Raw genomic sequence first — 45,881 nt, 5'->3', positions numbered from 1 at the left:
CAATATCAGGTCGGAGCAACGATATTTCTTATTTCAATTGAAGTGTGATGCTGTCCTGTATCACATCTCCAGCTTTTAAAGGCCGGTCCATTTTTTCTGCATGCCCTCTAAAAAACCTTTCAGCGCCCATGTTGCTGTAACCTGCTACCAGTGCTTTAATGCCTTGAGTATCTTTCCAGGCCCTAAAATGCTGCTGACCATTGGCGCTTACCTTGAATGAATTGGTACCGTTTGTAAGTTGTGCATGGTTGATGTACATTTTTGTCGATCGGAAATCATTTGTACCCAAATCATTCCGATCTAAGCTCCAGGGGGTACCAGGTTGTGCAGATGGACCCGCCGGGCCAGAAACCTGATTTGCTGAAGTGAGCAAGGCTTTTCCAATTGGCCTGCCAATATGATCGGCCGGATAATAATCCCACTGGGCATTTCTGTTCCAACCGAGTTCCTGAAAACTATTTGGTAATCCAAATACCAGTCCCCATTGGCGTGGGTTAATTTCTTTTTTAATGGTGTATTTGTAATCAATTTTTACCTGGCCATCTGCCAAAAAAGTATAACTGGTGGTTCCGCTAGCTTCGCTGTAGGTATCCGTTACATGAAGAGTGAAGCCATTTTTAGCTTTATCCAGTTTAATATCTTTCACGATACGGTTTTTACAAACATCGGTAAAAGGATCAAACTGTTGGCTTTCGCCCGTCATCTGTGTTCCTCTGCCCTCGCCTGTTAGGGGTAAAACCATCAGTCTCGCACCAGCATTCCAAATGCTTTTGCCATTATTGTTTACCTGTTCTACATCACCACTAGTAAGATTAAACAAAACATTTACGTTGCCATTTTTAGCCGTTAAGTTATTGCCTGTTTGGGTATAACTCCATGGCTGTACAGCTTTTTTTGGCAGCGAAGTTAAATCGGTAATAGTTGGTACAACGCCAAATTGGTAAATATCAATGAGTACGCCACGCGGGTCGTACACTTTAATCGTCATTTTATCAGAGGGCAATGGTTTTTTATTCACCATTACATTGGCTGTTGTTTTACCATTTCTTTTTAAATCGGCTGTAATCAGACCATTTTCGTTGGCCAGGGTCCATTCGATTTTACACTCGTTCAGGTTACTAAAGAGCAATCTGTTTTCGAGTTCAACGGCTATTTTACCATTGCTCCAGTTACCCGCCAGTTTAATTTTTACAGGCGAATAGATTTTTTTCATGTGCCAGTATTCTGGTTTTGGCCTTCTCCAGCCATCAAGCGGCCCCCAGGTACCATAACCAACTGTTTTTCCGTTCGGCAAAAAGAAAGTATCATCAATACCGGCCCAAATGGCTCCGCCCAAAACGGCATCGGTACGGTACATATTTTCCCACATGGCTTCAAAACCAATTCCCCATGCATCACGAACACCAGGATCGGTAACCAATTCTAAACGGTTGTAGGCATTGAGGTGAACATATTCGTCGAAAACAATCGGACGTTTATAGTTTCTATACGTTTGTGGGCCTGTTGGACCCGGATAATGGTGATTGGTAATTTCGAGATCACCTTCATCGGCATCAGGACCGTATTGGCTAAAGTTACGTAGGCGTGTAGGGTCAAATTGTTTTACTAATTTAGCTGTTTCTTTAAAATATTCCTTGTATTTACCGCTCTCATTACCGATAGACCAGGTGATAATTGCCGGATTAGACCTGAAATAGTTCACCATATCTAAAGTTTGATCGACCATTAAAGTTTGATAAATTTCGGTACCTGCAGGTACATCCGTATTTTCGGCCCAACAAAAAGGTGCTTCTACTTCCAGGAACATGCCTAAGCGGTTACAGGCATCAATCAGCTCCTCTGCCGGTGGGTAGTGTGAGGTACGGAAATAATTTACATTGCCCTCTCTAAAAAGTTCTACATCTTTTTCCCACATGTTTTCGCCCACTGAACGGCCGCGCAAGGGCATGGTTTCGTGGTGACAGATACCCCGAAGTTTAATCGGCATATTGTTTACAAAAACCCTGTTTCCCCGCACTTCTATCTGACGGAAACCGATGCTTTTGGTGATCACATCCTCCGTTTTGCCATCTTGCAAAATGCTCAGTTTGACCACGTACAAATTGGGATGTTCGGTATCCCATTTAGCGGGTTTTAGCACTTCAAAACTGATATTTTGTTGTAAATATTCAGCCTTCGCGAGGCTTTTATCGATAATAATAGTTTTCTCACCTACTTTGGTGCTTCCATCTGCTTTAAAAAGTTCGGCCTTTACAGTAAGGTTATTCGCCTTTCCGTCTTGTTCGTTGGCAATAATGAAATCGGCACTGAGGGTGGCGTTTTCGTAGTTTTTATCTAAAATGGTTTTGATATCCGCATAAGCAAAGTTTACAGGTGCCAAAGCCATTACATATACCTTTCTGGAGATGCCGCCCAATGGATGCACTGCATAAGTTGATGCACTGGCCAATGAATCGGCTTTACTTTCTGATTTTACCTTTACCAATACCTCGTTGCCTGCACCCCATTTCACCACATTGTTGATATCAATCTCGAAAGGTGTAAAACCACCTAAATGTGAAGCTGTTTTTTTGCCGTTTACCCAAATTTCGGCTTCGCTGTACACGGCATCAAAACGGAGTTTAATGCGTTTGTTTTTCCAGTTTTCGGGAATTTCAAAGTTCTTTTTATAACCTGCATAAACAGCGTTTTTAACTTCGAAACCCTGCATTACCCATTCGCCGGGCACCTGGATATTTTTATCCGTTGGCAATGTATTGATGTCGGTCGAAAACTGCCATGTTCCGTCTAAAGAGATTTTATCAGGCTGTTTTGAGGCAGCCGGAGAGATACGGTTCAGTTTTAATGGCTGCTGTTCTGCCGTTGTATAGGTAATTTTCTGTATTTGCGCATGTGTTGCACCCGCTAAAAAGAGTAAACCTGTAAAAATGCTATAAAATAGTTTCATTTGTGTGTTTGATTTATTTTTCTGGAACTTATTATTACATGATCCCGTATTTATCGAAAGCTTCTTTGGCACTCATACCTTCGAGAATCTTTTTCTGCACCATTTTTTCTCCCCTGGCCTTTTCAAGCGCCCGGGTAATCACCTCTACTTCATGTTGTTTTGGTACAATGCAAACCCCATCTATATCACCTACCACAATATCGCCAGGATTAACCGAAACGCCTTTGATGCTTATAGGCACCCTAAAATCGATTACCTTACCACGTGGGGCCTGATCTTGTGCATAATTGCCATAAGAAAAAGAGGGAAAGTTTAAATGCAATATGCCTTTGGTATCTCTCGAGTAACCATCAACTACAGCACCAGCCGCACCTAAAATTTGTGCCCTTGTACTCATCAGTTCACCCCATAATGCGTAATCAGGAGATGCCCCTGTACAAATATATACCTCGTTTTTCTTTAGATCATCAAGTGCTTCAAGCATTAAGCCAAATGGCTTTTTCAGAATTGGGTTACTGCTTTCATATTTCCCACACTCCAATACATCGGCTTCTAAAACCGTCATCGCCCTGCCTGCAACAAACATATCAGTATGTAAAGGCTGTATTTGTGGAGGCAAAAACTGATGGAGCAGTCCCATTTTATCCATAATATCACCTATAACTGCCGTATAAAGTTCGGTTTTTATTTTATCAAAAAGTTCGTCGTCGTTTTGCCACTCAGTAGTATTCACTGTCATTTTTATAAAGTATTGTGATGTATGTGTGTTATTGTATGATTAGTCAAAAATGAATAATAACTGAAGAAAACATTTAAGCGTATTTATCTACTTATTAAAGTTTTTTAACATAATTTCAATATTAATAACATATTGAAAGACAAAATACTTCAATTCATTACACATTAGACTTTCATTAGGTGTTGGTAAAATTCAAAATATAGAAAAAAAAATAGCAGCCAGAAAAGAACTGGCCGCTATTGGATTTATTGATTCATTGGGTGTTGTTTAATAACCTTTGGCAGATTGTGCTGCCTTTAAATTTGAATTACGGTCTAAAGCTGCCTGAGGATATGGCATAAGCATAAATTTAGCATTCCAATTGCGCTCCTGAACAATTACATTCGCAATATCTTTAGGGGTTTTCATTACATCGGCAGCAATATTCCAACGTCTGATATCGAAATAACGCTGTCCCTCTCCTGCTAATTCAATTCTACGTTCATTACGGATCACCTCACGAAGTTTTTCTTTAGTATTGTTCACCGTTTGATTTATAGCTGGCATGCCTGCACGGTCGCGAACATCATCTAAAGCGGCAAAAATAGTTGCATCTGGCCCACTTACTTCGTTTTTAGCCTCAGCATAGGCCAACAGCATTTCAGCATATCTAATAATGCTATAATCTTGTGGCGCATCAAACTCTAAACCACTTATTAATGAAGGTGGATCTAAGTATTTTTTAAAATTATAACCAGTGGAGCTTTCACTGTTTGCCACACCGGCCCAGGTAAATACATAACCATCTTTATATTCGTTCCAGGTTGCTCCCGGAAATAATATACTTGCATAAAGACGGGTATCCCTGTTTTTAAATTCATTAATATAGTTAGCTGAGGGTGTTTTTTTAATATTAAAATCAGTTGCCCTTTGCGCTGGTGTTGGTGGTGTAAATATTGTACCATCGCTCTTCCAATAGGCATCAACTAAACCCTGGAGCGGAGTAATAGAACTCCAGCCACCCATATTTGCTGTAGCCAATAAAGTCCTTAATCCATTACCATATGGAGCATAACTTTGGTTTTCCTGAATATTCTGCGATACAAGGATTGCTTCTTTATTCCCTTCATTTGCCTGCCAAAATTGTTGCTGATAACTGGCCAGGCCTTTATAAAATTTTTGTTTAGCGGCATCATCGGCAAAAGTTACCAATGTACTGTAATCATCTTTGGTATCGTTAGCGGTTAAAGCTGTTTTCCTAAAGAGCTGATAACCTGATGCCATTACTTTTTGAGCACTTGCTACTGCATCAGTATATTTTCCATATTCTAATTGAATCCGGGTGAGTATAGCCCAGGCAGCACCGTTGGTAATACGACCGGTTTGATTGGGAGCACCACCGGCATAGCTAGCAGGTAAATCTGCCTCAACGGCTTTAATCTCGTCAATAGCAAATTGGATTACGGCAGCAGCAGGTGATGGTGCAATCGCAGTTTCGGCAGGATCTGTGTAAGAAGTTTTTAACAAAGGTACTGAACCAAAATAATGTGCCAATTCGTAATAGGTAAAAGCTCTTAAAACTCTGGCTTCGGCTATAAAACGTTTCCTTAATGTTTCATCCATTGTAGCTTTATCAATATTATCTAAAAAATAGTTATAGCGTCGGATGTAAACATAACGGCTATTGTATCCTGCATCTAAGGTGGCATCGATGCTGCCAGCAGATACCCGGGAGGCATTATTCTCCCAGGGATATTGGCAATAGGCATTATCGGCGGCACCATCATCATATGCATAGTTAAATGCATTGGCTAAATATCCGTAACAACCGTTTAGCGCCAACTGTACATCATTTTGTGATTTCCAAAACGTACCAGCAGAAAGTTGATCCTGTGGAACAAAATCTATCGACTTTTTACAGCCTCCCAAAATGATAAGAGTGAAAAGTGATATATATATAAATTTTTTCATGGTGTTATAATGTTAAATTTAGGCCAACAGAAAATGTTTTTAGAGATGGGTAAGCTGATCTTTGTGAAGGAGCTTCCGGATCAAAATCCTTTAACCTTTTATCACCGCGGATGGTAAAAGGATTATTGCTTGAAGCATAAACTCTTAAGCCTTTAATTTTTGCTTTGTCTAGTATATTTTGAGGAATGGTATAACCTAACGTAATCGCCTTTACCCTAAGGTATGAAGCATCGAACAGCCAAAAGCTGGATAAGCCAAAGTTTTGGGTATCGTTGGTGATTCGGGGATAGGCTGCATTAGGATTTGGATTATCAACAGTCCATCTACCCAAAGCATAATTTTTAATACCTGCGCCATTAAAAAAACCTTGTGAAGCTTCAGCCTCTAAATAAACCTTTACATCACTTACCCCTTGTGTGAGTACACTAAGATCGAAACCTTTATAATTGGCCGTTACATTTAAGCCATAAGTAAAATAAGGCACATTATTGCCGTTAATGATTCTGTCGTTACCATCTATTACACCATTACCATCCTGATCTTTATATCTGATATCGCCAGGTTTTGGGTTATTGGCCTGTTTTGCATGGCTATTGATATCGGCTTGATTAGCAAATAAACCTTCTGCCTGCCACATATAGAATGAACCTACTGGTTGGCCAATTCGGTTAATGTAATAAGTATCATATGGGGCCGTTTCGTTTGCGCCGCCCAAATCGGTTACTTTATTCCATATTTTACTCACGTTACCCCCTATTGAGTAACTAAAATCATTTATTTTTCCGTTGTAGTTTAACGAAAGCTCAAATCCGTTATTTTTAACTTCACCTAAATTTACAGATGGGGATTGCTTTGCGGATCCGGTATCGTCTAAACCTGCTTCAGCTGGGATATTTGGACTTGGTAATAGAATATCCTGGGTGATACGACTAAAAACATCCAGTTGCAGGGTAAATGATTTAAATAAGGTTGCATCTAAACCCGCATTGTAGGTGGTTAATTTTTCCCAACTTAATAATGGATTGGCCACTCTGCCAGGGGTTACGCCATCTTGCTTCGACTGGTCTAAAATTACTGTAGTACCAGCGTTCAAGCCATCGTAAAAATCGTAATCGCCTACGTTGTTAATGTTCCCTAATTTACCTGCCGATAACCGTAATTTTAATTCGTTAACTGCGCTTACGCTTTTCATAAAATCTTCTTGCGATATACGCCAGGCTACTGATGCAGATGGATACCATGCTGCACGGTGGCCAGGTGCAAATTTTGAAGAGGCGTCATTTCTGGCACTTGCTTCAAACAGATACTTATCAGCGTAAGCATAGTTTAAACGGGCAAAAACTGAAGCCAGTGCACTTTCGCCCACACCTGCTACGCCATCGTTTAAATCGCTAGTTACTGTTGTATTTGCGGGAAGGGTAGAACCAGCATTAATTGCATTTAAATCGTTATTTGGAAAGTTTTTACGCACAACCCTGACTGTTCTCTTTTGCGCTTTTTCATACGAAGCACCAGCTAAAACTTTAAAGTAATGTTTGTCTATATTTTTTTCGTAACCAGCTGTTACCTGAGATAACAAATTAGAAGTACTTTGCCATGCTTCTGTTAACTGGTTGGTTAAAACAGCCGTACTGCCTAAAGGTGTTTTGGTAATAAATCCAGTTACTGGGTCTATGGTATTGATAAATGAACTATTGAAGTAATTATACGCATTGTAAGAAAACAAGCCAGAGATATCCAAACCTTTAACCGGGGTATAGGTTCCATTTAAATTACCAATGAAACGATTGGTATTGTAATTGGTTCTACCACCATCTTCTAATAAACGTAAAGGATTTTGGCCTGCTATGGTAGCATTTTCTTTTTCAGCGGTTATACTACCCCAGTCGCCATTACTTTGCCTGGCCACAGATAAAGGAATAGATCTTCCAATACCGGTAAAACCTATTTCTAAATTATCGTTGTTATAGCCATCTCTAATAAATGATAAATTACTACCGATTTTAAATTTGTCGCTAATTTGGGTTTCAGTATTGGCCCTTAACGAATAGCGTTTTAAATCTTTACCTGGAATTAAAGAGTTTTGGCCAAAATACGAGCCGCTTAAATAATACTTTGTTTTATCACCACCAGATATACTGATCTGATGTTCCATCATCGGTGCGCTTTTTTGTAAAATCAATGCGTACCAATCTGTATTTGGATAAAGGTCTGGATTAGACTGGTTTTTTATCGTTTCTAAAGCTGTCGCATCATAAAGCGGTGTTCTGCCCAAATTGGTTTCGGCCTCATTGCGTAAAACGGCGTAATTATAAGCATCAGTATAATCGGGAAGATAAGTGGCCGTTTGCCGGCCATAATAAGCATTATAACTAATTGTTGGTGTACCATTTCCTTTTTTGGTTGTAACCAAAATTACACCATTTGCTGCCCTGGCACCATATATTGATGATGCAGAAGCATCTTTTAATACCGAAATAGCCGCCACATCATTGGGGTTGATTCGGGCAAAATCATTTTGGGTAACCACCACACCATCAACCACAAACAGAGGAGAAGATGTACCTAAATTGGCGCGGCCCCTTACATTAATACTACCCAGGTCGTTACCTAAATCCCCAGGGGCCGATTTAATGGCTACACCGGGTACAGTTCCTTGTAAAGCATTGGTTAAAGAAGTTACTGGTCGGTTAATAATTGTTTTAGTGTTAACCGTATTAACCGCACCTGATAAGTTGACCTTTTTCTGTGTACCGTAGGCTACAACCACCACATCACTTAACTCGTTGCTTTTAGGCACCATTGTCACTTTTACGGTTGCTGATGCTTTTATTTCTTTGGTTTGGTAACCGAGGTAAGAAATTTCCAGAATGGCATCTTCGGCTACACCCGCTAGTTTAAAGTTTCCATTCTCATCACTCATTGTACCCTGCTCTTTGCCTTTTACTTTAATGCTGGCACCTGGTATGCCTTTACCAATTTCGTCTAAAATGGTACCGATCACATCAATTACTTTATTAATCGGGGTACTTTGTCCGGGTTGATAAACCGGGGCTATATTTACAGGCCTTTCTTTCACCACAATGGTATTGGCCTGGATAGAATAAGTTAAGGGCTGATTTTTAAAACATTGGTTTAACGCTTCGGCCAAGGGCATATCTTTTACATCAATGCTTACCGCATTTGCCTTTTTTAAATCGCTCTGGATAAAAAACACATTATAGCCACTCTGACTTTTTATTGCCTTAAGCACTTTCTGCAAAGACGCGTTTTTCTCGTTAAGCGTAATGTTTTTTTGCGCAAAACTGCTCGCATTAACGCTTAAAAAGGCTACAAAAAGCAATAATATAGTTAGCTTCATAGATAACAGAATTTTATTCTTTATACGGCTTGTACCGTATAAATTAAAATCGTAAATTTTCATACATTTGTTAGGTTTTAGGTTGAGTTAAATGCCTATAGCAGTTGCTATTACATTTACATTGTTTTAACTATTTGGTTATTGTTGGGACAATTTTAATCTAAAGCTTTAAGCGGGTTTCGATTGCCGTCGAAATCCGTTTTTCAGATTAAAAAATAAGGTGTTACTTTAAAATTTTAATCCTCCTTCCTTCTATTTTAAATTTAAACTTATCTGTAGATTCTAATATTTTTAAGGTTTCCTGCAGGCTGTTGTTTTTAGAAAAGGATCCTCCGAAATAAATACCATCAAAATCACCAACATACTCGATATCAACATCGTACCATCTGGCTAATTTTTGCATGGCTTCTTTAATTCCTTCATTGTTAAACATAAAGAACCCATTTTTCCAGGCAATGTATTCTTCTACATCTACATTGTTTATTGAGAAACCGGTATTGTGAAAAATAGCCTGTTGCCCTGGTTTTAGCACACCTGTAGCTAGCGGACTAAAGTTTTTAACAGCCACGCCACCTTCTACAAGCGTTGTTTTAATTTCTGCATCATCAGCATAAGCACTCACATTAAAATGGGTACCCAATACGCTAATTTCCTGTTTTGCGGTTTTAAGCTTGAAAGGTTTGTTTTTATTTTTGGCCACTTCAAAATAGCCTTCACCAGTGAGTTCTACGGTCCTAAATTGACCAGTAAACGAAGTTGGGTACTTTAATGACGATAGTGCGTTTAACCAAACTTTTGTTCCATCAGGAAGCGTAACCTGGTATTGGCCACCAGCAGGAGTGCTAATGGTATTATAAGCAGATTTAGATGGCGTTGATTTTTGATCTAAAATGGTATAAACCAATTGTCCATCAGCTGTTTTGGTAATTTGAATTCCCTCCTGTTTAGCTAAGGTACCGTTAAGGGCCTGATCTAAGTTAATTTTAGTGCCGTCAGCAAGCGTTAAGAAAGCTTTATTGCTTCCCGGTTTAATTATATCGGCAGATCTATTAAAGCGCTTAATATCAGAGCGTTTGCTTACAAGATACCAGCCAAAGCCTAATACAGCAATAAATGATGCAGCAACCGCCAGACGGTAAAGAAATCTCGTTGGTCTTCTTTTGTCTTGTCGATCAATTTGCTGATTGATATTGTTAAAAATCCTTTGGCCAATCTCCATCTGTCCGTTTTCTTCTTTCCATGCCTCATCGGTTGTTTTGGTCAGGGCCAACTGTTCGTCGTACCAGGATTCGAGTTTTAAACGTTCATCATCACCTGCAGTACCCGCTATGTATTTTTCTGTTAAACTTGTTAATTCTGCTTTTCTCAATTGCATGTGTTTTGGTGTATGTACCTAAAATGATGACCATCCCCCAAAGCAAAATTTAAACTTTATATAACACGCTATAAAACAGATGATTAAAATTAAACAAAGTTAAGTAATAGTAAACAATAAATTGGATTTGTTTTAAAATAACGATTGAGCAGGGGATTATTTACCCCAGATACCCGCCAATAATAATACTGCCCAGAACAAAAATTCGCCCATATCAGTACGTAGGCGGCGTAGGGCAATGGTAATCTGATTTTCTACCGTTTTTGGCGAAATATTTAAACGGGCAGCAATTTCTTTTACACTAAGCTGCTCTTTTCGGCTCAAGATAAAAATTTCCCTGCATTTTTCCGGCAATAACCGAATACTCTCATCCAAACGCTGTTCGATTTCTTTTTCAGTAAGTGTATTTTCGGCATTATGAGGGCTCACCAATAGGTCGGTATCATGAAGTAAATCGGTACGCAACTTACCATCTCTAATGGCTTTAAATACCTGAAAACGAACGGAAGTAAAAAGATAATTGCTCAGATTATCAACGGAAGTATGGCCACGTTTTATCCAAAGACTTACAAATATCTCTTGAATAATGTCCTCAGAGGCTTCTTTGTTGCGTAAAATGTGATAAGCTGACAAATATAACTTGCTCCAATACCTGTTGTAAATTTTTTCGAACGCAGACCGATTATTGCTTTGCATATCGCTAACAAGCAAACTATCAGGCCATAGTTGTAAATTATCAGGTTTCATTAATACAAGGAATATCTTTGCAATGCTAAGCAAAAAAATTAATGTTCAATTTACATATTTTTCACAAAGTAGCGCAAATGTTGCATTATTGAAGAGACAAGAAACTAAGTTAGGGGTTTTGAGCCAGTTCACCGATTGAATTAGTCCGAAGTCATTAGTCTACAGTCCAGAGTCGATTTATTGTTAGATTTGCCATGCGCTTAGAGATGGGCGCATAGCGTCAGCTAACCGATTAATCCGGTTGACAGTTTGCAATTTGCAGTTAACCGATTTAAACAATTAACCGATTAACCCCTCTAACCAATGAACCAATGACCAATGAACCAATGACCAATGAACCAATGACCAGTGAACCAATGACCAATGAACCAATGACCAATGACCAATGAACCAATGACCAATGACCAATGACCAATAACCAATGACCAATGAACCAATCAACTAATCCATCTCCCTGATCAACGCCTCCATCAATTCCTTTGCTGAAGTATATTTTAAATTCACGGCATTCTGGCCCGACCAGAAATTGTACATATCTGATTTGCCCTGTGCAATGGCAGCCGTTCTTAATGGTCCCATTAAGCGGGTTTGTAATGGAAAAGGCAGTACTTCGGTTTCATAACCAATGGCATTCGATATGCGGTTGCTGATCATTCTGCCCATTCTTCCGGTTAATGATTTGGAGAGCACGGTATTTTTTGCTTCTCCGGAAAAGAGTTTTGCCTTATGCATTGGCGTGGCATTAGATTCGTCGGTAACCATAAAGGCTGTACCAATTTGCACTGCATCCGCCCCCAAGGTTAAAGCGGCACGTATCCCTTTGGCATCGGCGATACCGCCCGCAGCAATGATTGGCATTTTTGTTTTCGCTTTTACTTGTTGGATCAATGCGAAAGTACCGTTTAAAGATTCGTTTGCTGGTTTAAGGAATGAAGGCCGATGACCGCCAGCCTCAAATCCTGTGGCCACAATAGCATCCACCTGTGCTTCTTCGAGTGCCAAAGCTTCATCCATTGTTGTGGCTGCACCAACCGTTTTAATGCCCAGTTTTCTTGCCTCATTTAATATTTCTTTTGAAGGAATACCGAAAATAAAACTAAATACTGCAGGTTTAATTTGGAAAAGCGTTTCTACCTGTTTCAAAAATTTTGAGGGGATGTTGGTGTCCAGATCGGGCATTGGGATACTCAATTCATCAAAAAAAGGCTTAAATAAGGTCTTGATCTCCGCTACCTTTGCTACCGGGAAATTTACCAGACGCTCGTCAACATCATTTACCCAAAGGTTAATATTATAGGGTTTATTGGTTTTTGTTTTGATGATTTTATCCGCTTCAGCAATTTCTTCAGGCGTTAAGGTATATGCGCCCAAACTTCCCAGTCCGCCGGCGTTCGATACCACCGCTAAAAGTTCGGGTGTTGAAAATCCTCCGCCCATCGGGCCTAATAAAATGGGGTATTCAATCTTCAACAGTTCGGTTATTTTGGTCCTGTTCCACATCTTAGTAAATTTTTACGTTGGTTAACAATTTATTCACGATCACCCAGCCCTGGTCAGTTTTACTTAAAGAAAGTAGATCGTAATAATTAAAATCAAAAATAGGCACATGAACTTTGGCAATTGCTATAGAATTGATAATTTCTATTGAAATTATTTCCATGTGCAAGGTTTCATTCAGTTCGTGTGGACTTTTACGGCTCCCCACCCCTGCTAAATATTCGTCAATCGTTTTAAAATAGGGAAGCCCATTCACATCACCAGCTACTACAGCTTTAGGGTGGAATATTTTTCTGAGCAGCGCCGTATCGCCATTAAAAATACCTTCGAAATATGATGATAATATGGTTGTTATTGCTTTTGCATTTTCGGTGTAATTTTTCATGATTTTTAGTTTTAAGGTATGCTCAGGTTATTTAATCTCTTAGCATACCTGGTTGTTGATTGATTAACAAGGTTTAAGCAAAATGATGTCCGGCAACATGACCGCCATCCAGGTTGATGATTTCGCCGGTTACAAAATTGCTTTCAGCCAGGTAAAGGGCCAGTTCGGCAACATCTTGTGTTTCGCCGATGCGGTTTAACAGATGTAAACCTGCAAATGCGTCGGCATCACTCACACCGTTTTTCTCCTGCAACGGACTTCTGATGATGCCAGGCGCAATGCCATTTACACGGATATTGTTTTTTCCGAACTCGGTTGCCAACTGTTTGGTTAAGGCATGAATGCCCCCCTTGCTCGAAATCGGCGCTGTTGCAGGGAAACCACCAATGGCATGGTCAACCAATACGGTTCCGATATTAATAATTGAACCTCCATCCTGTGTCAACATTTGTGCAATGGCAGCTTGCGTGGTAAAAAAGGTCCCTTTTAAATTGATGTTTAAAAATTTATCGAGATGCGCTTCATCTACTTCCAGAAAAGGTTTTGGTTCAAAAATACCGGCATTGTTTACCAATACATCAACAGCGCCAAAACGTGCTACCGCTGTTTCGACCAATAGTTTACCTGTACTGGTGTTGCTGATATCCCCAGCCACCATTGCCAATTGATTGTGAGAGCCCAATTCGTTGTAAGCTGTGATTAAATTGTTCCCGTTGGCTGAGTTGATCACTACATTATGGCCTTGTTTTAAGAATAAAGTTGCAATGGCACGGCCAATACCTGTTGATGCACCTGTTATGATTACGGTTAGTGTTTTCATGATTATTTGTTGTTTGCAGTAATTCCTTTTTCGCGTAATACCGATACCTGCTCGCCAGCATATCCCCAGTCGTCCAATTCAATTTCCTGAATCACTACATGGGTAAGTTTTGGATCTTTATTCAATACTTCGGTCATCAGTTTGGTTATTCCACTGATTAAGGTCTGTTTTTGTTCGCGTGTAACACCTTCGCGGGTTACTTCTATTTTTACGTATGGCATGGCAGTGAGATTTAAGCGGTTAATGATGCGGTTAGATTTACATCGAGTTCGAATTCATTATAGATCAGTGTATCGCCAAGATTGGTAAAAAAGTTACCTGACCTGAATTTCATGTTGTATTTGGTACGGTCGATAAAGATTTTGCCAGAAGCGGTTAACGTATTGCCGTTCACCTCAACCCCTGCTGCAAAAATTACGGGATGCGTAATGCCTTTGATGGTTAAATCGCCAGTAATTAAAGTATTGTCTTTACTGGTTTCGTCAACAGCGGTGATGGTAAATTTGGCTTCTGGGAATTGATCTATGGCGAAAAAGTCTTCAGAGAATAAATGTCCGGCAAATTGTGCATTGGTTGCAGGGTCGGTAATATCAAGAATTACAATACTGGTAGTATCGATAATAAACTCTCCGTTAATGAGTGTACCATCGTTTAAAGTTAAAGAACCTGATTTAATACCGATGGTACCATTGTGTGCTCCGGTTACTTTTTTACCGGTCCAGTTGATGCTGCTTTGAGCGCTTACAATTTCAAATTTTGTAGTTTCCATTTCTTTGTTTGCAAATCATTAGTGATTCGACAACACAAAGTAAAGGAGGATTTTGACGGGGCTTAGGTGATCTACATCACATTCTGCAAGCGCTATTTGTGGGCGTTATAAAGCCGGCTCAGGGTTTCTCTCGAAACACCCAGATAGGCTGCAATTAAATGTTTGGGCACCAGGTTATACAGTTGAGGGTACATGGCCAAAAGCTCTTCGTAACGGGCCTTGGTGTCGTTATTCATGAAAGACAAGAGCCTTTTCTGGGAAGCCAGATAACCTCTGTTGGTCCTCCACCTAAAAAAATGTTCTGCCTGATGGATTTCGCTACAGATCTTCTCCCGGTCTTCATTAGAAAGGCACAACACTTCTGCATCGCTAATGCAATCTACGCTTATGGTGGCACGGGTATGGTTGTAAAGGGCTCCATAATCAGAAGTCCACCAGGTAGGCATGGCAAATTGCAGGATGTACATTTTGATCTCATCATTAATAAAAAAAGCTTTTAAACAGCCCGAGATTACAAAATATTCATGGTCTACCTTGTCGCCCTCACTTATGATGGCTTGTCCCTTTTTGAAAGACTTTGGCTTGAAATGCGAAAATAAATAATCGAACTGCTCATCGGTTAAGGTTGCGGTTTTTGAAATGTGAGCTTTTAGTATTTCTTTGGGATCCATAGCGTGAAATAAAGATAAGGATTATTGGGAATAGTCGGAAGACTGGAGTCCGAAGTCCGAAGTCCAGTGCCCCCCTGAGCGGAGTCGAAGGGCAAACAATCTTTAGTCCCAAATCCATAGTCTGGAGTCCAAGTCACCCTGAGCAGAGTCGAAAGGCAAACAATCTTTAGTCCAGAGTCAGTTAAGCGATTAACCAGTTTTCAGTTGGCAGTTTACAGTTAGCCGATTTCTACAATTAACCGATTAACCCCTCAACAGTTTTCACTTGGCAGTTTACAGTTAACCGATTTCAACAATTAACCGATTAACCCTTTAGTAGTTTTCAGTTGGCAGTTTACAGTTAACCGATTTCAACAATTAACCGATTAACCCATTAGCAGTTTTCACTTGGCAGTTTACAGTTAACCGGTTTCAACAATTAACCGATTAACCCATTAGCAGTTTTCACTTGGCAGTTTACAGTTAACCGATTTCAACAATTAACCGATTAACCCTTTAGTAGTTTTCAGTTGGCAGTTTACAGTTAACCGATTTCAACAATTAACCGATTAACCCATTAGCAGTTTTCACTTGGCAGTTTACAGTTAACCGGTTTCAACAATTAACCGATTAACCCTTTAGCGGTTTTCAGTTTGCAATTTCCAGTTAACCGATTTAAACAATTAACCGATTAACCCCTCTAACCAATGACCAATGACCCAATGACCAATGACCAATGACCAACCTCACAAAGGATAAGCGGTTTCGCTTTTAGGCTCTGATAACACAAAGTAGCTTTGAACGGTAGTGATATTGGGTAGTGTAGCCAGTTTATTCCGCAGAAATTCGTGGTAGGCATCCATATCTTTCGTTGCGATGCGGAGAATAAAATCATGTGCGCCAGTCATCTGCAAACATTCCATTACCTCCCCAAATTTAGAAACTTCTGTTTCGAACTCGATTAAAGTTTTAGCAGTATGCTCTTTCAACAATACATGAGAAAAGGCAATCAGATTTCTGTTGATCTTCTTGCGGTCGAGTATGGCTACAATTCTTTTAATATAGCCTTGTTCTTTTAATCTCCTGATACGTTCGTGTATGGTGGCGATCGATTTATGCAGCTTCAAGGATACATCTTTATTGGTTAAAGAGGCATCATGTTGCAATAATTTTAAGATTTCTACATCAACCTGGTCTAAATCGCCGTGTATCATATTGTTAGTAAATTGAAAAATTATATAATGACAGTTTAAAAAACAAGCCTAAACTGAAATAAAGACTAAAAATTACTCAAAAAAGCAGAAAATTTACGTAAAAAACAAGATGTATTGACATAAAAAATTATAATACAGAATTTTACCGAAATTAAAGGTAACTGAAATATCAACCGTTATCTGATTTTATAAAACAGACCATGACAACATTAACAGCAAACAAACCGATTTCTGCTATGGAGGGAAAATTTGAACATTTATCGCTTCTGGTTGGTAATACACCAATGCTCGAACTTAGCTACACTTACCAAGGTAGCGTAGGCAAAATTTATGTTAAATGTGAACATTACAACTTAACAGGCAGCATTAAAGACAGGATGGCACTTTATACCTTAAAAAAAGCATATGCCGACGGTAAGATTAAAGCTGGCGACAGGATTGTTGAGGCTACGAGCGGCAACACCGGAATTGCATTTGCAGCCATTGGCAAAGCATTAGGGCATCCCGTTACCATCATTATGCCCAACTGGCTGAGTAAAGAGCGCATGGATATTATTAAAAGTTTAGGGGCCGAAATTATTCTGGTGAGCAAAGAAGAAGGTGGTTTTATAGGCAGCATTAAACTTGCAGAATTTATGGCGGCTAATAATCCGAATATCTTTTTACCCAAACAGTTCGAGAACATGGCCAACCCAGAGGCTCACGAGCACACCACAGGTAAAGAAATTTGGGAGCAGTTACGTTTGAAAAATATTTCGCCTGATGCTTTTGTTGCCGGAGTAGGCACGGGTGGAACCATTATGGGGGTGGGTAATTTCTTAAGAAAGCAAAATGCCAACATTAAAATACATCCATTAGAACCTGCAGAATCGCCAACACTAACTACTGGTTATAAAGTAGGCAGTCATCGCATCCAGGGGATTTCTGATGAGTTTATCCCCGAAATTGTGAAACTGAGCGAACTGGATGAAGTGATACAGGTGAATGATGGCGATGCCATACTGATGGCGCAAAAACTAGCCGAAAAACTGGGTTTGGCCGTAGGCATATCATCAGGTGCAAATGTGATCGGCGCCATCAAACAACAGCAAAAAATGGGGGTAGAAAACTGTGTAGTGACCATTTTTTCGGATAGCAACAAAAAATATTTAAGTACCGATTTAATGAAAGTAGAACCTATTAAAGCCGGATACCTCACACCTGAAGTCGATTTTATCGATTACCAGGCCTTTAGCAGATTAAAATAATCAACATAAACCAATTAAACCACAACATGAAAAAAATCACATTTTTATTCTGTGCATTATGCCTGATCAAGCTCAGTGCATACAGCCAAATTTTAAAACCGGTAACCTGGAGTTACGCAGCGAAAAGAACAAGTCCTACTACGGCTACTGTATTTATTAAGGCCGCTGTAGATCAGGGCTGGCATTTATACTCGCAATTTGTTAAAGATGGCGGACCGGTTAAAACAACCTTTACCTTCCCGTCGTCGGCCGCTTATACCTTAGTTGGTACCACTACCGAACCAAAAGCCATTACCAAGTATGAATCTACTTTTAAAATGGATGTAAGTTATTTCGAAAAATCGGTTGTGTTTCAGCAAAAAATTAAGCTGAAAGGCAAAACAGCAGCCGTAAAAGGTAGCGTAGAGTTTATGGTATGCGACGATAAACAATGTTTACCACCAGAACAGGTAGATTTTAGTATTCCTGTAAAATAACAAGCATATGATGTCCTTAAAGAAAATCTGTCTCGGCTTGCTGTGTCTCTGTGCCCTATCATATGGGGCATACGCACAGGACAGTACCAATACCGACGATTTAACTTTCACAGAAATTAAGCCTGAAACGGTTGATAGTACGGTTAAAATGGCCGACACGAACCTGAAAACAAGGGTTGCTACTGCTGCAACTGTTCAAAAAGTTATTGCTCAGCCAAAGGAAGAACACAAAACCTTATGGGGGATTTTTATTGCAGGTTTTGTTGGCGGTTTAGCGGCACTGCTAATGCCCTGCATCTTCCCTATGTTACCCTTAACGGTAAGTTTTTTTACCAAGGGCTCAGAAAAGGGGAAAGCTTTTCGGCGTGCAGCGCTTTATGGCTTTTTCATCATTTTAATCTATGTAGTACTTGGCCTTTTGGTAACGGTAATTTTTGGTGCCGATGCCCTGAACAGCCTATCTACCAACGGGATCTTTAATTTTTTCTTCTTTTTATTGCTGGTTGTTTTTGCGGCGTCCTTTTTAGGGGCTTTCGAAATTACCCTACCCTCTTCATGGGTAAATAAAATGGATGCCAATTCGGATAAAGGTGGTATAGCGGGCCTGTTTTTCATGGCTGGAACATTGGCTTTGGTATCCTTCTCTTGTACTGGCCCTATTATCGGCACTTTACTGGTACAGGCGGCAACCACTGGTGCACTTCTAGGACCGGCAATTGGAATGTTTGGTTTTTCTTTGGCACTCGCCATTCCTTTCGCTTTATTCGCATTATTTCCATCAGCGATGAATAAACTGCCAAAATCAGGTGGTTGGTTAAACAGTGTAAAAGTAGTACTGGGTTTTCTGGAGTTGGCTTTTGCCTTAAAATTCTTGAGCAATGTGGATCTGGCCTATCATTGGGAATGGTTCGATCGGGAAATATTCTTAAGCCTTTGGATCGTCATTTTCGGTATGATGGGAATTTACCTTTTGGGCAAACTGAAATTTGCTCATGATAGTCCACTGGCCTTTATTTCTGTACCCAGGCTTTTTCTGGCAACAATAGTATTGGCATTTACCATTTACCTCATTCCAGGCATGTGGGGGGCGCCTTTACGCAGTGTATCGGCCTTTCTTCCACCCCAGGAAACACAGGATTTCGATCTCTACACCACAGGATTATTGGCAGGAAAACAAACTGCTACAAATGATGGTCCGCATAAATATGCAGATAAATTCCACGCACCATTAAAACTCAATGCCTATTTCGATTATAACGAAGGTTTAGCCGCCGCAAAAAAGCTGAACAAACCTATACTGATCGATTTTACCGGCCACGCCTGTGTAAACTGCAGAAAAATGGAAGCCAATGTTTGGCCAGATCAGGATGTATATAAAATGATCAGCAATGATTATGTACTGATTCAATTATATGTGGATGACAAATCTGAACTAGCCCCTGAAGATGTTGTCATTACATCGGAAGGAAGAAAACTGAATACCATTGGCAAAAAATGGAGCGACCTGCAGGCCAGGAAATTCCAATCCAATTCGCAACCTTTTTATGTATTGCTCGATCCTAAAACAGAAACATTATTGGTACAACCACAAGGCGCAGATTACGAAGTAGCCAATTATAAAAAATTCTTAACAAGCGGTTTAAACGCTTTTAAATAACAAGGTATTGGTGGAGTAGAAGCCACCAGGTTTTGATTTAATTTTAGTTAATAATTCATGGGCGGTACCGGATGGTCTGCCCATGTTTTTTTAGCTATTTTTCTGCTACAGAAAATACTAAATCCAATACATCTAAATCCTTTCACATCATTATTTTTCAGATCAGCGCCTCTTAACCCATCGTGTGGACACACCTTTGTGTGCACTGGTTTTTAGGCGTCATGCTAAGTTACTTTAAAACACCACAGGTTTTACCGAAGAACGCAGTCAATCCCAAGGGCTGGGAGAATCAAAAAAACAGGTGCAGAATAGTATACAGCCTCGCTTCCAAACCTAAAACGCAGTGGTTTTGTGTTCATAACCGTTGATTTTAAACTTTTATGAATATTGAACACAAAACGAAGTGCCACTGTTTTTTTGTTGTGTGGAGGAATTGTGCAAAAAGCCCACTACTGGATCCGATAGCTATCGGATGACAAAGCGCTTTGGCTATTTTGGCGCTCCAAAGTAGCATGCCTCCGCGGCATAGAGCGGAGAAAAAATTAACATTTATCTCCAAACTAAAATTTTATAAGAATTTGGAGTCAGTTAATGGCAGAAAATACGCTGATCCCGAAGCTTCGGGACAGCATGACGCTCACCTTAGACAAAGGGACTAAAAACAAATTTGGATTAATAAAGATGTGCCCACAACAATAGCCCTTTCCAGGATCTATTAACATCAATCCTGCTTTTCTAGTATGACAATATTTTACAGGAAAGATTTTCAAGCTTTCCTTAAAAGAAACTTCAAACATCATTAAAACTTACTTTAGTAAACCCTATTGATACCTCAGGTCTAATTTTGGGTATTCACCCTATTTCTCTCCATGTTAAGATCGTAGAATGCATCAACAAAATCATCGGTGCAGAAAAAAATAAATGTTCTTATGACGTTTATTATTTTAAATATTTTACTTTTACGATAACAATCTTCCAAATATTAAACCGTATGAAATTAAATTACCCTGTAAAAAGTGTGTTTTCTGGATGTATAATGTACTTTTTCTTTGGAATCGGATTTGTATCCGAAGTGCAGGCGCAAACGGCAAAAGTGATCAAAATCAAAACAGACCATACTATTGCCAAAGTACAGCCCAATATGTGGGGTGGTTTTTTTGAGGATATTAACTTTGGTGCCGATGGGGGCATTTACGCCGAGCTGATTAAAAACCGATCCTTCGAATTTGCAAAACCATTAATGGGTTGGACCATTCAACGAAATAAACAACAGGAAGGTGAAGTATTGGTGGTAAACCGCAAAGAAGTAAATACATCCAATCCCAGATATTTACAGGTGAAAAAACAAACCGACGATTTTGAACTCATCAATGAAGGTTTTAAAGGGATTGGGGTAAAAAAAGGCTTGCGCTACGATTTTTCTGTTATGTACCGTCAGGCAAAACCGGGGATTAAGCTTGTGTTATTGCTAAAAGATGCCAATAATAAAATCATCGGAGAGGGAAGTTTAATACCTGATCAAACGGGCAGCGACTGGAAAAAGCAGTCGGCGAGTTTTACGGCTACCGAAACTGATCCCAAAGCAAAATTTTCTATTTTATTTCAAGGAAATGGAGCTATCGATCTCGATATGATTTCGCTGTTCCCTGGCGATACCTGGAAAAACCGCTCACAAGGATTGAGGGCCGATATGGTGCAGTTATTAGCCGATATGAAACCTGGTTTTATCCGTTTCCCTGGTGGATGTATTGTAGAAGGAACCGATCTGGCCAACCGTTACCAATGGAAGAAAACCATTGGCCCGATCGAAAACCGCCAACTGATCATGAACCGTTGGAATACCGAATTTGCACACCGCCCCGCTCCAGATTATTACCAGAGTTTCGGCCTGGGCTTTTTCGAATATTTTCAACTGGCAGAAGATATTGGCTCTGATGCCTTACCCATATTAAATTGCGGCATGGCCTGCCAGTTTAATACAGCAGAAGTAGCTTCGCTTGATGAACTCGATCCTTATGTACAGGATGCGCTCGATCTGATCGAATTTGCCAATGGCGATGTAACCAGCAAATGGGGGAAAATGAGGGCCGATTTGGGCCACCCAAAACCATTTAACTTAAAAATGATGGGTATTGGAAATGAGAACTGGGGTCCGCAATACCTGGAAAGGCTAGCCATTTTCACAAAGGCCATCAAAGCCAAATATCCGGACTTTAAACTCATCAATAGCTCAGGCACGGATCCTGAAGGCGACCGTTTTAACTTATTGAACACAACCTTGCGAAAAAACAATGCAGATTTTATCGATGAGCACTACTACCGCCCTGCCGATTGGTTTTTAAAAAATGCTGATCATTACGACAACTATCCGAGAAACGGCTCGAAAGTTTTTGTTGGCGAATATGCTGTACATGCTGATAAAAATTTCGTCGGCAGCAATAGGAACAATTGGGAAAGTGCTTTGGCAGCTGCTTCTTTAATGACAGGTTTAGAGCGCAATGCCGATGTAGTGCAAATGGCTTCTTATGCCCCACTTTTCGCACATGTTGATGCCTGGCAATGGGCACCTGATATGATTTGGGTAGACAACCTAAAATCGTACGGAACACCCGATTATTATGTACAAAAACTGTTCTCCACCAACAAAGGGACGGACGTAATTTCTGTTACACTCGAAGAAAAAAACATCACCGGCCAGGACGGGCTTTATGCCTCTGCCGTAACCGATCAGGCCAAAAAAGAACTGATTATTAAAATTGCCAATAACTCCGGTCAGCCACAAAATATAGATTTTGATCTGGATGGAAAGCTAAAATTAAAAAATAAAGCCACCAACGACGAACTGGCAAGCAATAATCTCAGTCAGGTCAACTCTTTCGAAAATCCTGAAGCAGTAAGTCCACATAAAACCACCCTGAACCTAAAAGGCAAAAAACTGAACATTGCTTTAAAGCCTTACTCTTTTAACGTAATCAAAATTCCATTTAACCAATAGATTCAAACGAGATCATGATGAAAAAACTTCTCTTATCTGCAGCAGTATTCTGCAGTGCCATTTTAGCACAAGCACAAAATGAAACGCAGTTAACGATTAAACCTGCGGGCGATCAAGTAGTGAGCAAACACATTTATGGTCATTTTTCCGAGCATTTGGGCCGTTGTATATACGATGGTTTTTGGGTGGGCGAAAATTCTACCATTCCGAACAAAGGAAGAATTCGTTTAGATATTGTAGATGCTTTAAAGAAAATAAAAGTTCCAAACCTCCGCTGGCCAGGTGGCTGTTTCGCCGACGAGTACCATTGGAGAGATGGCATCGGACCAAGAAACCAGCGCCCAAAAATGGTCAACACCAATTGGGGCGGCGTGACCGAAGACAATAGCTTTGGCACACATGAGTTTTTAGACCTCTGCCAGATGCTCGATTGTGAACCTTACATTGCCGGAAACGTAGGCAGTGGAACCGTTGAAGAAATGGCCAAATGGGTAGAATACCTCAATTTTGATGGCGTAAGCCCAATGACGGCCATCCGCAGCCAAAATGGAAGGGAAAAACCATGGAAAGTTTCTTTCTGGGGTGTGGGTAACGAGAGCTGGGGTTGTGGTGGCAACATGACACCGGCCTATTATTCTGATCTGTACCGCAGATATGCCACTTATGCGCGCAATTACCCTGGAGCTCCATTAAAAAGGATCGCCAGTGGTGCAAATTCAGGCGATTACAACTGGACAGAAACCTGCATGAAAAATATCGGCGACCAGATGTGGGGCTTAACTTTACACTACTACACCATCCCAACTGGAGACTGGGGTAAAAAAGGATCGGCAACTAAGTTTGATGAAGCGCAATATTTTTCCACCATGAAAAATTGCTTAAAAATGGAAGAACTGGTAACCAGGCACTCCGCAATCATGGATAAATATGACCCTAAAAAGAAGGTGGCTTTAGTGGTTGACGAATGGGGAATCTGGACGGATGTAGAACCAGGCACAAACCCAGGTTTCTTGTATCAACAGAACAGTTTACGCGATGCTTTAATTGCAGGCACTACGCTAAACATCTTTAATAACCACTCCGATCGCGTTAAAATGGCCAACCTGGCACAAACGGTGAATGTTTTACAGGCACTAATCCTAACCGAAAAAGACAAAATGATCCTTACCCCTACTTACCATGTTTTTGATCTGTATAAAGTGCATCAGGATGCTAAATATTTACCGATAGCTTTCACCAGTCCAGACTATACTGTGGGCGATCAAAAAATTCCAGCCTTAAATGTCTCTGCGTCGCAGGATGCAACCGGCGCAATCCATATTTCATTGGTGAATTTAGATCCGAATAAAAAAATCATGCTGAGTACTGTTCTAGATGGTTTGAAATGGAGTACGGTTACCGGACAGATTTTAACCTCTGCAAAATTGACCGATGTTAATACCTTCAGTGATTCGAACAAGGTGCACAATGCAAAATTTACGGGCGCAAAAAAATCAGGCAGCACATTAAAAGTAGAACTGCCTGCGCAATCGGTTGTGGTATTGGAACTAAAATAACCAGAGATGAGATATAAAATCACAAGTATAATACTCTTATTGCTTTCAGTGACTCAAATACTGAAAGCACAAAACAGATATGAAATCGTAAGCCCGGACAAAACACTGATCGTTTCTGTTTTTCTGAAAGACAAATCGCTCTTTTACACCATTAACAGCAATTCGGCTCCCGCATTATCCAATTCGGCATTGGGTTTAGTTCGTGAAGATGCCAATTTCGTTAAAAAGCTCTCCATATTATCGGTTTCTAAAAATGAACTGATCAAAGACAGTTATACCTTAAAAAATAGCAAAAGGCTAAACCATCAATATCTCGCCAATAAAAGAGTTTTTCACCTGCAAAACGCATCTTCCAAAAAGATGGATATTATTTTTCAGGTTTCGAATGATGGCGTGGCTTTCCGTTATTATTTCCCGGATCGCGATACGCAGCTCAAAAAAATCACTGAAGAAAAAACAGCTTTCCATTTTTTTGCATCAACCAAGGCATGGATGCAGCCCATGTCGGTGGCTAAAACCGGTTGGGAAAGCACCAACCCCTCTTATGAAGAGTATTATCAAAAAGAAATCAGCGTAGGCACACCTGCCCCAACTGAAGCTGGCTGGGTTTATCCCGCACTTTTCCATTACAAAGATACCTGGATATTGCTTACTGAAGTTGGTTTAGACGGCAGTTATTGTGCTACGCGCTTAAAACAAAATTCGCCAGACGGAAATTACCAGGTCGGCTTTCCGGATGCCCGTGAAGCTTTTACCAATCAGAATGTAAATCCTGAATCTACCTTGCCCTGGTACACACCCTGGAGGGTAATCGCCGTTGGCAGCCTTAAAAAAGTAACCGAATCTACTTTGGGCACAGATTTGGCTGCTCCTGCAAGCGCAAATATTAATCCCGGTTTATTCCAGCTGGGCAAAGCTTCCTGGAGCTGGATTATGTTAAAAGACAATTCGATCACTTACGACATTCAACAAAAATATATCGATTTCGCAGCTGATATGAAGTGGGAGTACTGTTTAATCGATGTAGATTGGGATACCAAAATAGGCTACGAAAAAATGCAACAATTGGCCAGTTATGCCAAAGCCAAAAACGTCGGTTTATTGCTTTGGTATAATTCGGCAGGTGACTGGAATACGGTAAAATACACACCAAAAAATAAATTAACTACCCACGAAAACCGCTTAAAAGAATTCGCTTTGCTCCAGAAAATGGGCATTAAAGGTATTAAAATTGACTTTTTTGGCGGCGATGGCCAGTCGATGATCCGTTATTACCTCGAACTTTTCGAAGATGCGGCAAAATTCGGTTTAAGTGTAAACTGTCATGGGGCAACTTTACCAAGGGGCTGGCAGCGGACTTACCCGAATTTAGTCACAATGGAATCGATCAAAGGAATGGAATTCATCACCTTTGATCAGAACAATGCAAACGAAGAGCCTTTGCACGCCACCACGATTCCATTTACGAGAAACATCTTCGATCCGATGGATTTCACACCAATGAACCTGTCTTCAATCCCGAATATTAAACGAAAAACCACTGCCGCATTCGAACTGGCTTTGCCGGTTATTTTCCAATCGGGAGTGCAGCATCTGGCCGAATCGCCCGATGGAATAGCCACCGTACCTGCTTATGTGAAATCGTTTCTGCAAAGTTTTCCATCAAGTTGGGATGATACAAAACTTATTGATGGTTATCCGGGCAAATTTGTGGTAATGGCACGCAAAGCAGGTTCAAAATGGTATATCGCAGGGATAAATGGAGAAAATACTGACAAAATCATCAAGATCGATTTTTCAAAATTCAATGCAAAATCGGCAAAGATCATTACGGATACAGATCAGGGAATCAATTTTAAAACCGGAACTATCGATCTTAAATCTCCATCACCTGTCAAAATGAAACCCTACGGTGGATTTATAATCGTTGTAGAATAAAATCCAATAGTAGAGCAACCCAACTAAAAACCTTAACAGAACAATAATATGTTGAAGAATTTTAAATTATATATCACAGTTTTAATGCTTTTGCTTGTTCAATTCGCCGCTCAAGCGCAAGAAAAAATAATTGTTTCAAAAGGTAATCCTATTATCACTGATAAATACACGGCAGATCCTGCAGCTTATGTTTACGGCGATTCGGTTTACCTTTATACCGGCCACGATGTTGCACCAACGCCTAAAAATACCTACGAAATGCATGAGTGGTTGTGTTATTCGTCGGCCGATATGGTAACTTGGAAAGAACATCGATCGCCTTTAAATGTAAAAAGTTTTACCTGGGCCAGCGATGATGCCTGGGCTTCGCAGGTGATTGAAAGAGAGGGCAAATTTTATTGGTATGTGGCCATTTCTCATGGTTCCATCCATGGAAAATCGATCGGTGTAGCAGTTGCGGATAATCCAAGAGGCCCATTTAAAGATGCCATCGGAAAAGCGTTAATTACCAATGATATGACCACTGATGTTAAAATCAGCTGGGATGACATCGACCCTACCGTGATAATCGACGATGATGGTCAGGCCTATTTATTTTGGGGCAATCAAAAATGTTATTATGCAAAGCTGAAGAAAAATATGATCGAACTGGACGGACCGATCCATAAGGTTGATGTACCCGAATTTACCGAAGCGCCCTGGATCCATAAACGCAAAGGATGGTATTATCTCTCTTATGCCTCGCAATTCCCGGAGAAGATTGTATATGCGATGAGTAAAAACATCAATGGCCCTTGGATTTATAAAGGTATTTTAAACGAAATTGCCGGAAACTCAAATACCAATCATCAGGCCATCATTGATTTTAAAGGTAAATCCTACTTTATTTACCACAATGGGGCCATTAACAATGATGGCGGAAGTTTTAGACGCTCGGTTTGCATCGATTATTTAAATTATAATAGCAACGGAACGATGAAACGTGTCGTAATGACTTCTGAGGGAGTTAAAAAAGCGAAATAATACAACCTGATTCGCCGTGGTCTGTGTCCCCACAGACCATTTAGATACCCCCTCACCCGTCATGCTGAACTTGTTTCAGCATCTATCATTCTAATAAAAATGCACACGAAAACCTTTACCATAGATCATTAAACAAGTTCAGGAGGACGATTTTTCTTAAAACATCCACCATAACTCCAGCCTTCACAATTCCTTAGGATTACGATTATCTCAACAACCTCACTTCATATATATTCGCAATAGCCGATCCCTGATCGGCAACAAACTTCACTTCTAAATCGGCTTTTAACAATTCTTTTGGGATCTGATATTCCTGAGTATAAAAATCATCGCCCTTACTTCCATCCAACCTAACTTTTTCAATTAAAACACCGTTAATCCATATCGAAAAGTTGCTGTCCTTTTCCTTTCCGTAATACATTAAATTAAGCTTATTCGCCGATAAATCTTTGTTTTTAAGCACATAACCAAACCATGCTTTTCCATTTCTAAAATGCCTTTCCTTAAAAGTTCCATTATCCGTTTGTTCACCTTTAAAACTATGATCAGATTCTGGTTGCTGCTCCCCTGTATTCACCAGATCAACCGTTTGCCGCTCCATCTTCATCTGTGTTTCTTCAGCCAATTTGATCACACTTGCGCGTGCCGGTAGATCCTCAGCACTACTGTAAGGGAAATAAAGCACATACCGCTTTTCGGCCAGGGTGTAAAACGGAACCAGTTTTAATGATTTGTATTTGGGTTGATAGATGGCATTTTGAGCGCTGAATGTTAAGCTGTTCTGACCGCTGAGTGTGATTTCATTGGCCAGTGCATTTTTAGCGCCTGTAACGAGTGGCGCATCGCTGATCGGCAATAATGCTCCCGATGCAATATGCCCCATTCTACTGCCATCTGCGGTTAAATTTGGCTGAGTTAAAGTGTCCATCGCGGCAGCAAGCACAATCGGTCCACGGAGAAAGGCAACCCAATCCGAACCATCGGGCATAAACTCAGTTGTGGTGTGCATCGGTAATGAAATATGAATTACATCGCCAGTTGCCCAAACACGATCGATACTGGCATAACCATTCGTTTCGCTTTTGGCGATTATTTTTTTGCCGTTCACGAGTACAGTCATTTTCTCCTGCGCTATCCAGGCTGGCCGACGGAAATGTAAGGCAAAACGTTGTTTGTTTTTTAACTGAAGTTTAAGCGTGGTATTTTCCGCATCAGGAAAAAGTGTTTGCTGTGTAAGCTTGATGCCTTTTTCTGTCCAGTTTAAGGTTGATGGGATAAAAAGATTTACATAAAGATCAATTGCACGGTGCGCATAAATCAACTCTCCATATTTGCCATGATTTTCCAATCCCGAACCTACACAGCACCAAAAACTCTCCTGTGGACTCGAATAGGTACGGTAGTGTCCTGGCCGCATGGGTGTAAAATACACGAAGCCACCCTCCGGCCTTTGCGAAGAGAGGATATGATTGTAAAGCGTACGTTCGTAATAATCGAGATAGGCATTAGCAGGTGCAGCCAAAAACAACTGTTTGGTCAGCTTTAACATGTTGTAAGAGTTACAGGTTTCAGGCCCTTCACGCGATTCAATCATAGAAGAAAAGTTGTTGGCCGGATGAAAATGTTCTCTAACACTGTTTCCACCAATCGCAACGGTTCTATGATTCACTACTGTTTCCCAGAAGAAAGCAGCAGCATTGGCCCAACCGGCATCTTTATTTTGCAAAGCAATTTCCTCAAAACCAATTACCTTAGGAATCTGCGTATTTGCATGCAAGCCATTTAATGCATCTGTTTTATTTAAAAGTGGGTTTAGGATAGATCGATCCGAAAACCGTTTCGCCAATTGAAGGTATTTTTGATCACCTGTTATCGCATAAACATGAGCGAAAGTCTCATTCAGTCCGCCATGTTCACTTTTTAATAATTCTTGAACCTGTTGATCGGATAAATTGGAAACTAAATCTGCACACCAATCTGTTAGCTTGATCAACATCTGTTTGGCTTTTACATTACCCGCAACCGCATAAGCATCGTACAAACCCGCGTAAATTTTATGGATATTGTACAAGGGCACCCATTTTCCATTCAACGAGAAACTAGATGATTTTATATTTCCTGATTTTATCTCTTTCCAGATTTCCTTTCCACCCGGGATACCTGCTAAATAACCATCACCATTACTTACCTGACACTTATCCAGTTCGGCAATCATATATTCCATTCGCTCCTTCACCGTTAAATCTCCTGTAGAAGCATACATTAAAGCCAGTGCAGACAAATAATGACCCGCAATATGACCATCTAAACCTGTATTTTCCCAATTGCCATAAGATGCTGCTTTAGGTGTTAGTCCGGCCTCCCTTAAGTAAGGTGCCAGAAGGCGATCCGCATTTAACGAAAGCATATATTTTTTATCGGTTTCCTGTGCTTGCTTGAAAGGCCCATCGAGCAGGCGGACTTCCATTAAATTAAATGGCTGCAAACTCGTCTGTCCAAAAACAGTACCATACAGGATGGCAAATAATAAAATGGTAATAATTTTTTTCATTTATAAACTCCAGCTAATCCCTACATTTTTTTTTGCAGGATCTCAATTCTCGAGAATTCCTGAATAAATAAACGTCTAAAAGACACTTATAAACGAATATATAAAAACAATTTCCAATACAGTGGAGAATGAACAGATCCTTTTAAGATTTAAGCATTTTTTTAGTACAAGCGTTTGATCCATGAGCACAAAAACAAACAAAAATTTAATTATTAATACTAATTAATACTACAAAGATAAACAATTCAAAACGAAGCAAAAATTTCTTCAATTTTAAACTAAAAACCCTTTACATACATAAATCCATCTTAACAAGATTAAAAATTCAATTTTTAAGGCAAAAACCTAAATATTTTTCTATTTTTCTAGCAAAAAACACAATAAAAAAATACTTCAATCCATATAAAATCAATCAATTACAAAAATAAATCTGTAAATTAACCCCTAATTAATATTAACCCAATATGGGGCGCCTTCTTTTGTATTTAAAATTTAAATAAGCCATATAAAGAAGCATGATTGAAATTATTAACAATAATTTGTTCATAAAATTCATTTTTTAAATGAAAAGTTTGGTCGCCCTATAAGCGTCTGTTCAGTTCGTTCATTTATGAGTTTTTAAAACAATTTGACTTAATCAATTCGTATATTAGTCTAATTAATCATACACACTAATCGCAGCGCTAAAAACCTGTGTTATTGCGTATTACGGCCGGCATAAAGAACCATTATGTCCCGGTTAATCATCCACCAAACAGAAGAAGTAGAATCAAAATCCAAAGCCATGAACAAACACGCCATTATTGCAGTAACTCCTTTCGAAATCCCTGACAGTAAATTGGTTTTTAATTTACAAAAAGCAGGTTGCTTTCCGGTTCTCAGTCTTGGGCATAATATAGCCGAAGCCGAAAAGGCACTCCATTCACTTGTAGTATCGGGTATTTCAGATTTTGGGATGAGCATCAATTCAGCTGCATTAGCCAACATTGATCTTCCTGCTCGGGTAAGTTTAATTATTGCGCCATTTGATCTTGTCCTAAAAAACAAAACAGCTATAAAAATCATCCGTCAGGTGTACGATCTTCAATCGGCACTGACAGCACAAGCCAATGGTGCGGACGGAATTATCGTAAAAGGAAATGAAGGTGCCGGCCGTGTGGCTTACGAATCGTCATTTGTACTTTTCCAACGGATTATTAAAGAAATTACAAATATTCCTGTTTGGGTTCAGGGTGGTATAGGTATTCATACAGCCGCTTCTCTAATGGCTCAGGGAGCAGCAGGAATTATATTGGATAGTCAACTCGCGCTATTTCCAGAAAGCTCGACCCCCGAGGATCTGAAAACAATATGTGGTAAACTCAGTGGAACGGAAACAAAGCTGATCGACAACTGCCGCGTATTGGTACGGCCAAATTCACCTACACTGGCTGAAGATATAGACTACACTGGCCTTCAACAATACTTCAAAGGTTACGACCTGGAAAGCAACTACCTCCCGATGGGGCAGGATATTAGCCTGTCTATTGATCTGGTAAGCAAATACAAAAAGCTTGACAAATTGGTTTTTGGGATAAAAGAAGCCATTTATGGTCATTTAAAACAGGCCAAAGCCATTAATGTAATTAAAGCGAATAATGCACTCGCTCAGGACTTAAACATCACCTACCCTATTGCACAGGGTCCAATGACCAGGGTAAGCGATGTAGCGCCATTTGCAGATGCAGTTTCTGAAGCTGGCGCCTTATCATTTATTGCGCTATCCCTACTCAAAGGAGCATCAGCAAAAAACCTGATCGAAGAAACCAAAAAACTGGCTGGCGAAAAAACCTGGGGTGTTGGTATTTTAGGTTTTGCACCGCAAGAATTAAGAGATGAGCAACAGGAATATATTTTAAATGCCAAACCTCCGGTTTTATTAATTGCTGGTGGAAGGCCATCACAGGCTAAACCCTTTGAAAAGGCGGGCATCAAAACCTTTTTGCATGTGCCATCTGCTTCTCTTCTAGATATGTTTTTAAAAGAGGGAGCTAAACGTTTTGTGTTCGAAGGCCGCGAATGTGGCGGTCACGTTGGCCCGCTATCGAGTATGGTATTGTGGGAAAAACAGATCGAACGTTTATTAAAAGAAGAAAATCCCGAAAGCATCAGCGTTTTCTTTGCGGGTGGTATTCATGATGCTTTTTCTACCGCGTTTATTTCGGTAATGGCCGCTCCGTTAGCAGCCAAAGGAATGAAAATTGGTGTGTTAATGGGCACTGCGTACCTATATACCAAAGAAGCTGTAAGCACTGGCGCCATTTTGGATAAATTCCAACAGGAAGCGATGCAGGCAAACGAAACTGTTCTGCTTGAAACTGCTCCAGGGCATGAAACCAGATGTTTAAACTCCTCATTTGCCACTTTTTTTAATCAGGAAAAACTGAAACTCCAGGCCGAGGGAATGGATAAAAAAGAAATCTGGGCCAAACTGGAAACACTGAATGTTGGTCGTTTGCGTATTGCTGCAAAAGGAATTGAAAGACGCGGCGATGAGCTTGTAAAAATTGAAGAAGCTGAGCAAACAGACCTGGGCATGTACATGATCGGTCAGATTGCACCCATGCATAAAGAAGTAATGTCGCTACTCGATCTTCATCAGGATGTAGCCGACCATAATTATACACATATTTTAGACGCCACACTTTCATCACCTCCTGAAAACAAAGCCAAAGCATTGGATATTGCCATTGTAGGTATGGCCTGTATTTTCCCTGGAGCTAAAAACCTCGAAGAATATTGGCGTAACATTATTTTAGGAAAAGATTCGGTAACCGAAGTGCCAGATGAAAGATGGAACAAAGAATTGTATTACAATCCCGAATCAACTGCCGGCGATATGTCGCACTCCAAATGGGGCGGTTTTATCCCGAGGATAGATTTTGATCCTCTGGAATTTGGCATTCCACCGCAGTCGCTTGCCGCTATAGAGCCCACCCAACTGCTTACCTTAATGGTGGCTAAACAGGCGATGCAACACGCAGGTTATGCTGATGGCGGTGTTGATAATGAAAATGTTTCGGTAATTATTGGCGCCGAGGGTGGAAACGATCTGGCCAACAGTTATAGTTTCAGAGGTTTTTACAAGCAGGTTTTCGGCGAAATGCCTGCCGAAGTAGATGCGGTATTGCCAAAAACAACAGAAGATTCGTTCCCGGGTATTTTGGCGAATGTAATCTCTGGAAGAATCACCAACAGGTTAAACCTGGGTGGCAGAAACTTTACCGTAGATGCAGCCTGTGCCTCATCTTTGGCTGCGATTGACCTGGCCTGTCAGGAATTATTTTTAGAGAAATCGGATATGGTTTTGGCCGGTGGAGCAGATTTGCACAACGGCATTAACGATTACCTGATGTTTTCGAGCACGCATGCACTTTCTAAAAAAGGAAGATGTGCCACTTTTGATGCTGAAGCGGATGGAATTGCCCTTGGCGAAGGCATTGCCATGATCGTTTTAAAAAGATACGACGATGCATTACGCGATGGCGATACCATTTACTCTATTATTAAAGGTGTGGGTGGCTCAAGCGATGGAAAAAGCCTTGGTTTAACGGCTCCACGTAAAAACGGACAGGTAAATGCACTGGAAAGGGCTTATAGTCAGGCCGGGATTACCCCTTCATTGGTTGGCCTGGTAGAAGCGCATGGTACAGGAACCGTAGTAGGCGATAAAACAGAGATCAGCGCGTTAACCGATATGTTAAATCAATCGGGCGCAACTGCCGGGCAAACGCATTTAGGCTCTGTAAAAACGCAGATCGGCCATACCAAATGTGCCGCCGGCATTGCAGGATTAATCAAAGCATCCTTATCAGTTTACCACGGCATTAAACCACCAACCATCAACTTAAAAACACCAAATAGCTTCTACAACGCTAAAACAAGTCCATTCGCTTTCCATACGGAAGCTGGTTTATGGATGGAAGAAAAACGATATGCCGGCGTAAGTGCCTTTGGCTTTGGAGGAACAAATTTCCATGCAGTATTGGAAAGTGCGCAGAATACCGAAAACACAAATTCAATCTTAAAATCGTGGCCATCAGAACTTTTTGTTTTCAGAGGCGATACGTATGAGGAAGCGAAAAACCGCGTAATTTCTGTAAAAAACCTTTTAGAATTGAACGATCAGATCGAACTGAAAGATATTGCATACACTTTAGCCACTGCTGATGCAAAACCTGTTCAATTGAGCATTGTTGCCAACCATGCAGAAGACCTGGTGATGAAAATCGATCTTGTTTTATCTGGCGTAGAAAGCAAAGACACCTACCTTACCCATAAACAAGAGGGCAAAGTTGCTTTTATGTTCCCGGGGCAAGGCAGCCAGCGCGTAAATATGGCCAGAGATCTTTTCGTGGTTTTCCCTGAAATGAGAAAACTATTGAAAGCTTATCCTGAATACGAAAAAATCCTTTTCCCAAATACCGTATTTAATGATGCCGATGCAAAAGCACAAAAGGAACGCATTAAAGATACCCGCATGGCACAACCGCTATTGGGTATTGTTGATCTGGCCATTGCCAATTTCTTAAAATCATTGGGCATCGTTCCTGATATGATTGCCGGCCATAGTTATGGCGAATTACCTGCACTTTGTTTTGCAGGTGCTTTTGAAGAAGATGATTTGGTTCATTTAAGTGCCGAAAGAGCGCAATCTATCTTAAATGCCGTAGAAAACGGCGATCCGGGTACCATGCTTGCTGTGAGTGCAAAACAGGAAGATCTTGCGCAATATCTGGGTGGTATCAAAGACGTTTATCCGGTTAACTTTAATGCACCAACGCAATGTGTAATTGCGGGCAGTACTGCAGCCATTGGTCAATTGGCAACAGTATTAAAAGAAGCTAAAGTATCTTTCCGTCCGCTTGAAGTGGCTTGCGCTTTCCATAGTCCTTTGGTAGCCAAATCGAAACAGCTTTACCAAACAGTATTATCTGGAGTAAACTTCAGTAATCTAAAAATTCCGGTATGGTCTAACACCACGGCAAAAGAATATCCTGTTGAAGCTGCCTTAGTTAAAGAACGTTTAACCGATCATTTGATAAAACCAGTTTTTTTGTTGATGAGCTAAGGAATATGTATCACGATGGAGCCCGGGTTTTCGTAGAAGTTGGTCCAGGCAAGGTATTAAGCGGTTTAACCAAATCATGTATCGGTAAAGATGAAGTGATTTTACACACCGAAGATCAGGGCCAGAACAAACTCAGCAATTTGTTGGGCACACTGGCTGGTTATATGGCTACAGGCCGCGAAATCAAGCTCGAAAAATTATTCGAAGGCCGTTCAGTTAAAACCATCAAACTGGATGAACCTGCTATCTATAAAAAAAGTCCGGCAATCTGGTACGTGAACGGTCAACATGCTGTTCCATCAACCGGTAAACTTCCGGCAAATGGTGCATCCCCTATTATAAAACCGATTATCCTTATGAATAACACCTCTACATCAACTGAAAATCAGCAGGTTAATGGCTCAGCCAAAGACTTGATGATGCAGGAATACCTGCACAGCATGAAAATGCTGATTCAGGCACAACGCGATGTGATGCTTTCCTTTTTAGGACATGCGCCCGCAATGCCTTCACCAATCATTAACCAGCCCTTAACATCATATCAGGCACCGCAACCAGCCCGGATTGAAAATCAGATTACGGTAAAACAGGAAGTGCCACAGGCACAAACTATCGAAGTAATCACACCTGCAGTTGCACAAAAAGACTTAAAACTGGTGCTTTTGCAGATTGTTAGCGACAAAACGGGTTATCCACAGGAAATGCTGGGCATGGAAATGGATCTTGAAGCTGATTTGAGCATCGATTCGATTAAACGCGTAGAAATTATCGGTGCTTTGCGTACCGAACTGGGTGGTTTCTCTCAACTGAACCTTCCGGAAGATAAAATCATGGAGCAGCTTGCCGGACTTAAAACTTTAGCTAGTCTAATAAACTGGATTACAGAAAATACCGAACAGCCAAAGGCGGTTAGTACCCCTACTCCGGTAGCAACAAGCCAGGCTGAACCTGTAAAATTTTCCTTGGATCAGTTAAAATCGGCCATTCTTGATGTGGTGAGTGAAAAAACGGGTTATCCAAAAGAAATGCTGGGCATGGATTTAGATCTTGAAGCGGATTTAAGTATCGATTCGATCAAAAGAATGGAAATTATTGCCTCGATTAAAGAAAAAATCGGTTTTGGTGCACAAAGCGATCAGGCTGATGATTTAATGGAAAAACTGGCCGCAATCAAAACCTTAAATGCCCTGGTTAACTGGATTGCTGATGTTGAAGCAGAAAGCTCGGAGGTGCTTACAGAAGCAAAAAAGCTTATTGAGGAGAGCATCGATGATCAAACGGTTAAAGAAAAATTATCCCGCTTAAGATTCGAGCTAACTCCTGCTGCACTGACCATTACCGAAGCAGCCATTTTAAAAGGACAGCGTTTTGCCTTAACTGATGATGGTGGAGGTCAGGCGATCAAAATCAAAAAAGTGTTAGAAAAACATGGCGCCATTGCCGATCTGGTGAGTTTTGAAGATTCATTGGATGGTTATCAAGGCCTCATCATTCTGAACATGTTCGAAGCACAACAAAAAGTAGGCATACTCGATCATTTCGCCACCATTAAAAAATTAAACTTTGATACCGTAAAATGGGTATACCTGATCGCGGATACCAAACAATATTTTAACGACCAATCGGATATTTCTTTCTTAAGAAATTATCAGGGTTACTCGGGTTTCTTTAAAAGTTTAGACCGCGAATACGAGCATACCAAATGCCGTTTCATCAGTCTGGAAACCGCCATGTCTCCTGATGAGATCACGAACATGACTTTGAACGAAATCCTGAATCCGGATAAACCTTCGGAGATCATTTATAACGACCACAAAAGGCACATCATGGAGTTGGTACCGCATCAGTTGAGTACCGAAACCGATGCACATATCCACTTGGATAAAGATGCTGTAGTGATGGTTTTAGGTGGCGCACAAGGCATAACGGCCGAGCTCACGATGCATTTCGCAAAAGATTATCCTTGTAAATATATCCTGGTGGGCCGTTCGGCTAATCCGATTGCATCCGCAAACGAAGCCAGTTCTTCGCTCACCACCAAAGATGAGATCAGACAATATTTGATTAAACAGGGTGTGATCAAAAAACCTGCAGAAATAGAACAGGAAACCAATCGGATTTACAAAAACAATCAGATTTTACGCTGCATCGCCACGTTAGAAGAAGGAGGCTCTACCGTAGTTTATGAATCGCTGGATCTTAAAGATGAAGAAGCCTTAACCCGTTTGATCAACCAGGTGTATAAAGATTATGGCCGTATTGATGGCGTAGTGCATGGTGCGGGTTTATTGGAAGATAAACTCTTCCACAGCAAAACTTCCGAATCATTCGGACGTGTTTTCGACACCAAAGTAACCCCTTTAAGGGTACTTGCAGAGCAATTGCGACCAGAAACTCAGTTTGTGATCCTGTTCTCCAGTATCGCTTCTGTTTACGGAAACCGTGGACAAACCGATTATGCCGCAGCAAACAGTGTGATGGATAAATATGCCTGGGCCTTAAAACAGAAAATCCAGGGCAAGGTAATGGCCATTAACTGGGGCCCTTGGAAAGGTGCTGGTATGGTTTCGCCAACATTGGAGAAAGAATACCAACGCAGAGGAATTGCTATGATTCCTCTACAGGATGGCATGGAAACATTCTTGAACGAACTTAAATATGGTAAAGAAAGCCAGGTATTAATCATGGCCGGAAACACCTGGACGTAAAACCACTTAACTACTAGAGATCGAAAGCCCATAGGTTTTATGACCGACAAATCTATTACTATAAGCCACAGATTTACAGATTGTAAGTAATCTGTGAATCTGTGGCAAAAAATAAAAATTTGCAGAAAAGAAAGTCTTGCACCGAAGGTGCATATTTCAATTGACGAATAAGACGAATGAAGAAAAGCGATGTAGCAATTATTGGAATGTCATGCATTTTTCCGGGAGCGAAAGATATGCAGACCTTTTGGGAGAACATTATCAACCGGGTAGATTCTACGCAACAGGTTCCTGCGGATCGGATTGATCCTGTACATTTTGACAAAAACTTAACTGGCGTAGATCGTTTTTATTGCAACCGGGGTGGCTTTATTCCTGATCATCACTTTGACCCACAGCGGTTCGGGATTTTACCACTGGCTGTTGAAGGTACCGAACCCGATCATCTGCTAACCCTAGACCTGGTTCATCAGGCACTGGAAGATGCTGCTGTTTTTGAAAAAAAATATGCCCTCGATAAAACAGGGATCATTATTGGCAAAGGCAATTACGTAGGTCCTGGGGCAACCCGCGCCATCGAAATCGTAAGAACCGGCGAGCAGATTTCAAGTGTATTGAAAGATTTGATGCCACAGCTTACCGAAGCGGAGATAGATAAGGTAAAACACGAATTTCAATTGCGAAAAGGCCGTTTCAGTGCCGATACGGCAATGGGATTGATTCCAAACTTAGTGGCCTCGCTGGTAGCCAACCGCCTTAATTTAGGCGGATTAGCTTTTACCTTAGATGCTGCATGTGCCAGTTCACTTATTGCGGTTGATCATGGCGTGCAGGAACTGAATAGTGGCCGTTGCGATATGATTATTGCCGGCGGCGTACATTTAGGTCAGAATGCGGCCTTCTGGAGTATTTTTTCACAACTCGGCGCTTTATCCAAACAGGAAAAATTTAAACCTTTCGATCAAAATGCCGATGGATTGATTATAGGCGAAGGCTGTGGTTTTGTGGTACTTAAACGCCTCGAAGATGCCATAAGGGATCAGGATAAAATCTATTCAGTAATTAAGGGCGTGGGCATAAGCAGCGATGGAAGCGGTACAAGCGTGATGAGTCCATCGGTTAAAGGCCAATTAAAAGCCATTACCGAAGCCTGGAAAAATGCCGGATTAGAAAGTAAAAATATTGGCTATTTAGAAGCCCATGGAACAGGTACACCACTTGGCGATAAAACAGAAGTAGAAACCTTAAAACAATTTTTCGGACAGGATGCCGATCTGCCCAAAGCAGGTATTGGTTCGGTTAAATCAAATATCGGCCACGCCATGCCCGCTGCAGGTATAGCTGGTTTAATTAAATCGAGTTTAGCACTTTATCATGGCATCATCCCGCCTACCTTACATTGTGATGAACCCGTTGCGCAACTGGCAGAAACCCGTTTTTCGGCAGTACAAAAAGCGATAGACTGGAACCAATCGGGTTTGCCAAAACTGGCTGCCGTAAATGCATTTGGTTTCGGTGGCATTAACGCCCATGTGGTATTAACCGCTTACGATACCCCTAAAAAAGATGAGGTATTGGTGATTGCAAGGCCAAGCCATGAGGCTTTGATCCAATCGCTTGAAAATGGCGACTATAACATTGGGAATGGCAATTTCCGCTTGGTGTTATTTAACCCCAGCCCTGAGCGGATTAAAAAAGCCTTAAAAATTGTCGCTAAAAATTCTCCATGGAGAAACAAACAGGATATCTGGTATACCAATACACCCTTATTGGCAAATGATGGTAAAATAGCCTTTGTTTTCCCGGGTTTAGACGGACTTGCCGGCGGGGAAATTAAATCTGTAGCTGATTATTTCAACATCAGCATCGATGAAAACGAAAAACAGGATGGCCTTTTAAGTGAAGCCCTGAATACCCTGAACAAAAGCAGCATTTTAGATCAGGCGTTAAAGCAATTGGGCGTTAAATCTGACATGAATGCAGGCCATAGCCTTGGCGAATGGCTTGCCGCAAGATCTTCAGAACTGGCAGAAGAAAGTTCGGTCATGAATTTACTGAATGTACTCAATCCTGAAACTTTTGAACTGAAAGATTCGCGCTTTATCGCTGTTGGTTGTGGTTTAGAAATTCTCCAATCGATTTTAGAAAGCATCCCTGATTTATACCTTTCAAACGATAATTGCTCACAACAGGTCATCCTTTGTGGCAGCAAGCCAGCCCTGGATGAACTGGTTCCGATCTTAAAGGTGAAACAGATTTTTCATCAGATTTTACCGTTCCAATCGGGTTTTCACTCTCCTTTTGTGGCCGATAAACTGGGACTGATCCTCGAAGGCATGCAGGATATGCAATTCCGGAAAACCACTACGCCGCTATGGTCGGCTACCACTTTAGAAACTTATCCTGAAGGTTTCGAAGCCATCCGCCAGTTAAGCGCCGAACACCTGATTAAACCCGTGCGTTTCCGTGAGCTTACCGAAAAACTGTATGCGGAAGGTGCACGTGTTTTTATCCAGGTGGGTTCGGGCGGTTTAGTTGGTTTTATTGATGATACCCTAAAAGGAAAAGAAATCAGCACCATTAGTGCCAATGTGCCCATCCGTTCGGGTATTACACAGCTGCAAAGGGTATTGGCGGCACTTTTTGTTGAAGGAAAAGAAATTGGCTTACATTATCTGGGCAATATCAAATCCACTCCCCCACAAAAAAACAAAGGCATTAAACTCGAATTGGGTTCGCCGATTATCCATAACCTACAAACACTTAAAGGTTTAACCATCAAACAAGCTCAACCCGTACAACCTAAAACTTTGGTGGAAGCCAAACATCCGGTTTTACAGGCTTTTAACGAGAATGTAATGGAAATGATCAATATGCAGAGCGAAATGATCGAAATGTTCGAAAATGCAGCTTTGCAGGTCGACCAGCCAAGTAATTGGGCACCTGTTAAACCAATAAGGCAAGCCTTTAGCAAAACGCTTGATGTGAGTCTGGACAACTGTCCTTATCTTATCGATCATTCGCTCCTGAGACAACCAAAAGGCTGGCCTACGGTCGAAGATATGGATCCGGTAATCCCGATGACCATGATTTTTGAGGTGTTTGCTGAAATCGCGAACGCACAATCTCCTGAAGAAAAGGTGCAGAAAATCATGAACATGCGGGTATTCCAATGGATGAATGTGGTTAAACCTTTCCAGGAAACGGTAACCGGCGAATGGAAAGACGAACAAAGGGTTTACCTCAATTTAGAACGTTTTGCCAATGCAGAAGTGCAATTGACTGCGCAGTTAAACCCCGCGCCAAACAGAGCTTTCGATATTGGAAAACTACTGGATATCGACCGTACTTCCGCACAGATTTACGATGCACATATGTTCCACGGACCAGATTATCAGGGCATCAAAAAACTGACCGCGGTTGGCGAAAAAGGCTCATTGCTCGATAATGCGGGTCAATTGTTTGGTTTGTGGCTTCAGCTCACTTTAGAAAAAGATCGCATTGCCTTCCCTGTTAAAATCCAGGAGATCGAATTCTTTGGCGATATGGCCGATCAGACAGGTACTTTCGAATGCACCTGTGTACTCACCGAAATAAACGATGAGTTTGCTACTGCCGATATCGTGATGAAGCGAGATGGCATTACCTGGCTCATTATCTCCGGCTGGCAAAACCGCAGACTGGAAATAGACGAGCCGCTATGGAATGTGTCGATGTCGCCGCTCCACAACCGCTTATCAGAAGAAGTAGCTCCTGGTGTTTTTCTTTTTGGCAACGCTTATTCGCGGGTGGTATCCTGGGATTTTATCCTGAAAAGGTATTTTAACCAAACGGAGAAAAAACACCACAACAATTTATTACCGAATAAAAGAAGAACCTGGATGATCAGTCGCGTGGCCGCAAAAGATGCGGTACGGAATTTATTGAACACACAGAAAAATCAGGCCTGTTACCCGATCACTTTCGAAATTTATTCGGACGAACACCGCAAACCCTATGTTAAAGGTGGTTTAACAGATCATATCAACATCTCTATTGCCCATAAAGGAACTGATGCAGTCGGAATAGCCCGTTTTAACGAACCTGTTGGTATCGATATCGAACATATCGAAGAACGCAGCGCTGGCTTTTTTGATCTTGTTTTTAACGATCATGAAATGGCCCTGCTCCAAAGTCGCGACAAAACCGAATGGGCAACCCGCTTTTGGGTAGCCAAAGAAGCTTATGGAAAATACCTGGGCAAAGGTTTACAGGGCAACCCAAAAGCCTATACCGTAGAAGAAATTAACGGCGAAGAATTACGCATCAATAACATCACAATCAAAACAATCAAACATAAAAACTATATCATCGGATGGACACTATAACTACAAAATTAAGCAGCGAAGAAATTTTCGACCTCATGAAACAATTTATCACCGAAGTAATTGGCGAAGAATTTGTTGAAGAAATGGATATCACCCCTGAAAGTTCTTTCACCAAAGACCTAGAAATGGATAGCATCGAGATTGTATCCTTCTCCGAAAAAATCAAAGCGCATTTTGGCGATCAGATTGATTTTACAGGCTGGTTATCTTCAATGGATTTAGATCAGCTGATCAACTTAAACTTAGGCATGATCATCTCTTATATCGAAGAATGCCAATCCTAACCGTAAACGACAAATCGGTTCACATTCAGGAGCTCAATAAAGAGGCTGCTGAAACCATCGTCCTGGTTCATGGGATGTTCAGTAACCTGTCTGTCTATTATTTTAACATTGCGCCACTACTCGCCACAAAATACCATGTGGTACTCTACGATCTGAAAAGCCACGGCATGAGCGAAAAGGCTTTAACAGGTTATGATCTGGAAAGTATGACTAACGATCTTTTGGCATTAATGGAGGTATTAAACCTGCAGCAGGTGCATTTGGGCGGTTATAGTTTTGGCGGATTGATTGCCTTAAAAATGGCTATCCGTTTCCCGGATCGCATTAACAAACTGGCCATTATTGAAGCACCAGACCCAAATGACGATAAAACAAGGGGTATTATTGATGAGTATAGCCGCGAGTTTCTAGAGCACTACGTCGAAAACTTTACCGATACCACAAAAGTGAAAATGGGCAAACGGCAAATGGAACGCAACCACCGCATGTACGAGTACCTTTTTTATCAAACTTCCATTAAAACAGACATGGAACTGGAAAAAGACTTTTTTGGCAGTCCGGCATTCGAAACCATAAAAAAGAGCACCCTATTGCTGTATGGTACAGATTCCAATTGTCTTAACGCAGGCAAACAGTTAGATAGACTGATTGAAAACACATCGTTAATTGCTGTACCGGGAGATCATAATATCCCGATCCAACAACCATTGGTTATCGCTGAAACATTGTTAAACTTTTTCCAGGAAACATAAAATTAAACACATGGCAAAATTCGTATTCGTTGTTCCTCCCTTAACCGGCCACATCAACCCAACTTTGAGTATGGGTGCAGCTTTATTAGAAAGAGGCCACCGTGTGGCATGGATTACTTTAGATCAATCGCTGGGCGAAAAACTTCCTGAGGGAGGCGAACTGCTTGCGATCAGCTATGATCAAAACGACCAACAGAAAAAAGATTCCGAAAAATACCTCGATATCATCACCAAAAAGATCGTTTATGGCATCGATAGCATCAAATTTTTATACGAAGAGGTTTTAATTCCGCTTAACAGACACAGTTACGAAGGCATTGCCGATTTACTCGATCAGTTTAAACCTGATGTGGTGATTACCGATCATCAGATGTTTGCCGGAGCTATTGCCGCAACCAATAAAAACTATCCCTACGTAACCTCTGTTACTGCGCCAGCAGCCATAAAAGTAATGGACGAACTGCCAAAAGTACACGAATGGGAAGTGAACCAGATTGTGGAACTCCAAAAAGAATTCGGCATCAGTACAACTGGCTCTATTGCCTGCTCTGATCTTGCCACTTTGGTATTTACCTCGCGAGATTTTTTCGGAGAAATGGATTTACCAGAACATTTTAAGTTTATAGGTCCCGTTTTTAACCGTCGCAAAACCACGATTCCTTTTTCCTGGGAAGCATTTCATAACAGCAAGCCTAAAATATTGGTCAGCATCGGTACCACTTTCGATCATGAACACAAGAAAAGTTTTTTTACCAAGGTAATTGAAGCTTTTGGAGAGGAGGATATGCATGTAGTGGTGGTTTCAGACCCGGCTTTATTTGAGCAATGGCCAGCTAATTTTACCGTACAGCGCCAGGTGCCACAACTGGAACTTTTACCGCACCTCGATGCGGTGGTTTGCCATGGTGGACACAATACCGTTTGCGAAACCCTGATGAATGGCTTGCCCATGGTGGTGATTCCAATTGCATATGATCAAAGCCATGTGGCCGGTCGCGTTTTTAGGGTGGGTGCAGGAGAGCGCTTAAATTTTAATCGTTTTAAAGCCAATCACCTTAAAGAAGCCGTAAACAAAGTACTGCAAAACGACAGTTATAAAATAGCTGCAGAACAAATTAAACAATCCTTTATCGAAGCCGGCGGAACAGAAAGCGCTGCCGATTTATTGGAAGCATTAAGCAACAAAACATCAAACGTATTCATCAGTTAAATTATACATTATGTCAAAATTCCTTTTCGTTGTCCCGCCCTTTTTCGGCCATATCAGCCCAACATTAAGTATTGGCGCCAGTTTATTGGCCCGTGGCCATGAAGTAAAATGGCTGGGTATCACACCACTTGCACAGGTACATTTGCCAGAAGGTGGAGAATTTATTTACCCTGAAGAAGATTTGGCTGAGTATGCTGACGAAATACAACGCATTTTAAAAAGTCAGGATGATGGCCCGGCTTGTTCTGGACCAGAGGTGATGAAACTGGCACTCGAAGAAACTTACGTGCCTTTTGCCAAAATGATGATGAAGGGATTAAACAATTTTGTTGATGCCTGGAAACCCGATGTCATCATTAACGACTGTATTACCTTCGCTGGTGCATTAAGTGCACACTTAAAAGGCATTCCCTCGGTTACCACCACTCCTGTACCACCAGATGTAATGGGCGATACGGCAACCAGTGCCCCTAAAATATTCGAATGGCAACAAAACCTGATTAAAGGTTTACAAAGAGAGGTGGGCATTTACAGTGATGATATCCACATCCATTCGCATGAGTTAAATATGGTTTTCACTTCACAGGCCTTTGCAGGTTTTGAAGAAAAGCCACCGCACATGCATTTTGTAGGTCCGGTAAAAGGCCGGCCAAATTTAGCGCCTTTTGATTGGGAACGTTTAAGCCAGGCCACTACACCAAAAATATTTGTTTCATTGGGTACGCTATTGGTTGATATCCGTAAAGAATTTTTCCAGAAACTGATTACCGCTTTCGAAAACCAGCCTGTAACCATTGTGGCTGCAACCAATCCTGACATTTTCGAACAATGGCCTGATAACTTTATTGTAAATGGTTTTGTTCCGCAATCAGAACTGATGCCACATATGGATGCCGTAATCTGCCATGGAGGTTTCAACACCGTAAATGATACGTTCACCAATGGTTTACCAATGTTGATCACGCCAATCGCTTACGATCATTTTCATACCGCAAAATTAATTGAGCAGGCAGGTTGCGGTGTAAGCATCCGTTACAAACGATTACGCATCAGCGATTTAAGAAATACCGTTTTTGAGCTTTTGGAAAACCCAAAATACCGTCAGGCCGCACAAAAAATAAAAGAAACCTTTATCGAAGCGGGAGGTAACGATAAAGCCGTGCAACTACTGGAAGATTTTGCAAAAACAGCACAGGCTGTAGAAGTGGTTTAATTGAGTTGTCAACTTGAATAATACGGTCGCCCGAAAGTTGACAACTCTGGTCATAAATAAGTTGCCAAATTTATTAATACGGTCGCTAAGGACGGTCGTCATGCTGAACTCGTTTCAGCATCTTTCCTGCTATTAGTCCCCCGCGCTTCGGGACAGGATAATGAGCGCAAAAAATAACGTTAAGAGTTGTCAACTTTCATAACCAGTTTGCTAGAAAGTTGACAACTCTGGGCATAAATGAGTGGTCAACTTTAATAATACGGTCGCTAAGGACGGTCGTCATGCTGAACTCGTTTCAGCATCTTCCCTGCTATTAGGATCCCGAAGCTTCCTATCGTGT

At 41.0% G+C, this 45,881-nt stretch carries 28 protein-coding genes; 14 read left to right on the top strand and 14 right to left on the bottom strand.

Annotation, left to right across the window (positions count from 1 at the left end; translation table 11 throughout):
* Positions 1–28: 28 nt before the first annotated feature.
* From R2S57_RS25905 to R2S57_RS25845, 13 genes are all read right to left on the bottom strand, one after another.
* Positions 29–2,947 (bottom strand): glycoside hydrolase family 2 TIM barrel-domain containing protein, encoded by a 2,919-nt coding sequence (locus tag R2S57_RS25905; RefSeq protein ID WP_316847826.1) that lies wholly within the window; start codon positions 2,945–2,947, stop codon positions 29–31.
* Between the two features lie 34 nt (positions 2,948–2,981).
* Entirely contained in the window at positions 2,982–3,686 is a 705-nt protein-coding gene (locus R2S57_RS25900) for an RraA family protein (protein WP_316847825.1), read from the bottom strand.
* A 267-nt stretch (positions 3,687–3,953) separates the two neighbouring features.
* The gene (locus R2S57_RS25895) at positions 3,954–5,636 is read right to left on the bottom strand and encodes a RagB/SusD family nutrient uptake outer membrane protein (protein ID WP_316847824.1); all 1,683 of its coding nucleotides are present in this window, start codon (positions 5,634–5,636) and stop codon (positions 3,954–3,956) included.
* Between the two features lie 4 nt (positions 5,637–5,640).
* The gene (locus R2S57_RS25890; protein ID WP_316847823.1) at positions 5,641–8,997 is read right to left on the bottom strand and encodes a TonB-dependent receptor; all 3,357 of its coding nucleotides are present in this window, start codon (positions 8,995–8,997) and stop codon (positions 5,641–5,643) included.
* 223 nt (positions 8,998–9,220) lie between these two features.
* Positions 9,221–10,366, bottom strand: coding sequence for a FecR family protein (locus R2S57_RS25885; protein ID WP_316847822.1), 1,146 nt, complete (start codon positions 10,364–10,366; stop codon positions 9,221–9,223).
* Positions 10,367–10,528: 162 nt separating this feature from the next.
* Positions 10,529–11,119, bottom strand: coding sequence for an RNA polymerase sigma-70 factor (locus R2S57_RS25880; RefSeq protein WP_316847821.1), 591 nt, complete (start codon positions 11,117–11,119; stop codon positions 10,529–10,531).
* 441 nt (positions 11,120–11,560) lie between these two features.
* Positions 11,561–12,619: a nitronate monooxygenase gene (locus R2S57_RS25875; RefSeq protein ID WP_316847820.1), complete on the bottom strand. Its 1,059-nt coding sequence runs from the start codon at positions 12,617–12,619 to the stop codon at positions 11,561–11,563.
* A 1-nt stretch (position 12,620) separates the two neighbouring features.
* Positions 12,621–13,001 (bottom strand): nuclear transport factor 2 family protein, encoded by a 381-nt coding sequence (locus tag R2S57_RS25870; RefSeq protein WP_316847819.1) that lies wholly within the window; start codon positions 12,999–13,001, stop codon positions 12,621–12,623.
* A gap of 73 nt (positions 13,002–13,074) precedes the next feature.
* On the bottom strand, positions 13,075–13,821 hold the full coding sequence (locus R2S57_RS25865; RefSeq protein WP_316847818.1) for an SDR family oxidoreductase: 747 nt from the start codon (positions 13,819–13,821) through the stop codon (positions 13,075–13,077).
* Between the two features lie 2 nt (positions 13,822–13,823).
* Positions 13,824–14,042, bottom strand: a complete 219-nt coding sequence (locus R2S57_RS25860) for a 4-oxalocrotonate tautomerase family protein (RefSeq protein ID WP_316847817.1) — start codon at positions 14,040–14,042, stop codon at positions 13,824–13,826.
* 11 nt (positions 14,043–14,053) lie between these two features.
* Positions 14,054–14,590, bottom strand: a complete 537-nt coding sequence (locus R2S57_RS25855) for a YceI family protein (protein WP_316847816.1) — start codon at positions 14,588–14,590, stop codon at positions 14,054–14,056.
* Positions 14,591–14,682: 92 nt separating this feature from the next.
* Positions 14,683–15,261 carry a Crp/Fnr family transcriptional regulator gene (locus R2S57_RS25850; RefSeq protein WP_316847815.1) on the bottom strand — a complete coding sequence of 193 codons (579 nt, stop codon included), beginning with the start codon at positions 15,259–15,261 and terminating at the stop codon, positions 14,683–14,685.
* A gap of 725 nt (positions 15,262–15,986) precedes the next feature.
* Complete coding sequence (locus R2S57_RS25845; RefSeq protein ID WP_316847814.1) at positions 15,987–16,454, bottom strand: Lrp/AsnC family transcriptional regulator; 468 nt, start codon at positions 16,452–16,454, stop codon at positions 15,987–15,989.
* A 200-nt stretch (positions 16,455–16,654) separates the two neighbouring features.
* On the opposite strand from R2S57_RS25845, the gene R2S57_RS25840 reads away from it, so the two are divergent.
* The 7 genes from R2S57_RS25840 to R2S57_RS25810 all read left to right on the top strand — a co-directional run bounded on the left by R2S57_RS25840 (position 16,655) and on the right by R2S57_RS25810 (position 27,346).
* Complete coding sequence (locus R2S57_RS25840; protein WP_316847813.1) at positions 16,655–17,701, top strand: PLP-dependent cysteine synthase family protein; 1,047 nt, start codon at positions 16,655–16,657, stop codon at positions 17,699–17,701.
* 26 nt (positions 17,702–17,727) lie between these two features.
* Complete coding sequence (locus tag R2S57_RS25835; protein ID WP_316847812.1) at positions 17,728–18,177, top strand: protein-disulfide reductase DsbD domain-containing protein; 450 nt, start codon at positions 17,728–17,730, stop codon at positions 18,175–18,177.
* Between the two features lie 7 nt (positions 18,178–18,184).
* On the top strand, positions 18,185–19,834 hold the full coding sequence (locus R2S57_RS25830; RefSeq protein ID WP_316847811.1) for a protein-disulfide reductase DsbD family protein: 1,650 nt from the start codon (positions 18,185–18,187) through the stop codon (positions 19,832–19,834).
* Between the two features lie 991 nt (positions 19,835–20,825).
* Positions 20,826–22,829: an alpha-L-arabinofuranosidase C-terminal domain-containing protein gene (locus R2S57_RS25825; RefSeq protein WP_316847810.1), complete on the top strand. Its 2,004-nt coding sequence runs from the start codon at positions 20,826–20,828 to the stop codon at positions 22,827–22,829.
* A 14-nt stretch (positions 22,830–22,843) separates the two neighbouring features.
* Complete coding sequence (locus R2S57_RS25820) at positions 22,844–24,385, top strand: alpha-N-arabinofuranosidase (RefSeq protein WP_316847809.1); 1,542 nt, start codon at positions 22,844–22,846, stop codon at positions 24,383–24,385.
* Positions 24,386–24,391: 6 nt separating this feature from the next.
* The gene (locus R2S57_RS25815; protein ID WP_316847808.1) at positions 24,392–26,323 is read left to right on the top strand and encodes a glycoside hydrolase family 97 protein; all 1,932 of its coding nucleotides are present in this window, start codon (positions 24,392–24,394) and stop codon (positions 26,321–26,323) included.
* A 48-nt stretch (positions 26,324–26,371) separates the two neighbouring features.
* Positions 26,372–27,346 carry a glycoside hydrolase family 43 protein gene (locus R2S57_RS25810; RefSeq protein ID WP_316847807.1) on the top strand — a complete coding sequence of 325 codons (975 nt, stop codon included), beginning with the start codon at positions 26,372–26,374 and terminating at the stop codon, positions 27,344–27,346.
* Between the two features lie 205 nt (positions 27,347–27,551).
* Here R2S57_RS25810 and R2S57_RS25805 read toward each other — a convergent pair whose 3' ends face one another.
* Positions 27,552–29,897 (bottom strand): beta-L-arabinofuranosidase domain-containing protein, encoded by a 2,346-nt coding sequence (locus R2S57_RS25805; protein ID WP_316847806.1) that lies wholly within the window; start codon positions 29,895–29,897, stop codon positions 27,552–27,554.
* Between the two features lie 730 nt (positions 29,898–30,627).
* Here R2S57_RS25805 and R2S57_RS25800 point away from each other — a divergent pair.
* From R2S57_RS25800 to R2S57_RS25770, 7 genes are all read left to right on the top strand, one after another.
* Entirely contained in the window at positions 30,628–35,007 is a 4,380-nt protein-coding gene (locus tag R2S57_RS25800) for a beta-ketoacyl synthase N-terminal-like domain-containing protein (RefSeq protein ID WP_316847805.1), read from the top strand.
* Between the two features lie 5 nt (positions 35,008–35,012).
* Positions 35,013–37,715: an SDR family NAD(P)-dependent oxidoreductase gene (locus R2S57_RS25795; RefSeq protein WP_316847804.1), complete on the top strand. Its 2,703-nt coding sequence runs from the start codon at positions 35,013–35,015 to the stop codon at positions 37,713–37,715.
* Positions 37,716–37,891: 176 nt separating this feature from the next.
* Complete coding sequence (locus R2S57_RS25790; RefSeq protein WP_316847803.1) at positions 37,892–42,082, top strand: beta-ketoacyl synthase N-terminal-like domain-containing protein; 4,191 nt, start codon at positions 37,892–37,894, stop codon at positions 42,080–42,082.
* Positions 42,070–42,366 carry an acyl carrier protein gene (locus R2S57_RS25785; RefSeq protein WP_184469132.1) on the top strand — a complete coding sequence of 99 codons (297 nt, stop codon included), beginning with the start codon at positions 42,070–42,072 and terminating at the stop codon, positions 42,364–42,366. The genes R2S57_RS25790 and R2S57_RS25785 overlap by 13 nt, the downstream gene beginning before the upstream one ends.
* Positions 42,354–43,118, top strand: coding sequence for an alpha/beta hydrolase (locus tag R2S57_RS25780; RefSeq protein WP_316847802.1), 765 nt, complete (start codon positions 42,354–42,356; stop codon positions 43,116–43,118). Before R2S57_RS25785 ends, R2S57_RS25780 begins: the two co-directional genes overlap by 13 nt.
* 10 nt (positions 43,119–43,128) lie before the next feature.
* Positions 43,129–44,328 carry a glycosyltransferase gene (locus R2S57_RS25775; RefSeq protein ID WP_316847801.1) on the top strand — a complete coding sequence of 400 codons (1,200 nt, stop codon included), beginning with the start codon at positions 43,129–43,131 and terminating at the stop codon, positions 44,326–44,328.
* A 10-nt stretch (positions 44,329–44,338) separates the two neighbouring features.
* Positions 44,339–45,541: a glycosyltransferase gene (locus tag R2S57_RS25770; RefSeq protein ID WP_316847800.1), complete on the top strand. Its 1,203-nt coding sequence runs from the start codon at positions 44,339–44,341 to the stop codon at positions 45,539–45,541.
* The last annotated feature ends 340 nt before the right edge of the window (positions 45,542–45,881 follow it).

The sequence above is a fragment of the Pedobacter psychrodurus genome (assembly GCF_032678585.1).
Classification (GTDB): Bacteria; Bacteroidota; Bacteroidia; order Sphingobacteriales; family Sphingobacteriaceae; genus Pedobacter; species Pedobacter psychrodurus_A.
Note: the sequence above shows the minus strand (reverse complement) of the source record. Positions and strands in the feature narration are given on the sequence as shown.

What these genes read in the sequence shown, in the direction of transcription:
- R2S57_RS25905 (WP_316847826.1), bottom strand. Translation starts at nt 2,947, where the DNA reads ATGAAACTATTTTATAGCATTTTTACAGGTTTACTCTTTTTAGCGGGT.
- R2S57_RS25900 (WP_316847825.1), bottom strand. Translation starts at nt 3,686, where the DNA reads ATGACAGTGAATACTACTGAGTGGCAAAACGACGACGAACTTTTTGAT.
- R2S57_RS25895 (WP_316847824.1), bottom strand. Translation starts at nt 5,636, where the DNA reads ATGAAAAAATTTATATATATATCACTTTTCACTCTTATCATTTTGGGA.
- R2S57_RS25890 (WP_316847823.1), bottom strand. Translation starts at nt 8,997, where the DNA reads ATGAAGCTAACTATATTATTGCTTTTTGTAGCCTTTTTAAGCGTTAAT.
- R2S57_RS25880 (WP_316847821.1), bottom strand. Translation starts at nt 11,119, where the DNA reads ATGAAACCTGATAATTTACAACTATGGCCTGATAGTTTGCTTGTTAGC.
- R2S57_RS25875 (WP_316847820.1), bottom strand. Translation starts at nt 12,619, where the DNA reads ATGTGGAACAGGACCAAAATAACCGAACTGTTGAAGATTGAATACCCC.
- R2S57_RS25870 (WP_316847819.1), bottom strand. Translation starts at nt 13,001, where the DNA reads ATGAAAAATTACACCGAAAATGCAAAAGCAATAACAACCATATTATCA.
- R2S57_RS25865 (WP_316847818.1), bottom strand. Translation starts at nt 13,821, where the DNA reads ATGAAAACACTAACCGTAATCATAACAGGTGCATCAACAGGTATTGGC.
- R2S57_RS25860 (WP_316847817.1), bottom strand. Translation starts at nt 14,042, where the DNA reads ATGCCATACGTAAAAATAGAAGTAACCCGCGAAGGTGTTACACGCGAA.
- R2S57_RS25855 (WP_316847816.1), bottom strand. Translation starts at nt 14,590, where the DNA reads ATGGAAACTACAAAATTTGAAATTGTAAGCGCTCAAAGCAGCATCAAC.
- R2S57_RS25850 (WP_316847815.1), bottom strand. Translation starts at nt 15,261, where the DNA reads ATGGATCCCAAAGAAATACTAAAAGCTCACATTTCAAAAACCGCAACC.
- R2S57_RS25845 (WP_316847814.1), bottom strand. Translation starts at nt 16,454, where the DNA reads ATGATACACGGCGATTTAGACCAGGTTGATGTAGAAATCTTAAAATTA.
- R2S57_RS25840 (WP_316847813.1), top strand. Translation starts at nt 16,655, where the DNA reads ATGACAACATTAACAGCAAACAAACCGATTTCTGCTATGGAGGGAAAA.
- R2S57_RS25835 (WP_316847812.1), top strand. Translation starts at nt 17,728, where the DNA reads ATGAAAAAAATCACATTTTTATTCTGTGCATTATGCCTGATCAAGCTC.
- R2S57_RS25830 (WP_316847811.1), top strand. Translation starts at nt 18,185, where the DNA reads ATGATGTCCTTAAAGAAAATCTGTCTCGGCTTGCTGTGTCTCTGTGCC.
- R2S57_RS25825 (WP_316847810.1), top strand. Translation starts at nt 20,826, where the DNA reads ATGAAATTAAATTACCCTGTAAAAAGTGTGTTTTCTGGATGTATAATG.
- R2S57_RS25820 (WP_316847809.1), top strand. Translation starts at nt 22,844, where the DNA reads ATGATGAAAAAACTTCTCTTATCTGCAGCAGTATTCTGCAGTGCCATT.
- R2S57_RS25815 (WP_316847808.1), top strand. Translation starts at nt 24,392, where the DNA reads ATGAGATATAAAATCACAAGTATAATACTCTTATTGCTTTCAGTGACT.
- R2S57_RS25810 (WP_316847807.1), top strand. Translation starts at nt 26,372, where the DNA reads ATGTTGAAGAATTTTAAATTATATATCACAGTTTTAATGCTTTTGCTT.
- R2S57_RS25805 (WP_316847806.1), bottom strand. Translation starts at nt 29,897, where the DNA reads ATGAAAAAAATTATTACCATTTTATTATTTGCCATCCTGTATGGTACT.
- R2S57_RS25800 (WP_316847805.1), top strand. Translation starts at nt 30,628, where the DNA reads ATGTCCCGGTTAATCATCCACCAAACAGAAGAAGTAGAATCAAAATCC.
- R2S57_RS25795 (WP_316847804.1), top strand. Translation starts at nt 35,013, where the DNA reads ATGTATCACGATGGAGCCCGGGTTTTCGTAGAAGTTGGTCCAGGCAAG.
- R2S57_RS25790 (WP_316847803.1), top strand. Translation starts at nt 37,892, where the DNA reads ATGAAGAAAAGCGATGTAGCAATTATTGGAATGTCATGCATTTTTCCG.
- R2S57_RS25785 (WP_184469132.1), top strand. Translation starts at nt 42,070, where the DNA reads ATGGACACTATAACTACAAAATTAAGCAGCGAAGAAATTTTCGACCTC.
- R2S57_RS25780 (WP_316847802.1), top strand. Translation starts at nt 42,354, where the DNA reads ATGCCAATCCTAACCGTAAACGACAAATCGGTTCACATTCAGGAGCTC.
- R2S57_RS25775 (WP_316847801.1), top strand. Translation starts at nt 43,129, where the DNA reads ATGGCAAAATTCGTATTCGTTGTTCCTCCCTTAACCGGCCACATCAAC.
- R2S57_RS25770 (WP_316847800.1), top strand. Translation starts at nt 44,339, where the DNA reads ATGTCAAAATTCCTTTTCGTTGTCCCGCCCTTTTTCGGCCATATCAGC.